Below are 57671 nucleotides of genomic sequence, written 5' to 3'. Positions count from 1 at the left end.
AAGTTCTATTGAAAAATTTTTTCGGTTCAGAAAATGCTGGAAATCACGTGTCAAACCCTTCGGGAATCGATTATTTAAGGAACAAAAGATAGAGGCTTCCAAATAGACAACAGAAAAGGGCTTAAGACCATAAGAATTCCTAAGCCCTTTTCTATCGGGTACTTTTTCAGTGCCCTCTTCGAAAGGCAGGTACTTTTGTGTGGGCAATTTTGAAGGCTAAAGGTTACATATTCATACTAAATGCAGAGGGAATTCACAATTTGCATATTATGAAATAGTCTGCTCTTCCATCAACGATATGCATCAATCTAAAATTTGTAACCTTGGTGAGTTCCCATATTTCTTTTTCCAGATCTTCAGATGCAGTTAAAAAATCTATTTCATGTAAATTGAATTTATAATTCCTCTCCTTAAACTTTCTTTCGAAAAACTCTTCCAGCAGATTAGCCCTCTGTTTCTTTGAACCGTACATTGTATACCCCCATGACTTAGGGCGCAATTTTATAAAATTTTATTTTAGTTGACAAGGCTTAATTATTGCTTAAGGGTTAAGTGTTGCAACAGTTAAATTAATGTATTGATATAGAGGTTGTTTTTTATCTGCCGTGCAGCGCCACGCTCTTTAAAAAACATGTATTGTAACCCCACTCCAACCATATTCCACAGGAACCTTTCGGAAGGGATGGAACCATTCTGCTTACTTTGTTCTCAGACCTGGGGAAGGTGCGAGGTAATGGCTCACCAGGCGCGGAAATCTAGGCTCAAGGCCACTCCCTTTGATTCAAGTGATGTCCTTCCGTAACCAACGCCCTTAACAGGTATCTGAAAGAATGGTCTAATACCGATCTTGAGCTTATCTGATACTTTGTGCTGGATTGAAACCGTTAAATCTATGGTGCTAAATAAATGTTTGTTTTCGTTGCTAACCGTATAAGTCCTATCTTCCATTTCCGAATAGGAAATGATGTACTCCTCCTTGAGCATAAATAGACTCGATGTACCCAGACCGACACTTAATTCGGTATCCTTTAACTTGGCCACCTTCATATTGACAGATATCGGAATGCTGAGTATATCGCAAGCTGCGTCTACATTCGTTGGATTGTAATGCGCCGGAATTGGATTGAGGGGTCTGTACAGGCTGTAGTTGGATGAATAGTTCTTCTTGGCGTAGGCAATACCCGTTGTGAGGCTGAAACGTTTTCCAAAGGGTTGAGAAAATACTAAAGCAAAATTGGTGCTTACGGAATTTGTTTTAGATCCTGCTACCCTTGTCAGGTCAGGTCCCGCCATTATGCTTAGGGTTGCAGGCTGAAGGAGTGACCTAGCATTCTGCTGTTTCTGTGATTTATGCGACGGTCTCTGTTCATGTGAGATAGAAGCGGGCGGTGTTCCTATATCATAGCGGGGGAAAACCGGTCTGGTTTCCAGATTTGCGCTTAAACCTACTAAGTAAAGCCCATGAGGCTGCTGTATGTCGATAGTTGCGGAACGGGCAGAATTCGAGCCGGGAATCAGTCTAGAGCTTCTGCTTTCAATTTTTTTGGCATCGAGCTCGTCCCCGCCTAAAGACATAATCGGGCTATCCGTGGACGGACGGATTCCGACTGTTTTTTGATCGGACTTCCTAAATTCATCATTCTTAAGATCCTCGGGGAAGGGCGATGTCCCTTTTGATTGCATCCTAGCGGCAATTTCCCCTTTATTTGAATAATATCTGTTAAGGCCGATCAATAGAAGTGAAGCGATGCATGCAGCAACGGAAGCTACCTTCCAAAAAGTAACCTGTCGGGTATTTCGGGACTTCCTGGAGATCCTCTCCTCTAGGACCTTCCAATGATCCTCTTCAAAGGGATGCTCCTGTTGGTCCAATACTCTCTTAAAAAGACCGTCTATTTTATTTTTATCCATCCGTGTCAATCGTTATGTATGCCGGCATTCGATCGCTCGGACCGCCGGATTAATTCTGCCAATTTTGCCCTGGCCTTATAGAGGTTTGATTTGGATGTTCCAATGGATATTCCTAATAAAGCTGCAATCTCCTCATGGGAATACCCTTCAATGGCATACAGATTAAATACTGTCCTAAATCCTGGGGTCAATGATTGGACCATCTTCAATAGGTCCTGGTAATGAAGCATCTGCAATGTGGATTCATTTAAGACTTCATGTTCCTCCACTATGTCAAGTTCAACAGTTTGGTTTACGAATCTCAATGTCGATCTATAATAGTCAATCGCGGTATTGGTCATAATTCTCCTTAACCAGGTCACAAAGGGACGGTTAAAATCATATGAATTAATATGATCAAAAACTTTAAAAAAACCTTCATTTATTATGGTTGCTGCCTCCTCCCTGTTTTTTGCATATCTTAGACAAATACCCATGGACAATGAGTAGAAGCTACGATATAGTTCCTTCTGCGATCTTCTGTCATTCACGATGCATCCTTCAATAAGTTTGATTAGTTTTTCATTTGGATCCTCAACCACAGAATTCAGTCTTTATTGAACAGTAAATTTTCATTAGGTACACATCTTACAATCTTTAATAGAATACGAGCTCAAAAGCAAATTGGTTGCCTGCCTGGTATAATTTAACCAATTGACATCCAGTCTTTTGAATTTATTTTTTAGAAAGCAACCATTCCTTTCCAGAGGACGTAGTTAATGATAAGCAAAATGAAATAATTTCAAATGTATGAATACTAAGTTTAAATTTTATAGGAAGGCCCTATTGATGGGGACATTGTTGCTTTCTTTCATTTCATGTTCCAAAGACAATGGCTCAGACATCGATAATCTTGAGGTTGGGATTCTCATAAAGGAGAGCCAAACCCACGGAAAAATTCTGACTGACGATAAGGGTAGAACGCTCTATTTTTTCTCAAATGATAGCAAAGGACAATCGAGCTGTTCGGGTAGCTGCATGAATAATTGGCCGGCTTATTATGATCACGGCGCCAAGGATTCAAAATTTCTAGACCAAAAGGAGATTGGCGAGATTACCCGGACTGACGGCAGTAAGCAGACCACATACAGGGGCTGGCCTCTGTATTATTTTATCGGAGACGGGGATGCTGGGAAGGTTGGTGGCGATGGGATAAACGATAATTGGTATGTCGCCAAACCGGACTATTTGCTGATGGTTTGCAATGCTCAATTAGTTGGACATGATGGTGAAAACTATAGATCCGATTTCGGTTTAGGCGGTGGGAAGACAATATATTTTACGGATGGGAATGGCAGGACCTTATACGCCTTTAGGTCCGATAGGTTCAACGATAATACATTTACCAAGGCGGATTTCAGCAACGATGGCATCTGGCCGATATACCAATCCGTTTCGGGATCATTTCCTTCGATAGTTTCTGCTTCAGATATCGCCTCTATCGATGTTTTTGGGAAGAAGCAGCTGACCTATAGGGGCTGGCCGCTATATTATTTTGGAAATGACCTGAACCGGGGAGATAATAAAGGGATCAGTTTCCCTGCTCCGGGAGTGTGGCCGATCGTTAACCTTGACACCCAAGTTGCCTCCAGTACAGAATAAATTGGTGTGCGATATCCCTAGTGCAATACATTTATTAATAAATCATCATATAGCCATGAAAAGAAATAGATTGACTTTTATTCTCCCTTTGTTGTTGCTCGCGGCCAGTTTAACGGGCTGTGGAAAGGACCAGGCAGAAAATGTTGAACCTAAGCCGGAAGGAGGCGACATTACAGCGGGTAACGTTAGTTATTCGAACTATGTTGGAAAACTGCTGGAAAGTAGGTGCAATTCGTGCCATAATGTAGGCGGGAGCGGCAGCTCAAAGTGGACATTCTCAGGAATAGAGTCGGTAAAATCCAATTCGGATAGGATTAAGAATGCCGTTCTGGTTACGATGACTATGCCGATGGGCTCTTCGCTTTCCGCAAAGGAAAAGGAGTTATTGGATGCCTGGTTTAAAAGGAATATGCCCTGACACTTTTGTGAAACATTATGAAAAAGCTTTATTATAGCATACTGTTGATCCTAATAATAATCCCGGTACGGTCCAGGTCACAGTCCAATATTTTGGTCAGTAGAACAGCACAGGTTTCATTTTTCAGTAGCGCTCCATTAGAAGATATTCAGGCCGTCAGTACGTTGGGCGCATCTGCTATCAATATCTCCACAGGTGATATAATCTTTAAAGTGAGAATCAATACCTTTCAATTTGAAAAAAAATTAATGCAAGAACATTTTAATGAAAATTATATGGAAAGCGAGAAGTACCCAACCTCCGAATTCAAGGGTAAGATATCGGATGTTGCCAAATTGCGGAAGGAGGGTAGATATGTAAATCTTGTCTCTGGAACATTGAATATTCATGGAGTGACTAAAAGATACGAGACATCCGTCGAGTTTTTGGTCAAAGGCAGAGAAATAACGGTAAAGGCAAGTTTCCCCATAAAATTAGCAGACCATCAAATTAAAATCCCTTCGGTCGCCTGGAAAAAAATTGCCGAGACGGTCAAGGTCAATCTTTCTGCTGATTTCTCAGGGGAAGCCCAATAGGATGCATGATGCCGACTAACTCTAATAATGGAAAGAATATGAAAAATATATTTTTCTGGATCATTGTATCTATCGTCCTATCTGTGCCCATCATTTCCTTTGGTCAGGATGATTTGGAAATGCTTGCAGGTTTCGACTCTGTACAACGCGATAAGGTAATTTCAACCTTTAAATCCGGTTCGATAATCAATTTGAAGACGATTGAGACTTTGGGAAAAGGGGAATTAGACTTTCGTGTCGACCACCGATTCGGTGACATCGCCGGCAAGGCCGGTGGTGCGAAGAACTTCTTTGGATTGGACAATTCAACAGATATCAAGATAGGGTTTGACTATGGATTAACCGATGAGCTTAATTTCGGTATTTATAGGGCCAAGGGAGCCTCTGATGCTACACAGCTTTATGAGGGGGCCGTGAAATATCGTTTTCTCGATCAAACTCAGGATGACAGGATTCCGGTTAGTCTTGCTTTCTTCGCAAGTGCAACGCTATCTGCCGCCAAGTCGGATCCGAACCTGAACTCACCGGTCAGTTTCCGCCGGTTTAAAGATAGATTCGTGTATGTGGGACAATTAATCATCGCTAGAAAGTTTAGTTCGCGATTGTCCATTCTTGTTTCCCCTAGCTATGTGCATCGCAATTATACAGCCTATGGAGATCAGAACGCATTTTTTGCCATCGGGTTTGCTGGTCGGATAAAAATTACCCGTCGTATTTCGCTATTGGCTGATTATTTTCTACCCTTTAGGAATGGGCTAAAAAAGACCTTAATGGAATCAACATGGGGGGAGACTTATTACAACCCATTGGGAATAGGACTGGAAATAGAAACTGGAGGCCACGTATTCAGTCTTAATTTTACGAATTCTAAGTCTATCCAGGAAGGACAACTTATCCCAGAAACCTACTCTTCTTGGGGAAAAGGACAATTTAGATGGGGGTTCGGGATTACGAGGAGGTTTTCCCTTACCGGAGGTTAGCAGTGGGGTAAATGGGGAGGCTGTATGATTACCTCTCATTTCATTTTAATGGAATTAAAAGCAATTTTATCTGTAGCTTTTAGATCAGATCTTTCGTTTTTATTTTAATTGTTTACCAACCAATTAGAATAATTATGAAATTCAAAGGAATTCTATCAACAACTTTTTTTGTCGCAGCACAATTTATTATTTCGAATCTATATGCTCAGGTAAATTGGGGGTTAAACGTAGGGCTCAACTACAGCAATATTAATGCAATCAGCGAACTTCGGAATGAAATAGAAAGTCATGCTATTCCTAGGATGAATGTGGGATTAAGTGTCGATATTCCCATCTATGGAGATTTATATGTTCAGCCGACGTTAATGTATTCCGGAAAGGGATACAAGTCAGATGCCGGAGAGATAGGCTTTACAAAGGATTTTAAAGCCAGGGTGACCTATCTTGAATTGCCCGTTCAGATCCTTTTTAAGCCTGAAGTAAGTTCTGGTAGTATGGTCATAGGTTTCGGTCCATATATTGCCTATGGTCTTGGCGGAAAATGGAAATCTCCAGAGGATGTGCTGATCGGAGATATTTTGATCTCTAATCAGGGAGATATAGAATTTAACAAAAATGGCGATGAGGCGGATTATGGAACATATGTTTATGGGAGGCCCTGGGACTATGGGGGTAAAGCCGTCCTAGGTTATGAGTTTCTCAGGAAATATTTGTTGCAATTTAACTATCAATGGGGGATGGCCGATATCATGTCCAGTTGGGGAGACGATGAACGTAATGGGAGTATCAAAACGAAAGGTTTCGGCCTAAGTGTTGGGTATAAATTTTAAAAAAAGCTTTATGCCATATTTATTTAATTTGCCATAAGCAAAAGCCTTGGTTTTTAGGACAAAAAATATCTTGTATATACAAACTCTTGAATAATTTGTATATTTAGATAACCAAAATCCTAAACCTATGAATGAAAAACATCTTACATCCAGAAGGAGCTTTATCCGTACCGTTACTGCAGCAGCAGTTGGAGCGCCGCTAATTTTAGATTCCGTATTTGCTTCAGTTCCGGCAAAAAAACTAAGACATGCCTGTATCGGAGTTGGGGGTATGGGCGCTTATGACTTACAGAACTTTAAATCGCATCCTGATGTAGAAATCGTTGCCCTTTGTGATGTAGATGAGAATCATTTGAGGAAAGCTGCAGAATTAATTCCTGGAGCAAGGTTATATACAGATTGGCGGGAATTACTAAAACAGGAGAAGAATAACATTGATTCAGTCAATGTAACCGTGCCAGATCACAACCATTTTATCGTTGCAATGAAGGCCATTGAACTCGGGAAGAATGTGTATTGTCAAAAACCGATGTGCCATGATGTTGCAGAAGTCAGGGTGCTTACTCAAGCCGCGGTCAAAAAGGGAGTCGTTACTCAGTTAGGAACACAAATAGCTTCTTCAATTGGAGATCGTACCGCTGTGCAGTGGATCAAGGAAGGCCATATCGGAAAAATAAAACATGCCTATTTATGTTCGAATCGTTCAGGTATTGCGGGATACAGGTTAGCAGGTCCACGGCCATCTGCTGCGGAAGCTGTTCCCTCGACATTAGATTGGGATAAATGGCTGGGAACTGCCCCTGAACGGGCTTATGCTTCCAATATTTATCATCCTGGTATTTGGCGCACCTGGCAGGATTTTGGAACCGGCTGGTCCGGCGATATCGGATGCCATATCTTCGATGCAGTCTGGAAAGGATTGGGTCTCAAGGCCCCACTGACGGTTGTAGCGGAAGTGCAGAAGTCCTGGAAAGATGATAAAAGCCGCCGCGCTGATACTTGGGCACAAGGTAATCATATTACCTGGAGCTTCCCGGGAAATGAAAAAATAGCTGGAGAAGTACTGCCATTGGAATGGTTTGATGGGGAATTCTACCCTCCCAATGAAATACAAGCACTTTTTAATAATGGAGTAAACTATCCCGAGGAGGCCGCCATGCTAATTGGTACAGAGGGCGCATTGCTCATTCCGCATGGTGGAACCCCTGTACTATTACCGGAAAGTAAATTTGGAAAAGATAAGTACCCAGATCTTGAAGAAAGAAATCACTATCACCATTTTGTTGAAGGTTGTTTGGGAAGGGCTGAGCCTGAATCTCACTTCGCACAATCTGGTCCAATGACAGAAGCGATTCTTCTAGGAACAGTGGCGATTAGGATTCCGGAAACGTTATTGCAATGGGATTCTTCCAATATGAAGTTTCCAAACAATCCAGAAGCTGAAAAATACTTAAAAAGGACCTATAGAAAGGGTTGGGAGGTGAAGGGATTTAGTTGACAGAAATTTTAAACTATTCAATATGCTGTATTGTTCTTCTTTCAAAAGGCTTGATCAGTCATTTGGATTGATTGGCCGATGTGTTAATTAATTTGAAAGTTATGGCAAAGTATTCAAAAAAGGCATCTGAGAAGGTAGAAAGAGCGATGCACGAAATGAAAGAAGGAAAGTTGAAATCTGGAAGCGGCAAAAAAGTTACCACTAGAAAACAGGCAGTTGCCATTGGATTATCGGAAGCTCGGGAAGCAGGAGCAAAGGTTCCTAAAAAGAAAGAGTCATAGGGATATTCAAATATTTATGGATAAAAGGGTATTTCATTAAATTTATTTCTTTTCCTAGTCCAAATAATTGTAATTTCATCAGGTTATATAAAATCAATCAAAAGATGATCATCATAAACGGTTATGAAGAGTATAAGGCTCATGAAGGAAAAGTATTAGGTGTTTCCAAATGGCATAAAATCGATCAAGGGCAGATTAACAAATTTGCAGATGCGACATTAGACCACCAATGGATACATACCGATGAGGAAAGAGCACAAAATGAAGGTCCCTTTAAATCCACGATTGCCCATGGGTACCTTACCTTGTCTCTCATTCCATACCTATGGAAGCAGATTGCAGATGTAAGAAATGTGAAGATGGAAATCAATTATGGGATTGAAAACTTTAAATTCGGGCAGGCGGTTACTGTTGACAGTGAGGTTCAGTTACAAGCAACTGTAAGAACAGTGACGAACTTAAGAGGAACAATTAAAGTTGCTATTCAGGCACGTTTAGACATTAAAGATCAGCCTAAACCTGCATATGTTGGCGATGTGATCTTTCTGTACCATTTCAATTAACATTTCCTAATTTTTGCATTTTTAGCTGATGAGATCAAAGATTATAGGCACTGGAGCATATATTCCCGAATTAATAATTGATAATGATTATTTTTTGGGACATACCTTCTATGGACCGGATAAAAAGAAGATCGTTCAACCACAAGAGACGATTATTCGAAAGTTTAAGGAGATTACAGGCATTTCACAGAGGCGTTATGCTGCAGCGGGAATTACCTCTTCCGATATGGGTTCAATGGCTGCAGAAGAAGCTATTGAAAAGGCTCAGATTGACCGTGAAGACATTGATTTAATTGTCGTTGCGCACAATTATGGGGATATGAGCCATAATGGGGCTCCACGGGACATGGTTCCGTCCGTTGCTTCAAGAGTTAAACATAAATTAGGCATCAAAAATCCCAACTGCATTGCATACGATGTTATTTTTGGATGTCCAGGATGGTTGCACGCACTGATTCAAGCCGATCTATATATTCAGACAGGCCGTGCAGTAAATTGCTTGGTAATCGGCTCCGAAACTCTATCACGCGTATTGGATCCCAATGACCGGGACAGTTTAATCTTTTCGGATGGGGCAGGGGCTACCCTTGTTCAAAAAACGGCAGGAGATAATGGTCTTTTTAATTCTGCCACTATTACCCATAGCTTTGATGAAATCGACTACATTGTTTCAGCAGAAGGTGTGGCTGGAGAGGTGACAGATCCTCAATTTATCAGAATGAAGGGTAGAAAAGTGTATGAGTATGCACTTAAACATGTTCCTCAGGCTATGAAAGACTGCTTTGATAGCAGCGGGCAAGACATCAAGGATCTCAAGATGATCTTTATTCATCAAGCGAATGAGAAGATGGACGAGGCTATTGTCAAGCGATTTTTTGAGTTGTATGGAATTTCGGAACTTCCAGATCATATCATGCCGATGAATATCGGATCGATGGGGAATAGTTCCGTTGCGACGATTCCGACCTTATTGAATCAGGTGTTGGAAGGAGAATTGCCGGGTTATTCCTTAGGGCAAGGCGATATAATCTTATTTGCTTCAGTTGGAGCGGGCATGAATATTAATGCAGCTACCTATAAATTTTAATCAAAGTCTTGAAGTTCCTGTAAATAAGCAATAAAGCATCTGTATAAAACTATTTCATTTTCAATTAATTGCAGTATCTTTGCGGATATGTGAGGACCTCTATGGCCCTTCTGCCTATAGTCAAGCGTTTCTTCACTTGCTATATGGGGTCTCGCAGCGGCGCTTTTTGCTGCCCTTTCCCCAAAAAAGTAGGGAGAGGTATTAAATGAAATTAAATGGAATTTAAAGAAATCGGGGTCATAGCTCCCATATTAAGTGCTATTCAGGATTTAAAATATACCAATCCTACAGAAATTCAAAAACAAACTATCCCAGCTATTCTCAATGGTAGAGATCTTATAGGATGCGCACAAACTGGAACCGGTAAAACCGGGGCCTTTGCCATTCCTTTGTTACAGCGAATGGCCTCAAAGCCAAATGCAAAGAGAGTTCCCCGTACATTAATTTTGGTTCCCACACGGGAGCTTGCTATTCAGATAGACCAGAATATGGCGGCATTGGGAATGTATCTTAAGCTCAGTCAGCTGGTAATCTATGGAGGTGTTTCTCAGAATAAGCAAGTCGATGCCTTAAGAAAAGGTGTTGATACCATCGTTGCTACGCCGGGTCGTTTGATGGACCTTTTGGGTCAGGGACATGTTAACCTGAATTCAATTGAAGCGCTTGTTTTAGACGAGGCCGATAATATGCTTGATATGGGTTTTATCCATGACATTAAAAGAATATTAAAAGTTGTTCCTAAAAACCGTCAAACCTTACTTTTCTCGGCAACCATGCCCACGGCAATCAGAAAGCTCGCTGGAGAAATCATGAAATCTCCTGTTGAAATTAGTGTTTCACCTGTTTCCTCAACGGCAGAAATCATTTCTCAGTCTGTTTATTTTATCGAGAAGAAGCAAAAGACGGCCTTACTTGCGAAAGTTCTAAATGAGGACTCCAATGTTCAGACCTTGGTTTTTATGCGTACGAAACATGGTGCTGACCGTCTGTCAAAGACCTTAGGGAAACAAGGCGTTCAATCGGTCTGTATTCACGGGAATAAATCTCAAAATGCAAGACAGAATGCCCTCAATTCCTTTAAGGATGGTAAGATCAATGTTTTGATTGCAACGGATATTGCGGCAAGAGGAATTGACATCAAAGAACTTCCTCGAGTGATCAACTTTGACCTTCCCGAAGATTCAGAAACATATGTTCACCGTATTGGTCGGACGGGCCGAGCTGGAAATGCCGGAAAGGCTCTTTCCTTCTGCAGTGAGGAAGAGAAGCCTTTACTTAACAAAATTCAAAAATTGATCGGTTTCCAAGTTCCGGTCGTGATATAACCCCTTTTGGGGAGTTGCTCATCATTCCTATAAACTGGGCGTAAAGAGCCTAATATCAGTTGATTTGTTCCCATTTGTAGGTATGGTGATCCTTTTTCACCCATAACATTTTTCGTTATACAAGCGTCAATTCAAGATGGCATCATGGAAACGGTAAAAATTAACCTAGGTAAAAACCCTTTATCAAGTTCTGTTTTATTTTCTGGATTTTTTTTAAGCCGGCTGAAGCAAGGAGGATGGTCCAAATGTGGCTGGCGCAGGAAACTTAGATGAAGTCATTGCGACAAATAGAGGTATATTTTAGTCCTAACAATGACTATTTTGAAGCTGGGATCGAGGTGACTTTAGCAGGAAAAGATAAGGTATAAGTAGCGACTTAAGCTGGGAAAGAATATTCCAATGTTACTCCTAAAATTTTAGTAGTTGATTTTATTTGGCGGCGAAGCGATCGCCCCCTACAAAGAGCGTTGAGGGACAATTCTTATATCCCTTCAAAAACAAGGAGCTTTCTTTCCTTATCAAGGCAAAGGGTTCAACTAAAATGGTATAGCATTTGGAAGTGGGAAAACAATAAACCAGGGTATATAGTAATGATCGGATATTAATTTCCCATCAAAACAAAGGTGTAAAAATCTGATGCGTTGGGATTTTTGCTTTTAGGTATTTTATTTCACATGGAACGTCCATGAGATTAGGCAGGATAAGTTATATGCTGTATATTGCAGTTCATATCAACACTTAACCAAAGACATGAAACATATCATTTTTGCAGGACTATTTGCAGGTATTTTATTATCTGGATGTGCAAGTAATAAAGCCAATAAGGATGACAAAGAATGGAGGCCATTGTTTAATGGCAAAGACATTAAGGACTGGTTTGTAAAAATCCATCATCATGAAGTTGGAGAGAATTATGGCAATACCTTTCGCGTGGAGGATGGAACCATTAAAATTAGATATGATCAATACGGGGATTTTAACAATCAATTCGGCCATCTCTATTATAAAACCCCATTCTCCTATTATCATTTAAAATTTGAATACCGTTTTGCTGGAGAATTACAACAGGGTGCTCCAGAATATACTTTATTGAACAGTGGCGTTATGTTTCATTCTCAGGATCCCAGAACTATGCTTAAGGAACAGGATTGGCCAATTTCAGTTGAAATGCAGCTGCTTGCAGGATTAGGAGACGGAAAGCCGAGGCCAACCGGTAATATGTGCTCACCTGGGACCAATGTGGTTTATCAAGGAAAGATTGCAGCTTCCCATTGTCTAAATTCTACCTCCAAGACTTATCCTGCAGATCAATGGGTGCAAGGTGAGTTAATTGTATATGGAGATTCCTTAATTCAACATGTTATAGAAGGAGAAGTTGTCCTTGAGTATTCTAAACCTCAGATCGGAGGTGGAACAGCAAATGGATATGATCCGAAAATGAAAGTTGACGGTAAATTCTTAAGCGAGGGATTTATTGCTTTGCAGAGCGAGGGGCAACCTGTGGACTTTAGAAATATTTATATTAAAGATCTATCCAAGGAAAAGAGGTAGATATTCATATCGGCCAATTATTTTATTTATTAACAATTATTTAACATTGTAAAAATTAACATACAGTCAATTCTCTGCGTAAAATTAGAGTTTTTTTTTACACCCAACTTGGGAATTTCATTCTAATTTCTTGTTTTATAAAGGCTTTATTAATGTTTTTTTTACTTTAAATATCTTTTAAATTCTCTCTAGGGTTAATATTGGATTTTGGAATTTGGGCTTATTTAGGCGCCATTATACCTGTTCAAATAACACATTGTTAATATTTAAATCACTTAATCTTAATTTAATACTTGTAGGTTTGGGCTTGATCTAAATCATCCAAAACTATGAAATTGAAAAACAAACAGCTCTTATTGTTTGTCTCTTGCATGTCACTAGTTTCCTTCAGTCCTTCGATAGCTTCAGGACTGTCGGTGAAGCTTGAAATTGCGAAAGGCCAACAGAAAGAAATCAATGGAAAGGTTTATGATGCAGCCGGAGTTCCCCTTTCTGGAGTGACCATCATCAACCTACAGAGCCAAGCCTCTGCTCAATCAAGTGAAGACGGATCCTTCAGCATTACTGCGGAACGCGGTCAACGAATTCGTTTATCATTTTTAGGCTTTATCTCCCAAGAATTAACTGTTCAGGACCAGACCGATGTAACCATCAGGTTGGAACCTGACAATACTGCTCTTGATGAAGTTGTTGTGGTGGGGTACGGTACTCAAAAGAAAGCTAACCTAACCGGAGCGGTGGATCAAGTAGGGTCTGAAGTATTTGAAGGAAGACCGCTGGCCAATGTAAGTCAAATGTTGCAGGGAGCTGTTCCTAACTTGAACATTACACCTGCAGACGGGAAACCGACCCGTGCCCCAGGATTCAACATACGGGGTACAACCTCCATCGGACAGGGGGGTAGTGCGTTAATTCTTATTGACGGGGTGGAAGGTGATCCTTCTATTCTAAACCCAAATGATATCGAATCGGTTTCTGTACTTAAGGATGCCTCATCCGCGGCAATTTATGGGTCTCGCGGTACATTTGGAGTCGTGCTGATTACCACCAAACGTGCAAAGGAAGGACGTAGCACGATAAATTATTCTGGAGGCCTGACTTCTCAAAAGCCAACCACACTTCCGGATTTTGTAACCGATGGCTATACGTACGCCGAACGTTTCTTTGAAGCATATAATGCCTGGAACAACTATTCTTCAATTCCAAGTAAATTAAATAAGACCCAAATTTTCACGCTTGACTGGCTTGAGGAGTTCAAAAAGAGAAAGGAAGCAGGGAATACCGAAGAAGTTACGTTAAATAGTAATGGTGAATACGTCTATTATGGAAATGAAGATTACTACGGAGCATTAATTAAAGACAATACATTCGTTCAGGATCATAACCTTTCGGCAAGTGGAACTTCAGGCAAGATAGATTATTTCTTGTCGGGTCGTTTATTTGACAACAAAGGACTATATAGATACAATACCGATACCTATAAGAGCTATAATACAAGAGCGAAAGCTGGCCTACAGGTAACGGATTGGTTGAGGGTAGAGAATAACATTGATTATGCCTTCATGAAATATCATGATCCTTCAACAGCTGGAGAAGGGGGAAATATCTGGCGTAACATCGCTGACGAAGGGCACCCTTCCTCACCGATTTACAATCCCGACGGGAGTTTCTCATTTTCTGCAGCATACACACTAGGAGATTTTATATATGGAAAGAATGGTACGGATTTCGAAAAGAAAGATTTACGGAATACGACCTCCTTTTCCACTAAATTCTTTAACAATACGTTCCGCATTAAAGGAGATCTAACCTTCCGTAATAGAGATTATGGCTCAACCCGAGTAAGGGTGCCGGTTCCCTACAGTGTGAAAGAAGGCGTTATCGTTCCCTTAAAGACAGGGATGAACGATAATATCTATCAAGTTGCCCAAGAGAACAATTATTTGTTCACCAACTTATATGGTGAATATGAGAACACCTTTGCAGAGAACCATTACTTCAAGGGGTTGATCGGATATAACTATGAGCAACAGCGCTATAATGCAACTTATATCACTAAGAACGGCCTTTTAACAGAGAATACTGAAAACATAAATCTAGCCTTGGGCGATGCTGTTCAGGCAACAGCTGGCTATAACCGATATAGGTTAGCCGGTTTATTCTTCCGTGTGAACTACATCTTTAAGGATCGTTATCTTTTTGAGGCAAACGGACGTTATGATGGATCTTCTAAATTCCCGACCAACGAACAGTGGGCATTCTTCCCTTCGGTGTCCGCCGGATGGAGAGTTTCTCAGGAACCTTTCTGGACTGTGAATCCGAATGCAATTTCAGAATTCAAAATCCGTGCTTCCTATGGATCATTGGGTAACGGTAATATTTCACCTTATTCATTCTTGGATATATATAATATCTCTACATCGGGCAGGGTGTTGAACGGGATGAAAAACATGTACACAAGCGTTCCCGGCGTAATTCCTGATAACTTGACTTGGGAAACGGCAAGAACGGCAAACATCGGTGTTGATTTAACATTCTTGAATAATAAGCTAACCTTTACCGGGGATATGTACCGTAGAGAAACCTTGAACATGTATACGGTAGGGCAACAGCTCCCCGAAATCTTTGGGGCAACCTCTCCAAAGGGAAACTATGCCGATATGACAACCTCTGGTTTTGAACTTACACTGTCCTATCGCGATCGCTTTCAGGTGGGATCCAAGGAGTTAGGGTTTGGCTTAAAAGCGACTCTTGCGGACTACAGGTCGACCATAGACAGATTTAATAATGAAACGGGAAATCTTGGTGACTATTATGCAGGCAAAAGATACGGTGAGATCTGGGGCTATTCGACTCAAGGCCTTTTTGCCTCACAGGAGGAAATTGATGGAGCTCCTAAACAGACCCTAATCAAATCTTCTAACTCAGGAAAGATCTACCCTGGAGATATTAGGTTTGCTGATATCGATGGAAATGGGGTGATTGATTATGGAAGTAATACGCTTAACGATCATGGTGATTTGTCTATCATTGGCAATGAAGAGCCAAGATATATCTATGGGTTCAATTTAAATCTGGATTATTCTAATGTGTATTTCTCTGCATTCATTCAGGGCGTAGGAAAACAGGATTGGTATCCAAGTAATGAATCTATTTTTTGGGGACAATACAACAGGCCATATAACAATCTGCCAACATGGCATCTAGACAATTATTGGACTGAGGACAATAAAGGTGCTTACTTCCCAAGATATGCTGGATATAATACTTCTTTAAAGCAGACAACGCAAACCCGATACCTTCAAAATGCGGCCTATGTTCGTTTGAAGAACATTCAGCTGGGTTATAGCTTTCCTCAGAGTTTTGTTTCCAAGTTAAAGTTACAGGGATTGAGGGCAGGACTTTCTGCGGAGAACTTATGGACATGGTCGCCTTTATATAAGAACACCAGAGATATCGATGTGGCCAACATCGGTAATTCAGATCCCGATATTGGAACAGGTAGTGGGGACGGGTTTAACTATCCGACCATGAGAAGTGTGAGTTTTAACCTATCGATTAATTTTTAAGAAGGAAAACATGAAAAAAGTATTTTTAGCACTGGGGATTACTGCACTTCTATTTACTTCTTGTGAATTGAGTGAGACCCCGAAGGCAACTGCTACCGAGGACGATATCTTTGGAACAGAGAGCGGTTTGAAAACATATAGCTATTCATTTTACAATAACATTACATCCGGTTCCGATGCGTTTAAAGGTGATGCAATGGCCGATTATGGTGCCGTAAACAGTTTGAACAATTTCTTGATGGATGGATCCTATTCGGCAGAAACAAGTTCAGGCTGGTCATGGTCCGCACTGAGAAACATCAACCATTTCATCACGAAATTGGAGGGCTCTGATTTAGGCCAGGACGTAAAGAATAATTATCTGGGGATTGCCCGGTTTTTCCGTGCATGGTTCTATTATGATAAGGTTGTTCGGTTTGGCGATGTGCCATGGGTAGAAACACCACTGAGTGTGGATGATAAAGAGGTATTGTATGGTAAACGTGATTCTCGTGTATTGGTCATGGATAAGATCATGGCAGATCTTGATTTTGCCTATGCAAATATAGCTTCAGGTTCATCTGATGGAACCCTCATCACAAAATGGACAGCGATGGGGTTAAAGTCAAGAATCGCACTTTTTGAAGGGACCTACAGGAAATATCATAATGAACTGAATCTCGGCTCTTCGGCAAATCAATATCTGCAGTTAGCTGCGGCAGCCGCAGAGGAAGTGATGTCCAAAGGTCCGCATTCCCTGAACACGGCGCAAGGGGTAGAACTATCTCAGCGTCAGTTGTTCATCAGTGAGAAACCTGTTACGAACGAAGTTATGTTGGCTGTAGCATTTAGCAGTGAATTGGCTATCTTGAACGATGCGAACTGGTGGTGGACATCTGCAACCTATGGACCTCGATATAGTTTGGTTCGTCCATTTATTAATATCATTCTTAATGAAGATGGAACACCCTATACAGACCGTCCAGGATTTATGGCCGAGGAGTTCTTCGAGGAAACCCAAAATCGCGATACGAGACTTTCGCAGTTGATCCGTACACCCGGTTATACTAGGGCAGGAGTTGCAACACCTCCAAATTTCGCAAGTCATACCTATACGGGATACCAAGCAATTAAATATACAATGGACGATCCTTCCTATGACAATGGCGGAACAAATACCAACTCGGTTCCATTAATGAGGTTTGCAGAGATTCTTCTAAATTTTGCCGAGGCTAAAGCTGAATTGGGAACACTATCTGTAGCTGATTGGACACGGTCAATCGGTGCTCTTCGCGAAAGAAGCGGAATAACCGGAGGAACAAAAGTCCTTCCTACAAAAGTAGACACATACCTTCAGAAAACGTTCTTTCCAAGTGTAACAAATCCAATTTTATTAGAAATTAGGAGAGAAAGACAAGTGGAGTTAGCTTTAGAGGGTTTTCGTTTTAACGACCTTAAAAGATGGAAGCGTGGTGAATTAATGGCTCAATTACCTTGGACTGGTATCTATGTACCGGCTTTGGATAAGTTGATGGATTTGGATCATGATGGTAAACCGGACGTTGTTTTCTATGATGGTAGCAAATCAGGGCCTAGTATTACTGTCCCTGCTGGGGTTGCCAAAGTAGCCATTGGTGGAAAAGCAAGTAATTTCCAGACAATGACTTCAACAAACCACTTGGAGTGGTTCAAAGCACAGCCTAGGACTTGGTATTCGGATGGAAGACAATATTTATATCCAATCCCTGCCAACTCCTTAGTCCTAAACCCTGACCTGGGGCAGAACCCTGGCTGGTAAAAAATAATCTTTTAAAAGAAACCCTAACACCCATATGGAAACATATGGGTGTTTTTTTATTTACCCCAACCAGGACAAAAAACGGTTTGGGAATTATATAATTACTGCATAATATTTTGGCATGCCGATTTTTATGGATCGACGGTCTTTTTTAGGAGGGTCAAACCTTTTTCAATAACTGCATTCCAAAGCCGGGTAATTTAGGAGGCACTAACTTTCCATCCTTAATGGTATATGCAGTTAGATCCATATCATCTGAAGCGCTGGTAACGCCTTCTATCGTGACGGTATTGCCCAGGCCGCCTGCCAAATGCGCTGTATAGTTTGTTTTCAATAACGAACCCCATGCATGCGGAGAAGCTTGTGTTCCCATTTTTACTAATTCCGGCATCATATTTCTCCAGTTCGTGAATCCCAAGCCCTCGATGTCGGTGAGTTGAACGTCCAATAGCTTCTGCTCGAAGAGTTTCTTTAAAAATTGTTGATCCGGATCAGCCTCGCCATCAGCCAAAAGTGTGTCCAACTTTTCTATCCGTACATATTCGCGGAGTTTCTTATAATCAGCAATCGTTTCATGGAACGGCTCCTCAATCCAGAAAAGTTTTATCCCGGCGACTCCCTGTAGATATTTTATAAAATCATCACTTGAAAATCCATTGTTGCCATCAACGAGGATTTCGCAATCAGGAAATGATGCCGCAACCGCTTTGGTCACTTCGATATCCCTTTGGAGACCTTCTGCTGCTGGCATCCACTTATGCCCCCGTCCGATCTTTAATTTGAACTGACGATAGCCAACTCCATAATCAAAGCGGCATTCTTCTAAAATCTTATCGATTCCAGAGGGACTTCCTTTCGGTTCCAGATCGTCGAAATAGATCATTCCGCTATAGTACTTCGTGATAAATGGCTCTTTTCTACCCAACAGTTCATAAACAGGTTTCTGCAGGATCACCCCAGCTAAATCATGCAAGGCCATATCGAAAGCTATGTTCTTATCCAACAAGGTTCCCTGTTTAGGCAAAAATAATTCAGACACCTTTCTTCCGATAAGTTGGGGGACTAATTGTTCCGCATCTTTTTTAGAACCCCGAAGGGACGCCCATCCCATTGCCCCCTGGTCTGTCCTTATCGCGCATATCTCCAAATCAGGGCCATGTCCATGTAAATCTAATTTAGCATTCTTGCCCACTAATCGCGGATAATTAAGCTTTACCCTTGAGAACACCACGGAATCGATGGTATGCTGTGAAAGTTCTTTTTCATCCTGCGTGAGTGCTAGATCTAAGAATTGATCAACAGCAAAAGATTTGGAAGGAATTAATAGGGAAGAAGCCAAACCAATGTTTATGCTGTTTATAAATGTTCTTCTTTTCATATGGAATTAAGGTTGATTTATGACAATGTTCTGATGGATAACAGCATACCAAGGTTTTTGTTTTCAACTGGTTTTAACTTTTCGTGTTTAAACCTTCAGATTCATAAAGTTTTAGATGCATAACTTATTAAAAATGCTTAGATTGGATGCGTAAACCTAAGACTTCAAATAATTACATTAGCAGATCATTGTCATGATTCCCTCAAAGTGACATAAGTTAGTCTACGGTTCGCAACCACAAATTCTAATTCATTAATTTTAAGAATCATGAAACACAGCATTATTATTGTCCTTATTATCTATTGCTTTTTCAATGTAACGGCCCAAGAAAAAATAATTTTTGAACTTGGCAAAAAGGACAATAGTTCTAGTGAATTTGCATTATCTCCAAAAGATTATGAGAGTTTTCTAGCTAATTTTTCGGGAGAAAGTATATTTAATGTTGGATATTCAGACATTTCCAAGGACTGGCCATATGTTTTGCCAGGACCATTGGATGGTTTTGCTGGTGGAGGCTACTGGGCAGGATATCACCCCCGGCATTTTCCAATATTGATGTTTGACCTTAAATCAACACCTAATAAAGGGCAAAGCTCACTTTTATTGCGTTTTACAGGCATAAGTTCTAAAACACCCTCAAAAATTAGAATTGAAATCAATGGGAAAAGATATGAAAGAGAATTAATCGGTAGAAGTTCAGATTCCTTATTAAAAGGTAATGCAATTCATGTTGAACCCCAAGATCTAAGGATTGATTTTGCAAATGACCTTCTTAAGGAAGGAATGAATAAAATCCAGATGGGTATTGTTTCTGGACATTGGGCTCTTTTTGATTATATCGCCTTAAGCAGCCGTTCTAAAATGGAGCTCAATCCTACAACGTCCACATTGATCAAGTCTGTTGAACAAGCTCCATTTGAATATATACGCGGAAATAAAAGGTTTCAATCGATATTGGTAGATCTTAAACAATTTGACCGACCGCAGGAATTATCTTTTTATCTGGATGGAACTTTAGTTTCAAATAAGAATATTGAAGTAGGGGAGAGCATTCAGGAGGTCAATGTCCCTGCTTCCACTGCTAAATCCAAAAAGATTTCAAAATTTATTGTTAAAAACAAGTCTAAGATCTTATTTGACGGAAATATTGAGCTTTCCCCAAAAAGATTGCATGAATATGTAGATTATGTTGATTTATTGGTTGGAACAGGGAATTCTAGATGGATGTTTAAACCATCGCCAGTACTTCCATTAAGCATGGTACAGATTGCGCCTGACAATCAAGATGAAACATGGAAAGCAGGATATGAATACAGCATAGAAAATGTTATGGGATTTAGCCACTTTAGTGACTGGACAATGATTGGTTTGCTCATGCAGCCTACTGTTGGGGAAATTAAAGTAAATCCGGGACGTGAGAATTTCCCTGATGAAGGCTATAGATCACGTATTGATAAATCATCGGAAATTGCCAAGGTAGGCTATTACTCCGTTTTCATGACCGATACAAGAATTAAGGCTGAGTTAACTGCAACAAGAAGGGCAGCCTTACAGAGATATACCTTTCCTAAAAGCGATAGTTCAAGAGTCTTGATCGATATGTTTACCCCCAATGAATACCCTCATAACCTGACCGATGCGAAGATCACCAAAGTCTCTGATACTGAGATTGAAGGGTATGCGTCATATTACAATGCATTCACAGGATATTCCCTTCAACAGGAGTATACCCTATATTTTGTTATACAATTTAATAAGCCTTTTAAATCTCTTTCGGGCTGGAAGAATGAAACCATCGAAGCAGTTAAGGGATATATTCCAGGATGGAATAGGAATCATGAGTATCTAGAAGGAAATGAGATTTTTTCAAAAATAGGCCAAATCAACGGTAAAGGTGATCTGGGAGTTTTAGCGAATTTCTCAACTTCGGATGGGGAAGAAATTATGGTAAGGACCGGAGTTTCATTAGTTGATCTTCAAGGGGCAAGAAATAATCTGGAAAGGGAGATCATTCAACCATTTAATTGGGATTTTAACGCGGTTGTCAACAATTCCCGTAAAATCTGGAATGAGTATTTAGGAAGAATTGAAATTGAAACTTCAGATTATCTCCAAAAAAAGAAATTCTATACTAATTTCTATCGGGCAATTGCTGCCAAGGCCATTTGGAGTGACTACGATGGTCGATATAGGGATGAGAATGAGCATATTCAACAGCTTGATGATCCCGAGGATGTCATTATCTCAGGGGAGTATTGGAATACTTTCTGGGATAATCAAATTTTATTCAACCTGGTTGCCCCAGAGATCTCCTCTGCATGGGCAAAATCTGCAATTTCTCTCTACAAGAATTCAGGATGGTTTAATACAGATCCTGCGGGAATTGAACATACTGGGGTTATGGTTGCTATGCACGTTATTTCGCAGATTCAAGGGGCTTGGCAAAGTGGAATAAGGGACTTTGATCTGAAAACAGCTTATCGGGGGCTTAAGAAAATGATGACTGTAGATCCGCAGAAATATACGGGTGGGGGAACAGTTGGCGTAGAACACTTACCTGCTTATATCAAATATGGTTATATCCCTGCAGGTAAGGGCTATGTGTCTAATACGCTAGAATATGCATATGATGATTGGAGTTTGAGCCAAATGGCCAAATCGTTAGGCAACACGGAGGATTATCTATTTTTCAAGAACAGATCGCAGAATTGGAAGAATATTTTTGATAGAACAATTGGATTTATGAGACCAAAAGATGAACAGGGCAAATGGATAGAGCCATTCGATCCCTATCATACTCCGGGATTTGTTGAAGGTAATTCCTTTAACTATTCATGGTTTGTTCCTCATCAGCCATTGGAATTAGTAGATGGAATAGGGAAAGAAAAATTTGTGAATAGATTGAATGACGCTATGGAAAAATCAGCTAAGGCGAATTTTAATGCTGCAGGAGATAACTTTAGCTTATTTCCTGTAAACCACGGAAATCAAACATCTATGGAAGTTTCATATCTTTTTAATTGGGCAGATGCGCCATGGTTGACTCAGAAATGGAACCGTGCGATCCAAGAACAATATTATGGAACATCACCCTACAATGCGTATCCAGGAGATGAAGACCTTGGACAAATGAGCAGTTGGTTTGTTATGAGTGCCTTGGGATTGTTTCAACTGGATGGTGGAGTAACTGAAATCCCAACATACGAGCTGGGCTCACCGAGGTATGAAAAAATTACAATAGACCTGGGTAATAAATATGGGAGAGGAGCTAAGTTTACTATTTATGCCCGCAATGCATCCAAGGTAAACAAGTATATACAACATGTAACATTGAATGGGAAAACGGTTGACAGTTATTTAATTCCCCAGTCAGAAATTCTCAAGGGTGGGGAAATGATAATCGAGATGGGTGACCAACCAAATAAATTATGGGGAATAAAATAGATTATTACTCATTATTTTTGTTTTTTAGGTTTCCTAATAAATCATCCAATTGGTTAAATCGTGTTTCCCAAATCTTCCGAAACTGTTCTATCCATTGGTCAATTTCCTTCATTTTATCTAATTCTAGTTGGTAGTAAATCTCCCGACCTTTTTGCTCTGATTTGATTATTTCACATTCAGTTAAGATCCTTAAATGTTTGGAAATAGCCTGTCTCGAACTCTCAAAATGTTCAGCAATAGCGTTGGGAGTCATCGCCTGTATTGCAATCAACGCGATGATCGATCTTCGTGTGGGGTCAGCGATTGCCTGGAATATATCCCTTCTTGTTTCCATTGTGCAATTATTTGGTTTCAAATATAGTTGCAATCATTTGGTTTCGCAAATTATTTTGCAAAAACCCATTCAAATAACCAGTGTACTCTTATGCTAATCCTTTCTAAATTAATTATCGAGCTTACTGAGTGAGAATGGCCTTGCCGAAAGCTCTGTTCCCCGGCTTTTATTAGGAACATTGCTCATTTCAAATTCAAGAACGCCACCTTTCAAAATATCTTCATAAGTAATATAGTTCTTATTAAATGGCTGACCATTGAGGCTAGCGGTTTTTATATATACGTTCTCAGAGCTATTATTCGGGGCATTGATGATAAATTTTTTGCCGTTTTCCAATGTTATGGTTGCTTTTTGAAAAACAGGAGAACCAATTACATATTCATCGGTGCCAGGACATACACTATAGATACCTAAAGCGCTCAAAACATACCAGGAAGACATTTGGCCCTGATCTTCATCTCCTGGATAGCCTTTCTCTGTTGCATTATATAGTTCGGAACAAACCAGCCTAACTTGTCTTTGGGATTTCCAGGGTTCTCCACTGAAGTTATAAAGATATGGTACATGTTGAGTGGGCTGGTTTCCATGTGCATATTGACCCATCTTTGCCAGAAGCATTTCTCTCATTTCATGTATTTCCTGTTTGTAGGTTCCGTATTTAATCCGCTGATCCATTGTAAAGAAGGCATCGAGCTTTGAATTGAACTTATCGACACCACCTATTAGGTTAATTAAACCATTGACATCATGTAATACTGACCAGGTATATTGCCAAGAATTAGCTTCAGTAAAAGGCCCTCCCCATTCAACAGGATCAAAATCTTTTAGCCATTCCCCGTTTTCTAGACGGCCTCGAACAAAATTAACTTCAGGATCAAAAACATTTCTATAATTGTACATTTGCCTGGCAAAGATATTTTCGTAGAATTTGTTCCCGGTTAGCCTCGCCAATTGATAGGCACAAAAATCATCGTATGCATATTCTAGGGTCTTTGCCGTGCTTTCATGAATTTCACCGTAAGGAATATAGCCTTTCGTATAGTATTCTTTCCACCCTTCGCGACCATTTGAACCTCCCCAAAAGCCCTTATTTGTAGTTTCATGGTAATATGCACGAAGGGCACTGTCCGGATTGAACGTTCGAATCCCCTTTATCCATGCGTCAGTCAGTAGGGAAATGGCATGATTTCCAATCATGACTCCGGACATCCCCGGATTAGACCAAGTGGGAAAGAAGCCCGCCTGCTGCTGTGCATCCAACAGGGACTGCATATACTTACCCTGCATATCGGTATGTAGAATATTACTCAATGGAAATTGGGCCCTAAAAGTATCCCAAAAACCATTGTCCGTAAACATATAGCCTTGATGTATTTTTCCGTCGTAGGGACTAAAATAATAGGGTTGTCCATTTGAATCCATTTCATAGAATTTTCTGGAAAACAAATTCGCACGAAATAAACATGAATAGAATGTCGCCTTTTCATCCTCTGATCCTCCTTCAACTAAGACCCGATTTAATAATTTGTTCCAAACATGAAAGGCATTGTTTTTTGTCTGCTCAAATTTCTTGTTCCCTCTTAATTCTTGATTATAATTTAATATCGCTTGTTCTTGGCTTATGTAGGAAGATGCGAGTTTCACCTCTACTTTGCTTCCAGGCCTAAATTCTAGATAGGCCCCAACACCCTTGCCGGAATCCATTGAATTCCCTGTATTTATAGAACCCTTTTCATTTTCCCATGTACCATAAGATTTAAAGTCTTGGTCGAAGATCAGTACAAAATAACTCCTAAAATTTTCTGGGACGAACCGTCCATTGTTGACCCATCCAATTATTTTTCGTTCTTCGGGAATGATTTTTATTTCACAATCTTTGATGTAACCATCCAAAATAAGATGAGCTTTATCCCGTTTGGGAAAAGTGAAACGCATATGTGCACCTCTTTCAACCGGACTGATCTCTGTTTGAATCCCATTGTCAAATTTAACGGAATAGTAATGTGGTTTAGCAATTTCATTTTTATGGGAAAAAGACAAAGCCCTTTCATGTTCATCAACCACCAAATCACCTGTTCCGGGCATCAAGGAAAATACAGCATAGTCATTCATCCATGGACTGCACTGATGAACCTGCTGAAATCCTCGAATTTTGTCCGCTTGATATTGATATTTCCAGCCGTCACCATTTTTTCCTGTTTGTGCTGAAAAGAAATGAACGGCAAAGGGAAGCCCGATTGTGGGATATGTATTTCCATAAGAAAGCGAATATTCAGAATGTGTGCCTTGAAGCGTATTTACATATTTTACGAGATCCTGTTCTTGGCCGTTGAGCTTGCTAATGGTCGATATGAATAACAGAATTAATAGGTACGGGTTTAGTCTCATTTTCAATTATAGGTTTATGTTGGTACAAAATAATTAAATTAGTTCAAGAAACTATATTTGTAATTGCACCAAAACAAAGATTACATTGTCCAGTTTATAATATATAACCTTATAGAGATTGATATGTCAAATAAATATTTACTACATGGGAAATTAACGGCTAAAGCAGGTCAAGTTGAGGAACTTGCGAAGATATTGTTGGAAGCCTCTAAATTAGTTTCCAAGGCAAAAGGTTGTAGCCTTTATGCGATTGGACTTGATTCAAATGATAGCAATTCTGTTGTTGTTACAGAAATATGGGATAGCAAAGAAGACCATGCTAACTCATTGAAGGTAGAAGGTGTAAAGGAATTAATTTCCCAAGCGATGCCAATTTTGGATGGTCAACCCCCTAAAGGACAGGAAATTGAACTTCTGGGAGGGCATGGAATTTAAAAAGATAGGCCCACCCTTAGATACGGTAAGACGGCTTCCTTACTTGCACCAACGGTAGCTTGAATAACCATTAAATCTCCAGGCATAAAATAGAATCCTCCACCCGAACCCATATGCCATTTATTAGAAGGGTCATCAGTCATCCAAACTCTACCTATATCATAAAATCCAATAACACCTACAGTTCCCGGAACTAAATATGAACTAAAACTGAATAGTTTTAACCGTACGTCAAGGTTATTGTACAAGGCGGTTTTTCCAGTAAATCTTTGTGAATTATATCCCCGTAGACTCATCTCTCCACCAATCATGGCATGCTGATAAAAATAAGGATTTCCCCAAACCGCTTTTAAGCCAGTTCGGTTTGCAATGGTTAAATTCTCATTGAAAATAGTTTTATATAAACTGATTGAATTGTCCAAAGCCGTGAAGTTTCGACCCTGGCCATTCACTTCCCCTTTCCAATCTAAGCGAGTAAATATTCTGAAACCAGCTTTTGGATTCGATTTATTATCTCTAGTATCATAATCTACACCAATTGTCGCACCGGTAAAAAACTTATTATCAAAAATATTTTCTAGAGGCTGGTCCAAATTAAACTCGTGGAAAAACCTTTCTTCATTATTCTTTGATTGACTATGATAATATTCTGAACTAGAGCCATAGAATATTTTAGCCCTTGAAAAAGGGGAATATTCTAGGAAAATATCAGCATTGACTAAGTCATATCTGTTACGGTAATAGTCTATTTCATAATCGTCTTCCTTCTTATAAATGCTGTTGTTCCCATATCCAAAAAAATTGCTTTGGTTGAACGGTCCTAATGCTCGAAAATCTATAGCAAGGTCCTGTTCTCCAAAAACCTTTTTGACATTACCTTTATATTCAAATATGAATGACTGTCTTCCGGTCAAATAGCTGGCAAGGAATTCATGTTTGTAGGCAAAGGGGTTCTTTCGAAACCCTTGGTTTTCGATAAGGTATCCAGCTCCAATAATTAAGCCTCTGTCTATGCCATAATTCATATTTACTAAGAACCCTTTCCGGTCATATACAAAATTATCATATTGGAATTTATGTACTGAACTATCTTTTTTTAGTCGATAACGGATGTTTTGTAAGTTATTAAAGGTGTTCGCTGTATCTGATCGATCATCATATAGAAAAGTTCTTTTGGCATTTTTGAATGCATCCGTTGCTAAGAATCTATCATGTCCTTTTCCGCCAATTAATCTCAGCTTTATAGGAGAATGACCTGCTCCATGCAATTTATACTCATCCTGGCCATCAATTCCATAGATACAGATCTCTTTGGTCTCCAAGGGATTGAATTTTCTTTTTAAAATCCTAGCCCCTTCGGTACCATCTTTCTTTTTGTTGTGAACATCAATGCCGATACTTCCGTCATGTTCTATATCTATATCGATAAATTCTCGTTTTCCGGATAGCGGAAGGTCCACAACTTTAGCAAGTGACCTGTAATAGGTAATTCCCGTCGTCATTAGTTCATCACGACGTGATTGTATGTTGGTTTCAAGTTCTGCTGCGCTTAATTTGACAATGCTGTCCGGCATTTGAAGCATCGCCTGCTGTATTAATGAATCGGTCAAGGTCTCTTGAACATATAAAATCTCCGTCTTCCAATCATTTTCACTTAAGTGGTTTAAGAAAAATCTATCGAAATGTCGGGCATTAAAATTCCAATGGGAAACATTTCTGATGTGTGGGCTAAATGGTTGTAAATGTGCTTTCAACCATTGGTATGATAACAATACTGGGAAAATTCCGGATGTCTTATAATATACTTTGTCCCGATCACGCGGAACCGGGGAGTACGTTTTCTTTCCTTTTTCCTTTTCGGGATCCCAACGCCAGTTATCTTCATGGCGATCCCAATCCCCTAGAACAAAATCCAAAAGTCTGGCACGAAGTGTTAGCTTTTGATCTACTTTCGTGTCATTATCATCAATTAATTTATCAATGACCTTAAGGGTATTGTCTGTTTTTTCATTTTCAAAAGGCATCCTGGCCTCGAACATATACGCACGGTTCTTGAATATGGGTCTATATTCTCCGAATAGAGGATCATCACCTACATACACAAGCTCCGGCGCAACATGTGGAATTTCTAAAGCTCTATTAAACGTTGGAACTGTCAGGGCTCCAAATGGATGAGCAATAGAAATTTGATCCTGTACAATGTCCTTGGCGATGGTTTTGCGAAGACTTTCCGGTAAGCTACGTTCCGGATATTTCTGAATCGAACGTAGTACCCATTCAACTCCATTTGAATCGGCAAGCCTTAGGGATTGTGTCTGCATCCCGCCACCTAATTTGATAATCTTTAAGCCTCCTTTTTCCTTAGAAAGATCCATAACACGCATCTTAACCGGGGTGTTATAGAGTTTTCTATAGCTGTCTCCCAACCAAAACCTATGAACCCCGCCGACATTATCATATTCTGGAGCAATGACGGTGACAATACTATCACCAGTTTGGGCAAAAGAATTTCCCCAAAATAGCGTTAGAAAAAAGGTTATGTATTTTTTTATTAAAGAAGGCATATCATTTCATTAGATTAAAGATGATCGTCTAATTTTATTTTAACACGTATTGCTTTTAAATCACTTACACCCTGAAGGTTTTCAAGTTCAAATTCTTCATAGTCGGGAAACAGGTATCCTAAAGCCGAAACTTCTGCCAAGCATGATTTTAAATCCTTCGATACTTGATTCCTGCTATAAACAATTGAAATTGTTCCTGGTTTAACCAACCGCTCAGCACTGTTTTTGATAAATGCCTTGTCGATCCGTTTTTTTATGATTTGATATCTGATATTATAGGAACCCTCAACATCAAACCTTCGTTCGTCTTCCCTGAAACTAATATCGATCGGGTTTGGATGTATGAATATAAGTTGCGTCGTTTCTAGCGGAATTTCAAGTTTTGCTTTCAAAGCATGGGTATTTCGGCCAATCTTTGCAATATTGATGATTTGTTGTTTTCTGACCTCCTTTAATAATTTTGTGTCAAATCGTTTCAATGGAGCTATCGATTGCCCCATGTACAGGTCATATTCAATTCCATCGGTGCGAAAAGATTCAAAATACGACGGGAAAATTTGCTGTATCGCTGCGTTGAATTCAGCTAATTCCAGTTTGATGGTTTTGTTTATCCGCTGGAGAGAACGCTCAAATAACTCACTGCTAGATTGTAGATCCTCATAACTGTATTTTAATTTACTCCTACAATCGTTTAAATAAGGAATGGCTTCTGGGGATTTGTCGCCTATTTTATTAAGAAATGAAGGAACATAATCTTGAAAGAATGATAAAATGTCCAATAGGTAATGATCTAGGTTTGGACCATGTATCCAGCCCTTTGTTACATTGAAGCGGTGCAAAAAATCAGCATCTATTTTTATGCTTTCATGGTTTTTGAGCCCATGAATAAGTTTTTCTACAAATTCGATTCTGATGACGAGGTCATCTCTATAAGACTTATTCCTTAGAAAACTTGAATCCTTAACATCTATTGCTGCATAGAAGGGGTAAACCTCTTTGAAGATGATTTTCTCTTGCTCGGGTTCAGGTAGTTGACTAAGCACATCGCCTAAATACTGTGCAGCTACTTGATTGAACTTCCACTCCACTGCAGGCTGTAATGCCGTGTAACGATGTAATATGACGTTGTTCAGCTCATTCTTAAAACTTAATATAATCTCATTTGCGAGTTGGGTCATCAGATTATAGAAGGACTGAACCTGAATAAGCATATTTCGGGTAAGGCTTACCTCATTCTTACTGTATACCTCAAATATGCCAACCAAGTTTTCATTATGAATTAATGGAAGACAAACATAGGAGCTGATTCCAGTCTTTTGCAATGCTTGTTTTAATGCTGAGTCATCAGATTCGAACCCTTCTTGTACTCCAAAGGACAATATGGATGGATCTTCTAAATATTGATAGAGTTCACCTTGATTGAAATAATGTTCATAGAAAACCTGATCGCTCAGTAGAACGCTGTTCTTTCCTAATTCTGTCGATAAGATTGGGGCTTCATTAAGTTTTAAAATAGGATAAAATGATGTCTTTACCCCTTCAATTGCAAGCATGCCATTTAAAATCTCATTTAATTTTAATAACCCATCAGCCCCTTTATAGATGCTCAGGTTATTGATAAGGTCCTGAAGGCTTTCTGTAATAAATTCGTTCTGACAATCTCTTAAGCTACAGATTGTGAAGCCAGAGAAAATAAAATTACTCAAGTCAAATTTTTCGAGAATAGGAGCAACATCTTCGTAACCAATAGAATCTTTCTCTTTTATCGATGATAGATCAATCTGTGGAAGGTCTTTTTTCGCCTGTATATTTACAAAAGTGAAGTCTATGTCGAGCTCATAATAATGGTCGAATCGTTCTTCTTTTTTTATAAACCGTAGATTTTTCTTAATTGATCTTATATTATAAAAGCGTTCTAAAACTAAAAGGAATAATTGCTTATTTGTAAAGTCCAAGTCCCAAATACCATGAACTTGACGTGGTTTAATTTTATGAAAATCTTTTTCAAATAGATTGTAAAAGGGATTGGTGCCATAAAATACACGATCGGCAATAGGAAAACCTAAACCCCATTTGACATGCTGGTCCGATGGAATTCCTTTGGCAAGATGATACATCGCCTCAAAAACTTCTCTGAAGTTCTCTAAGTTGTTTTCTGTGATATCTCCGAACTCATCAATTTTTTCCCGAACAAGCTTATCTGCCATTTTTGGCAGATACATCTCCGATTCTTTAATTCGATTCTCTAAATGTTGAATGAATGGCCACAAAGACAACTTTTCTTCAATATTTCCATCTTGAAGAATGTCATTATCTATATGTAATTTTCTAAGCAGCATAAAATTTGGTTTGGATATTTTTATTGCTCAGCAGCAAAATCAACAATAGTCTCAAAGTCCTTTGTTAATTTGTTTTTTGGTTTGTCAATGTAAAATGTTACTCGGATGTCATCATTTTCCAATATGTCAACAACACAAAATCCTTGTTTGTTATAGCCATATTTTAAGGGCTTTCTTTGATGTATATCGGATTGCTTGGAACCAGATCCGCTTACGATCTGGCGGATATTATCATTTGAAATATATTGTAGACCATGGTCATGTCCTGAAATGAACAATACTCGAGGATGATCTTTTGTTATAGAGGTAACACTTTGAATCAAATCCGCATATAGTGGATGTTTTAAATCCTCTGGAGATCTAAAGACTTTGGATCGCAACAATGGATAAAGGGATCCCAATCCAGGCAAGGGAATGTATAATGAGGGACTGACATCAGTTAGCGGGAAAATATGATCCTTCCAATTATAAATTAAACTATGGTCACCATAGGAACTCATCGGATGATGGGAAACCAATAGAATGGTTTTATCCTTATTTTGGTCTATAAGGTTCTTTAAATCTGCAATAAACTGATTTTTTTCCTGATCTATATTCTGTTCATGATGGGGGAATAACCAATATTCACTATCATATACAATAGCCACCACATTCTTATTAATGCTTATTGTCTTTGGCCCCATGCTGCCTGCTGTCGGCAAGAACTGTAGGAAGGGATCCCGAAAATCATTAATATAGCGTTCTTGGGCTCTCAGTTTAGCAAGTCCGTTCTTTCCGGAATGATCCCAATCATGGTTCCCTGCCAAAAAATATACAGGTACACCTAAATTCCTAAATCCTTCAAATTGAGATTTTAGTATATCCTCTGTTCTACTCCGCTCTGGCTCCTCAAGCCCCATCCCTGAAGGATAAATATTATCACCAATAAAAAAGGCCTTCGTTTTTTGGGGTATTTGAAGATCATATGAACTTTCAATCAAAAAGCTCTGCTTGTTGTTCATTTCGCCGGCATCTCCAAAAATTATTAACCGTCGGTCAATTTCTTGAGAAAATGATAGCTGATAGACGAAGAAAGTAAGTATGAAAAAGATTCTCCTCATTATTTTTCAATGTTAACCTGATAGATAAATGCATTTTCAGTATTCCCTTTTTCACTGCTGATATACATTTGGCCTTTGGAGTCAAAAGCTATCCCTTCGGGCTGAGCAAACTGTTTCTTCTTGAATAGTGTTACTTCTTTGGGTGTAAATTGTTCATCCAATGAGATTAACATATTATCAACGGATGATAATAGATTCCATGTATTATCAGCATTTCCTTTGCTAATTGCTGACGGTTTTAAGGATTTTAAGTTTTTTGGAAGGAGTTGGTTAATCTCTTCCAATCTAATGCTGAATTGATTCTTTAAACTTAATTCACCTTGCTCAAGAATCTTAATCACATATCCCGTTAGCGTAGCGTTCCCTTTATCTGTTTGGCAGGATTTACACAGCACCACCAAGCTTTTATTTTCAGGGTCATATCCCATAGATTCATATTCCCCTTTCCCCAACTTGCCCTTAAATTCCGAAACCTTGGCTTGGTCTACATCCATGCTTACCGGAATGCTGAAAATATCTCCATTGCTTTTTAATACATAAAAATATTCACCATCATTGGTTATCTCTTCATAATCTCCATCTTCCCCAAATTCAAATTGTGAAGTTATAGTTCCTGATGAAAGATCATAGGTATAGATTAAGCCCGCCTCATCTTGAACCGCATATACTACTTGGTTACTATTGTTAAGAAAGGTGATTCCCGAAATTTCATTCAATGTTTTGGGCAAAACATAGGATTTACTCTTTATCAATGAGTTTGAAGATGCCTCAACATCCTGTAATTTTCCATTTTCCTGTTTGGAGGATTGGGATTGACAGGATGAGATGCTGGAAATGAATAAAAGATAGAGTATGAATTTTATTTTCATCGTTATTTGGATATTAGAACAGCAATGCAGAATGCAAGGACTGAGATGATTAAACCACACATAAAGATTCCGTAAGCTATGCGTAGGAGCTGGTATTTTCTTCCCAGGACCACTCCCTGTGAATAAACATCTTTTGTTAGCATGCCATATAGAAATTCTTTGTCATCCATGGCCTTATTCATTGCATTTTGATATTCATTGTATTTGGTTTTATAAAAATTCCCAAAAAACAATAGATTGACTGATTTATTCCTTACCTCCTCATCACTAAAATGACCTTTCGGTATTTTAGGAATAGTAGCAAGGATCGCAAGGACCATGGTGGATACAGAGGTCCCCATTAATAGCACGGTAGGAATGATTAAGTGTGGATTACTATCAAGTGCCTTCAATAAAACAGCAACAATGATCGAAAGTATAATTGAATTGACAGTTAGAAGTATATTGGCTTTGTTATCCGCCATATCGCTAAGCCGCTGACTATTTGAGGATGTAATCCGGAACATAGTTTCTATTCCACGTTCAGGTTTCTTCAGCTTATCGGCTTCATCCTCAAGTTTGTTTAAACTCTTTCTCTGTTTCTTTAGCAAGGATTCAAGATTATTAGCTTTCCCTTGATTTAATTTTTCTTGTGCATAATCCGTATGAAATGCATGCTGTTGCATAAGTTCAATAGTTCTCCTTCGCCAAGTGGACTTGTCTATTTTCACACCCTTAACATGCTCCGCCTCTTGTTGCATCAACTTATTTCTTTCCTCAAAATCTGATGTGCCGAGGTGAAAAAGATCTGCGTCACACAGTATACTTTCTAATAAGTTTCGTGGAGATTGAGGCATCTTGGTGGCTAATATGCAGGATTTAACTTTTTCAATGACCAACGCATGTACCTTTTCCTCTTTTAAGAATTGCTCAGCAATCTCCGCACTGCGAATCTCGTGATCTTTAGCACCACCTGATAAATAGCCCGTATCATGAAAATATGCCGCTGCAACCACAATGAATTTTTCTTCAGAATTCAGGGAATAATGGTCAGACATTTCTTGAGCCGCATCAACAACATCTTGGGTATGATGGCTGTTGTGGAAACAATAATCAGCTCGCTCTTCAGATACTAATTTTGTTAGGTAATCGAGAATTTTCGGAATCAGTAGGTCATAATCCATGGAATTCATTTTATAGCCAAACTATTTTTTTTCTCAAAATTACAGAGTTATTCCTTTATACATGCATAAGAACCAAAATATGACGCTATCTAGGCAAATTAATCGCTATAAAGGAAAAAAAAATTCCTTTTTGTTGCGCTGGAGTTGATTGATAGACCATTACTACCTAAAAAAGGCGAACCTATTGGATCGCCTTTCTTTATTATTTTTTGCTGGATTTATTTTTCCCACCAAACTTTCGTGTGGAAAGTATCTCCACCCATCTGCTTAACAGCTTTTTCGTAATTCTCCGGATTGAATCTCCTCACTTCATTTTTGTACATGAATCGAGTAGGCATTACCCCATCATGAAGCATGAATTCTGTCTTGGGTAATTTTGGAAATCCTGTCCTGCGATATTCAAACCATTGTTGATAATCAACCATAAACAATGCTAGGTATTTCTGTAGCATTATCTTCTCAAGTGTTCCATCAAAGGCAGCCGCTGGACTATCAAAATAATCCGCCTGAACAATACCTCCATACTGTTCTATCGATGCTTTAACGCCTTTTTCATAGGCAGACTTTGATTCTGATGTTAATCCTAATGCCAAATAGGTTTCAGCTTTAATAAATTCTACTTCCGAATAAGGCATGATTAACTCCTGAATGGGAGTTCCAACATTGCTGGGATACATTAAATCTCCATTTGGAGTACTTGGACTATATTTAATAGCTGATAGGTCCCCAGAATGACCTGCCGGTATTCCCTTAAATCCAATGGGTACAATCTTACCATCCACTAATTCGGTGGCTTGGGTCATGATAAATGGTCTCCTGGGATCCTCAAGAGAATTTAATTGATCTACAAAAAATGAGGCCATTGCCGTAAAGTTCACATAATCTTGACGTCTACCCCACGCATAATCATAGGGTGACAATCCATTTACCTTTAAAATAGCAGCCTCATCATTTGAGCTAAAGATTGGATATTTTGCAGGATCATCTAAAATTGCTTTAATCTTAGCATAAGCATTCGTCTTTTTTGATGTCCTTAAGATAAATCGCAATAGAATTGAATTATTGAATTTTTGCCATTTCTTTTTATCATTGTTGTAAAGAAGGTCATTCCCGTCCATTTCTGATGGATCTGAATACAGGGTATTGGCCTTTTCCAGGGCAGCAATCATATCTGTATAGATTTTCTCTTGCGTATCAAAGACAGGTTGGTCTACCCCTTGCTCGGCCTTCATGGCCTCAGATACTGGGACATCCCCAAAGCTATCCGTTAAAATTCCAACGATATAAGCTTTCAATGTAGTGGCGACTGCTTCATAGACAGGTAGTTTTGTATTTCCGTTGATGGCCGCGTCTTCCATCTCCCGGATGTTCCTTAAAAATCTATAACAATTGTTCCAGGTCCCATCGCCCGACTGTTCTGTAAAATAATACCTGTGAACCCCATTGGCAGCACTTGGGTTGGCAAGTCCATCCTGCATTATTTCCCAAGTAAAGTCATTGCTGCGGACGGTAAAGTAGGTCGCCATACCGTAAACAGTGGGAGTAACTAGCGTTCCTGGTGCTACACTTTCCAGTTTGTTCGGATTTGTGTTGATGTCTGTGAAGTCCTTGGTACAGCTGGCCATCCCTACAGTTAGGGCTGCGAATAAAGCAAAGTTTTTATAGTTGATTTTCATTGTTGTTCAGATTAAAAGTTAACTTTCAAGTTCATGCCAAAAGTCCTAGTGCTTGGCATTTGTCCCATTTCAACACCCGGCATGATGGTCGCACCATTTAATGCCGCAGTCTCTGGATCATACATCGGAAAATCTGTAATCATGAAGAGGTCACGGCCAAAAAATGCGATCGAAGCAGAATTCATTTTCCATCTTGAAACCAAAGTCTTTGGTAATGAATACTCGAACCTTACTTCCCGAAGTTTTAAATAGGAAGCATCAAAGCTGTTGGTTTCAACATTAGCTCTTCTGTAATAGTCACCATAATAGGTGTTAATTGCGACCTCTTTGCTGTTCTGACTAAATGATCCATCCTCGTTTTGAATGACACCATCACCTACGATCGTTCCTGTTTCGCGTCCTCTTAATGTATGCTCTAACTTACCTTGTTCGGTCATTTTATGGTGTGTCTGGGAATACACGATACCACCATATTGACCGTCGATAAGTGCACTTAATGAAAAATTCTTATATCTGAACTCATTGTGGAAACCACCGCGCCAATCAGCATAAGCGTTTCCTATTTTTACCTTATCCGTAGGACGGACCGGCAAGCCTGTACTTGCATCATAGATAACCTGTCCTTGATCATTCCTTACCAGCCCATATCCCCAAAGATCTCCCGTCGATCCGCCGACTGTTGCAATTATCTCTGCAGCACCAGAGCCGCTTGAGGCTATCACTTGCTGCGGTGTTTCTACGCCTTCGCTCAATTCTAAAATCCTGTTCTTATTCTTCGCCCAGTTAGCCGTAACATTCCATTGAAAGTTCTCATTGCGGACTGGTGTTCCTGTTAAACTGACTTCCCATCCCTTGTTTTCAATTAAGCCTCCATTGATTACCTCCGAACTGTAGCCTGTAGTTACATCTCGGGGAACAATTAGTATCTGATTCCTTGATCGATTGCTGTAATAGTTTACATCTGCAGTTAACCTATTGTTAAAGAATGCGACATTTACACCGGCTTCTACAGAATTTGAAATTTCAGGCTTTAGGTTAGCATTGTGCAGTAATGAAGGTGCTTCAGCCGATCCTGGAAAAATGGAGGAATTGAAGTATTTGATCGTTTGATAAGGGTCGGCATCATTTCCTACTTGAGCCCACGATAAACGAAGTTTGGCAAAGGATACCTGACTAGGCATTTCCATCATTTCACTTAAGACAAAACTACTGCTTACCGAAGGATAGAAATAAGATCTGCTGCTATTGGGAAGGGTAGATGACCAGTCATTCCTAGCGGTGACGTCCACAAAAACCATATCTCTCCATGCTAAATTGACCATTCCGAAAACACTCTGAATTTCCTTTTGAGTAGCATTGTTTTCAGCCAGGGCATTTGTTAAAGCATTGGATAGTTTATAGACGCCCGGAGAGGTCAAACCTCTGGCAACACCAACATCCTCTTTAATGTCCCGCTTCATAATATTTCCCCCTAACGATGCGCGTATGTTGAAATCTTCGCTGATCTGATCGTTATAGGAAAGCAATGCGTCGGTATTGGACTCCATATAGAACAAATCCTGCTGCTTATAATATCCTTTGGGAAAGTTTGCCGTATCCCAAGGTCGGCGCTGCTCTCTAATATCCGAACGCATGCTCAATCCCGAACGTAGCATAATTTCCCATTTTGGATTGAATGTGTATGTTCCTTGTAGCATTCCGTCAATGCCATGGCTTTTTAAACTATTGGTCATTTCATACGCAATAACAAAAGGATTTTCTATGTATGAACTGAACGGATGGATCTGCTCAATGTCCTCTCTATCTTTCTTCCACATGGGCCTATACCAATCCAAACTGATACTTGGATTTTGGAAGATCATAAAATATCCGATGGATTGATTATTATAGCCCGTACCTGGTAAATTGTCAGAATTCTTATTGGTATAATTCGCCTTCATGTTAATCTTTAACTTGTCGCTCAGTTTTGCCGAGCTGTTCAATGAAGCAACGAGCCTGTCAAATCCGGTATTGGGCATGATCCAACTATTCTTAGTGTGCGTTAAGGAAGCTCTTGTTGTAAAGCTGTCATTTCCTCCATCAAAGGATACACTGTTCATATAGGTGGAACCCGTTCCAAAAAAATCCTTAACCCCTCCTTTATAAGGTACCCAAGGGGTTCTTGAAGTTCCTCCGGTTTCCGTACTTGGATCGTATTGAAAATATTCTTGTCCATTAAATTTAGGCCCGAATGCACTTGAGGTAGATCCGGTATTTCTTCCATCTTCTGTAAGGCCATAGGAATAATATTGTTCACCAGCTGCATTCCTTTCCAGGTTACCTTGTCCATATTCATACTGAAATGCCGGCCACTTAAGGACAGATTGAAAACTTGTGTTCGAATTGACGGTGATTCCGATTCCGTTTTTATTGTTTCTGCCCGATTTTGTAGTAATGATTAAGGCCCCATTCCCGGCCCGACTTCCATAGAGTGCTGTAGCAGCAGCTCCCTTCAATACGGAAATGGATTCTATGTCGTCGGGGTTGATATCACCCAATCCATTTCCGAAATCTACGGGTATGTCCTTATCTGCACCGCTTGAACCTGCACCGTAGGCATCAGTTACCCCGGAGCTAAATTTTCCATTCACCATGGGGATACCGTCTACCACGATGAGGGCCTCATTCTTTCCTGGATCCAAGGAACGGTCTCCCCGTAGGTTGATCCTGGCTGTATTTAAAGGCCCCGAACTCGCCTGAGTGATATTTAATCCAGCAACCTTTCCCTTCATCGCATCCACCCAATTACTTGGGGTGGCTTCTGTCATTTGCTCTCCCGTTACCTTACTTACTGCATATCCCAAAGATTTCTCTTCTCTTTTGATTCCCAATGCTGTGACAACGACTTCCTGGATTGATTCATCTGTTGCACGAAGATAAATTTTAACGGATTTATTATCGCTATTCCACTGTTGGCTGTGTGTTTCATAACCTAAGCTTTGAAAACTAACCGCCTTTCCTGCGTCAACTTCTATAGAAAACTCACCTAGTGCGTTACTGCTTGAAATAGCTTTGCCGTCAACCAAGATGGTTACAGAACCTAATGCCGATTGGTTGCTCTGGTCATAAACAGTACCCGATACGGTTACCTTTTTTTGTTTCAGCCATTCAAGGTTATTATTTGAATGTGATGAATACGAAATGATAGGAGAGAATCCAAGGCCGATCAGGAGCAGCAAGGCACGTGAAGATCTTGCAGAGCTTCGATGAAAATGAGGGAATGTTTTTTTCATATTAAATTGGATGTTAGAATCTGAGGCCTTCAGTAGCGGACCTCATGTCGGTCAAAATTAATCAGGCAATGTTAAGACAGTGTTACCTGATGGTTAACAATTAATAAATAGTTTTTCAACAGAATTGTTTTAAGGTTGAGTATTATTCAAGAATAGCGCTTATTTGGTAAGTCGTTGATGGCTGTTTATTTTAATGTGAAAAATATGTTAATCAATAGTTGCTAAGTCTCATCCATTGCAATGGGTATAGAATATTCATTGCAATGTGCATCAGGAATGAACGAAATAGAGTTCTAAGTGTTAGATTGTGTGAACATCATAAGCTATGATCGATTATGAAAAAAAGTTTTTTTTACAGAAACGGCTTGTCCATTTTTTTCTTGGGCATTTTTATTTTGGCTCTGTGCGGCCAATCGTATTTTGGTTGGAAGGAATTTAACGAACAGATAAGAGAACTTGGGGCCAGGGAACAATCAATTACCGAGTATTTTTCTTCCGGCCATTTTCTTTCTTCGACATTCGAAAATTTTCAAAGTGAATTCCTTCAGATGTCCCTGTATGTAATTCTAACGATTTCTTTACGGCAGGCTGGCTCTGCAGAATCCAAAGATCTGGAAAAAAGGGAAGAAGTTGATAGGGAGCCGGATCCCAATAGAGAGGGAGCGCCTTTGCCGGTTAAAAAGGGAGGGTGGAGATTGTATGTTTACCAGAGGTCCTTATCTTTGGCTTTTGTAATCTTATTCCTATTGAGCTGGATCGCACACCTTTACGGAAGTTATAAAGAACTTAATTTCGAAAATTCATTAAAACAAGAACCAATGTTAGGTCTAATAGAATTTCTAAAAGAACCAAAGTTTTGGTTCGAGTCTTTTCAAAACTGGCAAAGCGAATTTATTTCTGTTGCATCCATAGTCATTTTGAGCATTTTCTTGAGGCAGAAAGGATCACCGGAATCAAAGCCAGTCGATGCTGCTGACTCTGAAACCGGCAAATAAGTTGGAGATGGGCCTGACCTCAAAATATATTTCAAGCCTTTGTATAATTGTGCTCACTTAAATTTTTGATAGAAGAAATTTTTATATTTCTTTCTTTAAAGTAGCTTTGCGACAAATTTGTTGTAGATCCTTTTGAGAATTGGCTTTTTTCGTTTTGATTCGTCAAAAGCCGTCCATGCTGATGAGTCCTCGGAAGAATCCTTTCGCTTGACGAAAATAGAATTGTGTCCCCCCTTAAAGGCAATTGCTTCCGCCTCTGGCCTTCCATATGAATAATAATATAAGGCAAGTGATTTTCTGCTCATATCTTCTGGACAATTTAAGGGGTTGGGAAGTCCATGATAGGAAATTGATGTTGTCGAAAACATCGCGATGGAGTTGAATGTAGGAGCAAACTTATTTACACATCCTGTCATCTCCTCGTCCCAAAGTTCGAAATGGCCGCCATATTCATCCTTCCAATCCTTATTTAGATAGATGATCATGTTTACCCTTCGGTCAAGCGCGTTTATTGGATGCTTGTTGAAATCTGCATGGACTTTCAACAATCCTCCGCGTTTACACTCATGTAGTCCCGCACCCGAGAAATATGGATCTCCAAAGAGCGTTTCATCGATACTGGTAATTTCATTTACGAATTTTAAGAAGGGTTCGGAATTCAGGAAATGCATCAGCTTCCTAGTCTCAGGGCCGAATAATTCCTCTCCATTTCCTGCCAGCTTCTTCTGTAAGGGATCGTTGTAAACAATATTATTCCCTTTTGAAAGGTCTGGAAATTCCTCCAGAACAGCTGTTAAGAAATCTGGATTGAAGAAATTGTCAAATGAGATGCTTGGAAAAGGTTGCGCATCTCTATACTTGGCCTTATGCTGTTTAGCATATTCCATGAGATCTTGATTTTGTGAATTAAGATATGGATTCATTGCAGTAAGTGTGAAAAGGGCAGATAGCCGGTTAAGTTAAAATTGTGTTTGATACATTAAAGTTCGATAAATAAACCTCTTGACAGTATGGGGTTTATCTACTAAACTTTCATTTGTAAATTTTAAGCCACAGTAGATTAGTCCTAATATTTTACCCTCATTTATTTTTTACCGACAAGTAGGAATTTCTTGGCTTTAAGTAGTTTTGTTTATCGTTCTTGCAGCCTGTTAAATCAAAACATTTGTTCCGGCAAACTGTTATTATTCAAATTATAAGTCATAAATTATTAGATATGGAAGGAAATTGTATTTTTAAATTGCGTCCGTCGGTATTATTGACGCTTTTATTTGTTTCTGTGCAAAGTTGGGCCCAGGACAAAGGATTGGATATCAATGTGGATATTGACAAAGGCGATGAAGGAATGTTTGCTAAACCATGGGTTTGGATTGTAGGCGGGGCTGTATTTATCCTGCTATTAGTCGCTTTATTAAGGGGTGGTGGTAAGAAGTAATTTAGGGTAATAGAAGGCCGTTCAAAAATAAAAATTGAACGGCTTTTTTATTTTGCAATATAAATATACTAAAAGGTACTGCTTATTTCCCAACCGTATGTTGATACTCTTGAACTATAATTAAGACCTGTTTGTTCAATTTCTAATTTTTTTAGATCAACCATTCCTTCCTTATAGTTCCCAATTAAGATTATTGAATTATTCATTTTTTTCAGCCACGTGGCTAACTCTCCTTTGGAAAAAGTTAGAAAACTTAAACTCAGGATAATGCTAATACTTAAGCTCTTTATTTTTTTAATCTTAAACATCGTTGAATCTCCTTTTTTTGGATATTCAAATGTTCTCTAAACTATTCAAGATTAAAAATAATGCAGTTGCTGATTTATATATATCAAGGAATTTCCTTAATTAAATTATATAATTTCAATAGTGAAGTTTAGGAAAATAGAGGTTGATTAGTTTAACTTTTTAATAGAAATAATGTGTATCCCGGCAAACGGGCATCCTCAATATTCGTGTAACTCTTGCCTGCTAAGGATATCATCCCCTGATTTTCAACCTTAAGGGCAACTAACATGTTTTTTTGGATTTACAATTGTTTCAGTTCGTACATTTCCAATGTAGGAAAATGTATTCTGTTGAACGATAAATTTATAGCTGTTACTGCTTGACCTCTTAAAGGCTCCCCATGTTTTAAGACTTTTAATAATCGTTTTTAATTGGGGGTCAACATCTTTTGAACAGCTCATTAAGAGCATACTAAACAGGAAGGTTATTGAATAAAAGAATGATTTTTTCATAGTGCTAATTTTAAGTTTAATTAGTGGTTAGCAATGATACGGGTCTAAATACATATTATGCGACAATAAAATGGATTTATGAAAATTTATTATATTCAATCAACTAAACCTAATTCAAAACATATGAAATACAATAATCGTTTATCAATCTCCAGAATCATAATGATTCTCATTATTTCATTTTTATCCAATCAAAGATTGATTGGAGCAGAAACAAGTTTTTCAGATAATAGAAGAATTAAGGTGATCTTTGACACCGACATGGGACCTGATTATGATGACATTGGAGCAATTGCATTATTGCATGCGTTTGCAGATCAGGGTAAAATAGAAATTTTGGCAACTTTAGCCAGTGACGCTCATAAAGATATTCCGGCAACCATAGAAGTCTACAACAGATATTTTGGGCGAGGAGAAATACCTGTCGGAAGAACGACGAATCCTACTGCTCCAGAATTTACTGCTGGAAATAATTGGAATGAAGCTATAATCAAACAATTTGCTCCAGAACTAGCCAATAAAGATTATCCTTTGGCTGTTGATATCTACCGTTGGGAATTGGCAAAGCAGCCCGATAATAGCGTCACTATTATTACCGTTGGATTTATGACTAATATCAGTGATCTATTAAAGTCCAAACCTGATCAATATTCAAAACTTAACGGAGTGCAGTTAGTAAATCAAAAAGTTAAAAATTGGGTTGCTATGGCCGCAGCTTTCCCGCAAGGAAAAGAATTTAATGTGCACCAAGATGCTGGGTCCGCAATCTATGCTTTTGAAAATTTCCCTAGACCAATCTTGTTTTCGGGATTCGAAATCGGTGATAAAATTAAAACGGGAGGGAAGGTTGCCGGGTTGAATAAAAGTGATAGCCCAGTTTCTATCGGTTATAAAATCAATCTAGAAACTTATGAAAAACAAAAAGTCGAATCAAGGAAATCTTGGGATCAAACTGCCGTATTAATTGCGGCCGAAAATTCTGAAAAATACTTCTATATCAGTGGACCTGGAAAAATTAGATTGGAAGATGACGGCTCAAATTATTGGGAGCCCATGGAAAAAGGGAATCATAGATTTATTATACATAAATATCCTTACCAAAAACTCGAAGAAGTTATCGATGAATTAATGCTCCATGAACCTCATAAAAAATAATAGGATGCCCATTTCCTTTAAAATTTACTGTGTTATAGGGATGGATCATGCTTGCGAGAAAGCATAGTTGGCCTGAGTATAGGATTTTCCAACACGTTGAATAGGCAATCGGGCGATAACCTTTCTGGGTCTTAGTAATGCTATACGAAACGTTTAAATTAGAAATAATTGCTTTAACGAGCGTTAGTGTGATAACTCATTAAATTAAGCTCTGTCACGTAAAATATAAGAAGATTTGTTGCATTGATTGCAAGCATATCTCTTTACGGGCAAGAAAAATAAAAATGATCTTACCCACCATGGTCTACGTACTCTTGAATAGAGGTAAGCTTCTCCACAATGAGGACATAAAGGATGGGATTGACACAAAGCCATACTTTTTAAACTGATAATTTTCATACAATAATTGTAAAAAATTTAAAGAATTAATTAATGCCATATACCTGGAAAAGAATGGTATGGTTTAGGGCTTATTATCTAGTTAAACGCCGAAACTGAGTAATTATTTTTTCTTTTTTCAGGCAGATCGATTACATGCAATAACATGTAAGGTTAAACTCGTTTTTGCCAAACGATTTAACGTGTTGAAATTTAGATGTTTGAAATTAAGTTCTTGTTAAGAAATTAGTAAAAATAAATTAATTGTTTTTGGTGCATGCTACCCCAATTTTATCAATTGGAAGTAGTACGTGTGCTGAAAAACAGATGTTTGAACATGCTTTGTTGTTTTCCTGTAATAGTATTGTGTGATTGTGATTTACATTTTAAAAGTAACAAAAATCATGGAACTTTGTTTAATTATTATTGTAAATTTTTAAAAGCAGTCGATGAGAAGATTCTATTCCATTCTAATATTCATTTGTACAATAAATAGCTTTGGTTATTCCCAGCAAAAAGCGGAACAGGCTGATGGTTGGATATTTGGTCCTTCAGTAGGTTATCAATACCAGAGTGGTAGCTTTCTGAAAGCATCTGCATGGACATTATTTGCTCCCAATCAATCTCAATATATCAAGTTCGATGCCGGAGCAAATTTTACATGGATGATGGATCAATCCACCATAATTCCAGAATTCGGAATTACATACTACCTCAATAATGTTGCGGTCTGGCCATTTGTTAAAGGCGAAATTACACCTTATACCGCGACAGCTAAAGCTGGTATCAGCGTATTCTCCATATTGGAGCTTTCTGCAGGATATGGCTTTGATATCAATACCAAAAAGAATTTCAAACCTATTGATGGATTTACCCTTGGGGTAGGGGTTAATGTTCCCCTGAAATTTCATCTGTTCTGATCGAATCAACCTCAACCAAAGAATTTCCGTGGCCCCGTTCCTTTAAATGCTTTTCAGTACATTTGACTCCAGAAAATATTTACCATGACTGCCTTTAGAAACCTGAAACAAACTACGGGAAGAAAGATTAGCTTGGAAGGAACTGACTATCTGTTTTTTGGTGGAACAGCTTACTTAGGCCTTTTGACAGACCCTGAATACATCGATCTCTTTAAAAAAGGGATTGATATCTATGGGTTAAACAATGGAACTTCTAGATCCAATAACATTCAGATAGGCGTTTATGATGAAGCGGAGCATCATCTTGCCAATCGGTTTGGATTTGCTGCTGCAGCTGTTTTGTCAAGCGGATACCTTGCGGCCCAAGCGGCTGTACTGGCATTGACAAGAAATAAATATATAGTTTATGCTCCTGGAAGCCACCCCGCGCTATGGCGTAATACCCAGCCAGAACAACAAGGGAATTTCAAGGATTGGTCCGAAAGGACCGTTCATGATATCAATAGCTCCCAGGACACGGATTTTGCCATAATCTCTAACTGCATTGACAATCTTATTCCAAGTCATCTTGACTTTTCTTTTTTAGATAGGATATTGCCAAATAAGTACATCACCCTAATCTTGGACGACTCGCACGGTCTTGGAATATTGAAAAGGAACCAGGTTTCCACGAATTTGATTGAATTAAATCTTCCAAATATAAATGTTACAGTGGTCGCTTCATTGGCCAAGGGCTTAGGGACTGATGCCGGGGTGGTCCTAGGGGATTTAGAAAACATTGCTCAGGTCAAAAGGCATCCGATATTTAACGGTGCTTCTCCCAGTTCTCCAGCATCTATGTATGCTTTAATTCATGCTGAAGATATTTATTTGAGGGCATTTGAAAAGATGCAAGAAAATACGAATCTCTTGAGAGAGTCCACAAAAAGATTGAAGTTAAATCATATTGAAGATTTTCCAGTCTTTAGCTCAAAGGATCCTTTCCTTTACAAGCATTTGCTGCAAAAAAAAATATTAATATCGAGCTTTCCCTATCCATTAACTTCAAGTCCGATGTTAAATCGAATCGTGGTGTCTGCCCAGCACGAAGAAAATGACATACGTCATTTGGCTGAAATTTTAAGCTTAGAAAGTTCATTAATACTTTGATTGTCAATAAAATAATTGTAGCTTTGCAAGCCTTTTGAAATGTAATATTGGGGAGTAAACTACTAATTCATTGAATGATAGTGGGTTGGATTTGAAAAAAACACAAAAATATTTCCATTACTCATTTTAAAAAGATACTTTTGCATCCCCAAACGGGCTGATTAGCTTAGGGTATAGATTAATATAGAGTAAAATAGATATGACTAAAGCAGAAATTATTGCAGAAATCTCTAACAAGACTGGTTTAGAGAAGGTTGATGTACAAGAAACCGTTGAAGCATTCTTCAAAGTAGTTAAAAGCGCTATGATTGGCGGCGAGAATGTTTATGTAAGAGGTTTTGGTAGTTTTGTGGTTAAAAAGAGAGCCGAAAAAACAGCACGTAACATCTCTAAGAACACAGCTATTATCATTCCTGAGCACTACGTGCCTAGCTTCAAACCTGCAAAAGTATTTGTAGAGAAAGTTAAGAACGGAAATAAAAAATAATCATCTACATGAATAAAACCAGGCAAATCCAGATCATCGTTATTGCAGCAGTTGTCCTTGTTGTAGGATTCCTATTGTTTAAACCTGTGAAGGGCTTGGTCAATGAAGATGAAAAAACTGCAGAAGCATCCACTTCCTCTGAAGCGAGTGCTTCTGCAGCTCAGTTCAACCTGAGCTCCGTTTCTGAGGCAGCTAAAAGAGGATTGAATCCTGCGATTGTCAATGAAATCTCCGCCCTGGAAGCTAAGGCTAATAAAGCGGATGGTTCCGAAAAATTGTCCATCTACCAGCAACTTGCCGATAAATGGAACGATGTGGAAAAACCCGCGCCTCAAGCTTATATTTATGAGCAGATGGCCAGCATAGAACCTAAGTTTGAGTATTTCTTGAAATCTGGGGATAATTTCCGTAAAGGATATACGAATCTTCAAGATAGCACCCTTGCATCTGCACTAAATCAAAAAGCTATTGAAGTTTATCAAAAAGCCGTAGATTTGAATGGTTCTAGCTTAGAGGCTAAAACCGGGCTGGGTGCTGCAATGGTGACCGGGACTAATAATCCAATGGCCGGTATCGCCTTCTTGAGAGAAGTTGTCCAAGCTGACCCAAAAAACCTAGAGGCTAATAAAACCTTAGGTTTGTTCTCATTACAGTCGCGTCAATTCGATCGGGCGATCGATCGTTTTAAAATTGTAATTGAACAGAAACCTGACGCCGAATCATATTTTTATTTGGCGACAGGATATGAAAATATAGGGATGAAGAACGAAGCTATTGCCGCTTTTCAAAAAAGCAAGGAAATGGCTGCAGATCCGAGTCTCTCCCAGTTCATCGATCGTAGGATCGAAGAACTAAGTAAGTAATTAACACATTTTTTAAAATCATTTAAAAACATTAAAGCTATGCCAAGCGGAAAAAAAAGAAAAAGACACAAAATGGCTACTCACAAACGTAAAAAACGTTTAAGAAAAAATAGACACAAGAAAAAATAAATATAAAGCGTAAGCTTTATGATTCAAGTGATACAATCTATGATCGATTATTCATCATAGATTGTTTTTTTCATTAAACGGTTTTATGTTTAACCGGACATTATGAGTTGTGGAGCGAGTCCACAGCTGTCCTTAATTTAGTAGCTGTTGGTAAAGGAATTAATTATCGATTCAGTCCCCGATAAGGGGGTGACTATTGCTTTACTACAGGACAAACAACTTGTTGAGTTAAACAGGGAACAAGCTGGTAATAATTATGCCGTGGGCGATATTTACTTAGGGAGAGTAAAGAAAATCATGCCCGGCTTAAATGCAGCTTTCGTAGATGTAGGCTACGAAAAAGATGCTTTCCTGCATTACCTCGACTTGGGGCCTCAAGTACAATCCTTGATCAAATTAACAAGGGTAGTAAAGAATGGCAGTTATCAAGAAAAACTGCTCAATAGTTTGAAGCTTGAAAAGGACATTGACAAGGCTGGAAAAATATCTGATGTTTTAAGCCGAAATATGCTTCTACCCGTGCAGATAGCGAAAGAACCTATCTCAACGAAAGGTCCGCGATTAAGTTCCGACTTATCCATCGCTGGACGCTTTGTGGTATTAGTACCTTTTTCAAGTTCGGTTTCCATTTCCAAAAAGATTAAAGGTAGTGCCGAAAGGAATAGATTAAAGAAAATTGTAGAAAGTATTAAACCTGCAAATTTTGGCGTAATCATCCGGACAGTATCTGAAGGTAAAGGTGTAGAAGAACTACAAAAAGACCTCCTGGACCTAATCTCTAAATGGGAATTGTTTACCAAACGTCTTAAATCTGCTGAACCCCCTCAGAAAGTACTAGGTGAAATGGATCGTGCATCCACTATCCTGCGTGATATCCTCACCGATGAATTTACCCACATTTATGTGAATGATAATGAAATCTTTGAGGAAGTAAAGTCATATATTCAAGAGATTTCACCCGATCTTGAAAAAATTGTAAAATTCTATAAAGGAAAAGAACCAATTTTTGACCACTTCGGCGTTGAAAAGCAAATTAAGGCGTCTTTCGGCAAAACTGTAAATCTACAAGGCGGTGCTTATCTAGTGGTGGAACACACCGAAGCGCTCCACGTCATCGACGTCAATAGTGGAAATAGAATTGCCAATAAAGAAAATCAAGAAGATAACGCTCTCCTGGTTAATAAGGAAGCGGCAAAAGAAATTGCCCGCCAGCTTAGGCTGAGGGATATGGGTGGAATTGTCGTCATCGATTTTATCGATATGCATAAAGCATCCAACCGGAAAGAATTATATGGATTCTTGAAGGAAGCAATGGCCAGCGACAGAGCTCGCCATACAATTCTCCCTCCTAGTAAGTTTGGACTCGTCCAGATAACAAGGCAAAGAGTTCGGCCGGAAATGAGCATCGTGACCAATGAAAAATGTCCCGCTTGTGATGGTACCGGCGAAATTAGGTCCAGTATCGTTTTATTGGATGATATAGAAAGCAATTTGAGTTTTATTCTTCAGGAACAGAACGAAGTCGGAGTTACACTCTGTGTACACCCCTACATCGCAGCCTACATCAAATCTGGTCTTATATCCAGAAGAATGAAATGGTTTCTAAAATATTGGAAATGGATTAAGGTAAAGGAAGTGAGCTCTTATTATTTGACTGAATTCCACTTCTTTAACTCCAAGGACGAAGAGATTAAATTGTAAAGAAAGCAGGTTGTTTCGGCAACCTGCTTTTTTTTATACCCACTTTATCCAGTTTATCTTAATCCCATCCTTCTCCATCTTCCTAAAATATGTCATCTGACGCTTGGCATACCTATGAATTTCTGTCCTTAATTTCTTCAAAAACTCTTCCTCATCAATTTTTCCGAGCAGATAATATGAAGCATATTTATATTCAAGGCCAAACCATTGTAAAGCTTCATGGCTCACGCCTTCGTTTATTAAAGATTTTACTTCATCTATAAAACCTTCCTCCATTCGATTCGCTAACCTTAAATCTATCTTCGCCCTTCTATCGACTGCCGTTGGATTTAATCCAAAGATTAAATAATTCTTAATTAGTGGGCCTGTCGGTACCGGTATGCGATTCTTATCAAGGTAGTTTAAAATTTCAAGGGCTCTAACCAATCTTTTATGGTTTTTCCAATCGATCTGGAAATCTTGCGGAATTAGCTTCTTTCGGATTTCATCCTTCAGGTCCTCTGTGCTTAATTTGGAGAATTTTTCCTGCAATTCCCGGTCTCTTGGGATCTTACTATACCTATTTTCTTGTAAAATGCTCTGTATGTAGGATCCAGTACCACCACATAAGATGGCCATCTTTCCCAAGGTGTTTATTTTTTTGTAGGCAGCGTCAAAATCTTCCTTAAATTGTTGTACATCATACTGTCCTGTCGGTTCGACGATGTCAATAAGGTGATAGGGGATAGAATGGTACTCGGAGAGATCTTTTCCGGTGCCAATATCAAGTTTTTTATATACCTGCCTTGAGTCGGCTGATATGATTTCAGCATCCATCATCTTTGCAAGATTTACAGCAAGCCTCGTTTTTCCTGATGCTGTTGGACCTAATATGATAATAAGAAAATCAGGCGAAAGATGTCCTTTCGCCTGATCTATAATTTCAACAAGTTCTTGCAGATTTTTTATATCACGAACTTCGTCCATTTTTCATTCGTAGCGTTGCTAGCAACAACGGTATCAATAAATGCCATACCACGAACGCCATCATTTACATTTGGAAAATCCAACTGTTCAGCGGTTGGTGTTTTACCATCCTTTTTAGCGGCAACTGTTGCCGCAAAATTACGGTAAATGTTAGCAAAAGATTCTAATAACCCTTCAGGGTGACCTGCAGGTATTCTAGTGTTATGTGTTGCAAATGTACTTAAGGTAAAAGGTGCCGCATATGCGTTTCCTGTGCGGAAATACTGTCTTGGTTGATCCAGCATCTTAACGATTAAATTATTTGGGTCTTCATTCGCCCATTCAATTCCGCCTTTTTCACCGTAAACCCGAATACGAACGGCATTCTCTTCTCCGGCACAGATTTGAGATGCAGTTAAGGTTCCTTTTGCGCCTTCAGTAAATCGCAATAATACCGACCCGTCATCGTCTAATTGTCTGCCTTCTACAAATGAGGTTAGGTCCGCACATACTTCTGTAATTCTCAAACCTGTAACATATTCAGCTAAATGTGCTACGTGCGTACCGATATCGCCCATGGCTAATGACTTTCCGGAGCGTTTAGGATCTGTGCGCCATGCTGCACCGGCATTGCCTTCACGTTCTGTTAGTCGGCTTAACCATCCCTGTGGATATTCAACCATAATCTTACGGATCTTACCTAAAAATCCATCTTTGATCATCGCTTTTGCTTGTTTTACCATCGGATACCCTGAATAGGTGTGCGTCAAACAAAGCGTACGACCTGTGCGCTCCACGATCTGCTGTAATTCCAAAGCTTCCTCCAAATTTAAAGTCATCGGTTTCTCTACGACAACATCGAATCCGTTTTCTAAGGCTAATTTCGCCGGTCCAAAGTGCAGGAAGTTCGGTGTAACGATCGTGACGAAGTCCATGCGTTCCCCTTCAGGAAGCTTTGCCTCTTGTTCGATCATCTCTTGGTATGATGGGTAAACTCTCTCTTCCGGAACAAATAAATCCTCGCCAGATTGTAAGGAAATCTCTCTGTTTACACTGAAAGCACCACAAACTAATTCTATTTTACCGTCCATAAAGGCTGCAATGCGGTGTACCGCTCCTATAAAGGCATCGTTTCCACCACCGACCATGCCCATGCGAAGTTTTCGTTTCATAAGGAATAAATTTCGATTGATTAAGCTATAAATATAATAAAATTAAGCTTCTTTTATAAAGACATTACTAATTTAATACTTCCTAGGTTACGGTATAAATAACCATTCGGATGGTTATCAGCTATTTCCAGCAGTTCCTCTTCTTTCCCGATAATATATTGTATCCCTTCGCTCACCCAAAATGTTTCCCCTTTCCTCATCCCCCTTTCTTCAAAGCCGATGGCTTTTAGCGATGAATCCTGTGCCCAGTCCATATCCACATAGGTCATAATATCATCGGGATTAAAATCCTTTTTGAACGCCTTGATCAGTTTGGAGAGCCCCCCGATTACAATATGGTCAGACTTGTGACAGAATCGTAGGAGTTCGAACGACCTATATTCCTCTGCATAATCACGCATTTTCCTACCCCCGCTGAATACGGCTACTGAAACCAGTTCCCCTTGGTAAAAGAGCCCATAACGATACTTGCCGGGCAGGACAATCTGTAAATGATGTTCCTCTTGAAAAGCCAGGGCCTGTTTTTTATCGATCCGGGCCAATACGGTTTCACGGGCATAGATCTTAACCGCCTTCCCTGAAAGTGCCTTGATGCGGTTCTTTATTTTTGGTAACTGAAGGCCTAATTGCTGTTCGGAAATGATAATCCTTCTTTTAGAATCAATTTCATGAACATCAACCCCCAGCCGCTGAATAATATAGAGGTCAAAGGGTAATCCGGGACAAAAGAACCGAATAAATCCATCGGATTGTTCCATAGAAAGTGAAGGGTCTAGCTGATCCTTCATAAAATGAAATAAAGAGGTAATGCTTGGACTATCCATGTGGCAAAAATAAGTCAATTCAATCAATATGGATCCTCTTCTAAATTATTAATATCTTTGCACTGTAAATAAAAACAAATGAAATTACCAATAGTAGCATATGGAGATCCTGTTTTACGTCAGAGAACAGAAGAGATTGATGAGGAATATCCAGAATTAAAGCAGCTTTTAGATAATATGTTTGAAACAATGTATGCTGCCAATGGCGTGGGATTAGCTGCTCCACAGGTTGGATTGCCGATCAGGTTGTTTGTAATTGACGCTTCTCCATTCGGCGAAGATGACGAGGATGGTCCGGGTGACCCAACCGCAAAGGATTTTAAGCGGGTTTTTATTAACCCAATCCTGGTAGAAGAATCAGGTGAAAAATGGGCATTCTCTGAAGGCTGTTTGAGTATTCCAAATATCAATGAAGAGGTGTTGAGAAAGAAAAATGTCATTATCAACTACTTGGATGAGAATTTTGAAGAACAGGAGGAAGAACTAACAGGACTCGCTGCGAGGGTAGTCCAGCATGAATATGACCATATCGAGGGAAAGTTGTTCATCGATAAGCTTGGGCCTCTGAAAAAAGCTATGCTTAAAAGTAAGCTCGATAATATTTCAAAAGGCCAAATAAGGGTCTCGTATAAAATGACTTTTCCACAGCTGAAAAAGAAAAGGTAAAACAGAAGCCAGGTCGAAGATCTGGCTTTTTTATCACCTGTATATTTAATACATATTCCGATATTTAAGGCGGCTATTCCTTTTGCTGTACAGGGGTAACGGCAGGTAAGGATAGGTTGTATCTAACGGATAAAAACCGAATCCCAAACACAACACCTGCACTCACAAAATAATTAACATCATCACTGACCGGTGTCATCTGTAAGATTACAAACGTTAGGGAGCCAGCTAAGCAGGCGGAAGCGTAGATTTCTTTTCGAAGTATTAATGGAGTGACATTCATTAATACGTCCCGTATGACCCCGCCCATACAGGCTGAAAACATCCCCAGCATTACGGCCGAAATCGCACTGCTCTCATATGCCAATGATTTTTCAACTCCTACTACCGTGAAAAAACCAATTCCCAATGCATCAAATAGAAAAAGTGTCCGTGCAAACCGATCTAAATTCTTGTTAAAAAATATGGATATCAGGACACCTATTAGGATGGCCAATAGGTAATTCCCATCCTCCACCCAAACCGGCCTTAAGTTTAAAAAGACATCCCTAAGGGACCCACCTCCGATAGCGGTGACAAACCCCATAAATGTGGCTCCAAAAATATCAATACCTTTTCTGTTTGCTGCCATAGCGCCAGAAATGGCAAAAACCATGGTTCCCAATAAATCAATCCAATAAATTAGCTCCATTCATTTAGTTTTTCTTACAATGCAATATTACTAATTTATAGCTTTCCCTAACATCAAAAAAGAAAGGCCCCAATTGAGGCCTCCTAAAACTAAACAACGAAACAATAAATTATAAGCTTTTAAATCTTTGAAATCCCTTTCTTATTTCTTAGCTCTTCTAAATCTTTCTGATACTTCTGGTTGATCTCTTTATACTCCGGAGAGTTTTGAAGCTTTTTCCATTCTTCCTCTTTCTTTTTCCACTCGGGACTCCTAAAATACTCATCTAATTTTTTACCATCTGCTTCTATTTTTTCAATCTGTTTCCTCCACTCAGGCGAGTTGAAGTGATCCTGAACCTTGGAGGCTTCCTTTTCAATGTTTGCCATTTGTTGCTTCCATTCCGGGCTTTCGAAATATGCAGTTACTTTTTTGCTGTCTTCTTCAATCTTTTTTATCTGATTGTTCCATTCGGCAGAATTGAAATACTCCTGAACTTTTGAGGCTTCCTTCTCAATGTTTGCCATTTGCTTCTTCCATTCCGGGCTTTCGAAATAAGCCGTTACTTTCTTGCTGTTTTCCTCAACTTGCTTCATCTGTGCCTTCCATTCAGGCGAATTAAATTTTTCCTGGACTTTCATAGCATTTGCATTGATTTCAGCAATCTTATCCTTCCACTCCTTAGAATCGTAGTATTCCTGCATTTTCTTAGAATTAGCTTCAATCGAACGGATTTTATTCCTGACCTCTAAGGGTAGCTCCACGGTGTCAATTATCATATTGTTTTGCTGTATGACCATTGCCTTAGGCTCCTTTGCGTTCAATGGAACCTGAGCAGGTTCAGGAATTTCCGGCCTGATGGTGTCATAAACTATCTTATTCGTGGCTTGTACCTTTGCTTCCGAAGCTTGTTGTTCCTGAGCATTGCTTTTATTTATAGGTAATAGGAATGCCAAGGTTAATATCCCAATCCCACTCATTAATACCGCAATCAATTGTGGCCTTACATTTTTATAATTCGTTTCCATTTTTGTGATTCTTTTGATTCTATTTAATAGGTGGTTTTTATTTCCAGTTGCTGCTAATGTCAATGCTGGATTTAATCGCATGCGCAAATCTTCCAATTTCACTAAGGCCTGTGCATAGGATAATGGCGTGGAAATATGTTCCACCACCATATCATCGCAGGCATGTTCTCTTTCCCTTTCCATAACTTTTGATAATGCCCATATAAATGGATTAAAGAACATAACCGTTTCTATGCCTACCTTCAATAGATTGAAAAGGTAATCCTGCCTTTTTACATGGGCTAGCTCATGTAGTATGATGGCTTCCACGTGGGCCAGGTCCATTTTGTTCGCATAAGCTATAGGAAAGAGAATGAAGGGCCTGATATGTCCGAGTGTAATCGGAACCGAAATATTGTTGGACAGATATAGGCCAACGGATTTCCTAACGTCTAATTTTTGCTTTGCCCCTTCATATAGCTTGTTCCAATTTTCGGGGATCGAATCCAGGCCTTTGTACTTCAATGTCCTTAATCTTATTAAGCTGTTGGTTAATAACAAGATCTGCACGATAAACCCTATCAAATAGCCCGATACAACATATGGCAATAAATTTTCAAACCTAAATTGCTCATCGCCGATTTGACCAACAATGTTTTTAAAATCTTCTGGACGGATATTCCTTAAATCAATTGATTGATTTCCTAACTGGTAGAAATAGATAAATGTGAAGATAAAGCTGACGAAAATTGAGATTTGAGTCGCAAATGCAGCATTGTGCTTTGCTTTTGCCGTAAGCTGTGGATAAAACATCGTATATAAACTATAGATAATAAACCAAATGGATGCCTGCCACAAGGAATGTGTAATGCTCCAGCCTAGGGCGTGACTAAAATTGATGATGAAATTTTCCATGTCTAATTCAATTCAAGGGTTTTTAAAAATGCCTTAATCTCATCCAACTCCTCTTGGCTTGTTCTCTCGTTTCCTAAGGCCTGCATAACCAATCGAGATGTTGATCCGTTATATACAGAGTCAATCATTTTATCCAACATTTTTTCTTGGATCTCTTCCTTAACTAATTTCGCTTGGTAAAGGTGGGTCTTCGAGCTTGTGTCTCTAATTACCATTCCTTTGTCATGCATGATCTGCATAAGTTTTAATATAGTGGTATATCCAACGTCCTTTTTGTCCAAGGTCTCAAAAACTTCTCTAACACTGCTTTGTCCCTTATCCCAAAGGACCTGCAAGATTTCCATTTCGCTTTCTGTCGGTTTCATACGTTATCTATTAGTATCTACGAATGTTTTCGTATTCAAATGTACGAAGGGTTTCGTATAATCAAAATATTTTTTTGAATTTTTATCAGAAAACTCATTAAGTATCTGATAATGAGGTTAAAAAAAATAAAAAAAAGTTCCTTTTCTTAATAATAAATGTTAAATTCAAAACTATATCCTTTTCTGGTGATTTATTAAATACAATAGTTCTACTATGAAAGCAATCCTCTATAGTGAATTTGGAGATATTGAGAATGGGAGATATGAAAGTATCCATGATCCTGAATTAAAGGCTGGGACTGCCTTAATCCATGTACTCTATGCAGGTATAGTTCCTTTCGATGTTAAGGTCCTGGAAAAGACAATTCCGATGCCGCACATTAAATTTCCATTTATTCCGGGTGCAGAATTCTCCGGTGTAATTGTTCAAATCTCTAATACAGAGGATGGATTTCAGGTCGGTGATTATGTCTGTGCCAATCCCAGAAGCTATGGTGGTGCATTTGCGGAACAGATTGTGGTCAATACGGGGGAATTAAGTAAGATCCCCATCGGCCTGGCCTTTGAGTCGGCTGCCGCTTGTCCCGTTTCTTCCTTAGCTGCCTGGCATGCATTGTTTGATAAAGGAAAATTGAGGGAGGGGCAGAGTGCATTAGTTGTAGGAGCTTCTGGTAATGTGGGCTCCTATGCCGTTCAATTTGCGAATAAGGCCGGTGCTACTACCTATGCCGTCGGTTCTCAGCAATATCAGTTTGCCGTGCTCGATATGGGCGCTAACTTCTATCTCGATTATAAAGTGGAAAATTATCTAGAAGGTTTGCCAGAAATGGATCTGGTAGTCGATCTTATCGGAACAGCAGATCAAAATAAACTTATTCCTTTAATTAAGGAAGGTGGAACGATTGTGAGTCTTGTTCAACAGCCGGATCCGGAATTACTGAATCTTTATAACGTAAATGGATTCCTTTTAAACTCTGGGCCAAATCCAAAGCAGCTAAATGAAATATTGGATCAGATTCATAAAGGTGAAATTAAAATCAATATCTCCAAGGTTCTTTTGATGCAGGATGCCGTTGTTGGTTTGAAAGAGGTTAGGAGCGGTAAACAGAACGGTAAAGTATTGTTGAAAAACTAATTTTATTTTCATGGTTCAGTTGATTTCAGTTTAAACTTTATTATATCAGCTTTTGTATGGCATATGATCTAAATCTTGCAAATAAGGTGAGGGAATATCTAACTGAGGCCACGGCATTAGAAGTGCAAGAGAAAACCATGTTCGGAGGAATTGCATTTTTAGTTGACGGTAAAATGTGTGTCAATGTTTCTGGGGAACATTTGATGTGCCGGATCGACCCTAAGCAAGCTGACCAATTAAATAAAAGGAGTGGGGTAGAGCCTATGGTTATGCGAGGGAGAAAATTGGATGGTTATTGTTTGGTGAACTTTGATGGTTATAAGGATAAGAAAGATTTAGAGTTTTGGATTGATGCCTGTTTGAAATTTAATCATCTTGCTGAAAGATCAAAGAAAAAATAGCTCAGCTGTTTTTGGTTGGCTGTCCCTGCTATCTTTATCGCAGGAGCAATTTTGCCCTGTAAAAATTCTCTTCGGGTACATATTTCAGTCTAAGCATAAAAATTATCGGCCAATGGGATAGCGAGTTACGGTTCCTGGGTAAAAATACTTTGCCGCGGGGCTTGGAAGTGAATGTAATTTGTCCCTATCTTTGCACCACTCCGCAAGGGAGGGACGGCCCACGGGCCACTGAAATAAGGGAAGCGCACGGGTAGCCGGCAGGATCCGAGAGGTCCTCTGGAAACCGGGAGAAAACCACCGCGAAAATTATTTTAAAATAAATTTTGCGGATTCAAAAAAAGCTTCTACCTTTGCAGTCCCAACCAGGGAATACGGCACAGGGCGCGACGCCCGGGCCGATAAAAAGTGAAAGTTTGGAAGTGCCGAAAGGTACTTTACGACATACAGCCGAAGCGCGAAGCGGAGGCGAGGAAAGTTCTTTAAATGATCATGTAGCGCAGCGAAGTTCCCAGTGATGGGAGCATAGCTGAAAAGATAAACAAGATAATCGATTCAGATATCCCGGAGCGGGAGGAAAACATAAAACAAGAC

47 protein-coding genes are annotated in these 57671 nt (G+C 39.2%); 26 read left to right on the top strand and 21 right to left on the bottom strand.

The features are described 5' to 3' along the window. Positions 1-738 precede the first annotated feature (738 nt). Together E0Y80_RS09410 and E0Y80_RS09405 are read right to left on the bottom strand one after the other, a co-directional pair. Positions 739-1911 (bottom strand): hypothetical protein, encoded by a 1173-nt coding sequence (locus E0Y80_RS09410; protein WP_156307422.1) that lies wholly within the window; start codon positions 1909-1911, stop codon positions 739-741. 5 nt (positions 1912-1916) lie between these two features. Further along, positions 1917-2492: an RNA polymerase sigma factor gene (locus E0Y80_RS09405; RefSeq protein WP_197091538.1), complete on the bottom strand. Its 576-nt coding sequence runs from the start codon at positions 2490-2492 to the stop codon at positions 1917-1919. A 208-nt stretch (positions 2493-2700) separates the two neighbouring features. Here E0Y80_RS09405 and E0Y80_RS09400 point away from each other — a divergent pair, with 208 nt between their 5' ends. From E0Y80_RS09400 to E0Y80_RS09340, 13 genes are all read left to right on the top strand, one after another. Then, on the top strand, positions 2701-3552 hold the full coding sequence (locus E0Y80_RS09400; protein ID WP_156307421.1) for a hypothetical protein: 852 nt from the start codon (positions 2701-2703) through the stop codon (positions 3550-3552). A gap of 55 nt (positions 3553-3607) precedes the next feature. Continuing rightward, positions 3608-3970, top strand: a complete 363-nt coding sequence (locus tag E0Y80_RS09395; RefSeq protein WP_156307420.1) for a hypothetical protein — start codon at positions 3608-3610, stop codon at positions 3968-3970. Positions 3971-3987: 17 nt separating this feature from the next. After that, on the top strand, positions 3988-4545 hold the full coding sequence (locus E0Y80_RS09390) for a YceI family protein (RefSeq protein WP_156307419.1): 558 nt from the start codon (positions 3988-3990) through the stop codon (positions 4543-4545). A gap of 38 nt (positions 4546-4583) precedes the next feature. Continuing rightward, entirely contained in the window at positions 4584-5525 is a 942-nt protein-coding gene (locus E0Y80_RS09385; RefSeq protein WP_156307418.1) for a DUF5777 family beta-barrel protein, read from the top strand. A gap of 134 nt (positions 5526-5659) precedes the next feature. Then, a complete protein-coding gene (locus tag E0Y80_RS09380; protein WP_156307417.1) occupies positions 5660-6355 on the top strand; it encodes a porin family protein in 696 nt (231 codons plus the stop codon). 127 nt (positions 6356-6482) lie between these two features. Then, the gene (locus E0Y80_RS09375; protein ID WP_156307416.1) at positions 6483-7853 is read left to right on the top strand and encodes a Gfo/Idh/MocA family protein; all 1371 of its coding nucleotides are present in this window, start codon (positions 6483-6485) and stop codon (positions 7851-7853) included. Positions 7854-7954: 101 nt separating this feature from the next. Then, complete coding sequence (locus E0Y80_RS09370) at positions 7955-8134, top strand: DUF6496 domain-containing protein (protein WP_156307415.1); 180 nt, start codon at positions 7955-7957, stop codon at positions 8132-8134. A 104-nt stretch (positions 8135-8238) separates the two neighbouring features. Continuing rightward, positions 8239-8697, top strand: coding sequence for a MaoC family dehydratase (locus E0Y80_RS09365; RefSeq protein ID WP_156307414.1), 459 nt, complete (start codon positions 8239-8241; stop codon positions 8695-8697). Between the two features lie 28 nt (positions 8698-8725). Next, positions 8726-9784, top strand: coding sequence for a 3-oxoacyl-ACP synthase III family protein (locus E0Y80_RS09360; protein WP_156307413.1), 1059 nt, complete (start codon positions 8726-8728; stop codon positions 9782-9784). A gap of 215 nt (positions 9785-9999) precedes the next feature. After that, entirely contained in the window at positions 10000-11109 is a 1110-nt protein-coding gene (locus tag E0Y80_RS09355) for a DEAD/DEAH box helicase (protein ID WP_156307412.1), read from the top strand. 750 nt (positions 11110-11859) lie between these two features. Then, a complete protein-coding gene (locus E0Y80_RS09350) occupies positions 11860-12660 on the top strand; it encodes a 3-keto-disaccharide hydrolase (protein ID WP_156307411.1) in 801 nt (266 codons plus the stop codon). A gap of 329 nt (positions 12661-12989) precedes the next feature. Next, positions 12990-16229: a SusC/RagA family TonB-linked outer membrane protein gene (locus E0Y80_RS09345; RefSeq protein ID WP_156307410.1), complete on the top strand. Its 3240-nt coding sequence runs from the start codon at positions 12990-12992 to the stop codon at positions 16227-16229. Positions 16230-16239: 10 nt separating this feature from the next. Next, a complete protein-coding gene (locus tag E0Y80_RS09340) occupies positions 16240-18006 on the top strand; it encodes a RagB/SusD family nutrient uptake outer membrane protein (RefSeq protein WP_156307409.1) in 1767 nt (588 codons plus the stop codon). 160 nt (positions 18007-18166) lie between these two features. Here the strand turns inward: E0Y80_RS09340 and E0Y80_RS09335 are convergent, their stop codons facing one another. After that, a complete protein-coding gene (locus tag E0Y80_RS09335; RefSeq protein ID WP_156307408.1) occupies positions 18167-19384 on the bottom strand; it encodes an enolase C-terminal domain-like protein in 1218 nt (405 codons plus the stop codon). A 267-nt stretch (positions 19385-19651) separates the two neighbouring features. On the opposite strand from E0Y80_RS09335, the gene E0Y80_RS09330 reads away from it, so the two are divergent. After that, positions 19652-22828 (top strand): GH92 family glycosyl hydrolase, encoded by a 3177-nt coding sequence (locus tag E0Y80_RS09330; protein ID WP_156307407.1) that lies wholly within the window; start codon positions 19652-19654, stop codon positions 22826-22828. Between the two features lie 4 nt (positions 22829-22832). Here E0Y80_RS09330 and E0Y80_RS09325 read toward each other — a convergent pair whose 3' ends face one another. Both E0Y80_RS09325 and E0Y80_RS09320 read right to left on the bottom strand, forming a co-directional pair. Continuing rightward, positions 22833-23162, bottom strand: coding sequence for an ArsR/SmtB family transcription factor (locus E0Y80_RS09325; protein WP_156307406.1), 330 nt, complete (start codon positions 23160-23162; stop codon positions 22833-22835). Positions 23163-23270: 108 nt separating this feature from the next. Then, positions 23271-25550 (bottom strand): GH92 family glycosyl hydrolase, encoded by a 2280-nt coding sequence (locus E0Y80_RS09320; protein WP_156307405.1) that lies wholly within the window; start codon positions 25548-25550, stop codon positions 23271-23273. A 123-nt stretch (positions 25551-25673) separates the two neighbouring features. Between E0Y80_RS09320 and E0Y80_RS09315 the strand changes: the two genes are divergently transcribed. Further along, positions 25674-25985: a putative quinol monooxygenase gene (locus E0Y80_RS09315; protein ID WP_156307404.1), complete on the top strand. Its 312-nt coding sequence runs from the start codon at positions 25674-25676 to the stop codon at positions 25983-25985. Here E0Y80_RS09315 and E0Y80_RS09310 read toward each other — a convergent pair. The 7 genes from E0Y80_RS09310 to E0Y80_RS09280 form a co-directional block, all read right to left on the bottom strand. Continuing rightward, a complete protein-coding gene (locus E0Y80_RS09310; RefSeq protein WP_156307403.1) occupies positions 25982-28549 on the bottom strand; it encodes a BamA/TamA family outer membrane protein in 2568 nt (855 codons plus the stop codon). The two genes, E0Y80_RS09315 and E0Y80_RS09310, sit on opposite strands and share 4 nt — an antisense overlap. A 14-nt stretch (positions 28550-28563) precedes the next feature. Continuing rightward, positions 28564-30888: a GAF domain-containing protein gene (locus E0Y80_RS09305; protein ID WP_156307402.1), complete on the bottom strand. Its 2325-nt coding sequence runs from the start codon at positions 30886-30888 to the stop codon at positions 28564-28566. A 20-nt stretch (positions 30889-30908) separates the two neighbouring features. Then, positions 30909-31988, bottom strand: coding sequence for a metallophosphoesterase (locus tag E0Y80_RS09300; protein WP_156307401.1), 1080 nt, complete (start codon positions 31986-31988; stop codon positions 30909-30911). After that, on the bottom strand, positions 31988-32857 hold the full coding sequence (locus E0Y80_RS09295; RefSeq protein ID WP_156307400.1) for an SdiA-regulated domain-containing protein: 870 nt from the start codon (positions 32855-32857) through the stop codon (positions 31988-31990). The genes E0Y80_RS09300 and E0Y80_RS09295 overlap by 1 nt, the downstream gene beginning before the upstream one ends. Before the next feature lie 2 nt (positions 32858-32859). Beyond that, positions 32860-34020, bottom strand: a complete 1161-nt coding sequence (locus E0Y80_RS09290) for a Pycsar system effector family protein (protein ID WP_156307399.1) — start codon at positions 34018-34020, stop codon at positions 32860-32862. 218 nt (positions 34021-34238) lie between these two features. Next, positions 34239-35696, bottom strand: coding sequence for a SusD/RagB family nutrient-binding outer membrane lipoprotein (locus E0Y80_RS09285; protein WP_156307398.1), 1458 nt, complete (start codon positions 35694-35696; stop codon positions 34239-34241). Between the two features lie 11 nt (positions 35697-35707). Then, the gene (locus E0Y80_RS09280) at positions 35708-38968 is read right to left on the bottom strand and encodes a SusC/RagA family TonB-linked outer membrane protein (protein ID WP_156307397.1); all 3261 of its coding nucleotides are present in this window, start codon (positions 38966-38968) and stop codon (positions 35708-35710) included. 335 nt (positions 38969-39303) lie between these two features. Here E0Y80_RS09280 and E0Y80_RS09275 point away from each other — a divergent pair, with 335 nt between their 5' ends. Beyond that, positions 39304-39963 (top strand): DUF6766 family protein, encoded by a 660-nt coding sequence (locus E0Y80_RS09275; RefSeq protein ID WP_156307396.1) that lies wholly within the window; start codon positions 39304-39306, stop codon positions 39961-39963. 95 nt (positions 39964-40058) lie between these two features. On the opposite strand, the gene E0Y80_RS09270 is transcribed toward E0Y80_RS09275, so the two are convergent. After that, complete coding sequence (locus tag E0Y80_RS09270) at positions 40059-40850, bottom strand: 2OG-Fe(II) oxygenase (protein ID WP_231596005.1); 792 nt, start codon at positions 40848-40850, stop codon at positions 40059-40061. Positions 40851-41179: 329 nt separating this feature from the next. On the opposite strand from E0Y80_RS09270, the gene E0Y80_RS09265 reads away from it, so the two are divergent. Beyond that, complete coding sequence (locus tag E0Y80_RS09265; RefSeq protein WP_156307394.1) at positions 41180-41398, top strand: hypothetical protein; 219 nt, start codon at positions 41180-41182, stop codon at positions 41396-41398. A 68-nt stretch (positions 41399-41466) separates the two neighbouring features. Here the strand turns inward: E0Y80_RS09265 and E0Y80_RS09260 are convergent, their stop codons facing one another. Then, complete coding sequence (locus E0Y80_RS09260) at positions 41467-41604, bottom strand: hypothetical protein (RefSeq protein ID WP_156307393.1); 138 nt, start codon at positions 41602-41604, stop codon at positions 41467-41469. A gap of 354 nt (positions 41605-41958) precedes the next feature. After that, entirely contained in the window at positions 41959-42198 is a 240-nt protein-coding gene (locus E0Y80_RS09255; protein ID WP_156307392.1) for a hypothetical protein, read from the bottom strand. A 123-nt stretch (positions 42199-42321) separates the two neighbouring features. Here E0Y80_RS09255 and E0Y80_RS09250 point away from each other — a divergent pair, with 123 nt between their 5' ends. The 6 genes from E0Y80_RS09250 to E0Y80_RS09225 all read left to right on the top strand — a co-directional run bounded on the left by E0Y80_RS09250 (position 42322) and on the right by E0Y80_RS09225 (position 48980). Then, positions 42322-43353, top strand: a complete 1032-nt coding sequence (locus tag E0Y80_RS09250; protein WP_197091537.1) for a nucleoside hydrolase — start codon at positions 42322-42324, stop codon at positions 43351-43353. 827 nt (positions 43354-44180) lie between these two features. Then, positions 44181-44651, top strand: coding sequence for a hypothetical protein (locus tag E0Y80_RS09245; RefSeq protein WP_156307390.1), 471 nt, complete (start codon positions 44181-44183; stop codon positions 44649-44651). 84 nt (positions 44652-44735) lie between these two features. Next, the gene (locus E0Y80_RS09240) at positions 44736-45800 is read left to right on the top strand and encodes a PLP-dependent aminotransferase family protein (RefSeq protein ID WP_156307389.1); all 1065 of its coding nucleotides are present in this window, start codon (positions 44736-44738) and stop codon (positions 45798-45800) included. A 199-nt stretch (positions 45801-45999) separates the two neighbouring features. After that, positions 46000-46287: an HU family DNA-binding protein gene (locus E0Y80_RS09235; protein WP_093099732.1), complete on the top strand. Its 288-nt coding sequence runs from the start codon at positions 46000-46002 to the stop codon at positions 46285-46287. 8 nt (positions 46288-46295) lie between these two features. After that, positions 46296-47150 (top strand): tetratricopeptide repeat protein, encoded by an 855-nt coding sequence (locus tag E0Y80_RS09230; protein WP_156307388.1) that lies wholly within the window; start codon positions 46296-46298, stop codon positions 47148-47150. Between the two features lie 276 nt (positions 47151-47426). Continuing rightward, entirely contained in the window at positions 47427-48980 is a 1554-nt protein-coding gene (locus tag E0Y80_RS09225; RefSeq protein WP_156307387.1) for an Rne/Rng family ribonuclease, read from the top strand. A 33-nt stretch (positions 48981-49013) separates the two neighbouring features. On the opposite strand, the gene miaA is transcribed toward E0Y80_RS09225, so the two are convergent. The 3 genes from miaA to E0Y80_RS09210 are packed head-to-tail and all read right to left on the bottom strand — an operon-like array spanning position 49014 to position 51885. Further along, complete coding sequence (miaA, locus tag E0Y80_RS09220; RefSeq protein ID WP_156307386.1) at positions 49014-49946, bottom strand: tRNA (adenosine(37)-N6)-dimethylallyltransferase MiaA; 933 nt, start codon at positions 49944-49946, stop codon at positions 49014-49016. Beyond that, positions 49925-51097: a Gfo/Idh/MocA family protein gene (locus E0Y80_RS09215; protein WP_156307385.1), complete on the bottom strand. Its 1173-nt coding sequence runs from the start codon at positions 51095-51097 to the stop codon at positions 49925-49927. The genes miaA and E0Y80_RS09215 overlap by 22 nt, the downstream gene beginning before the upstream one ends. A 53-nt stretch (positions 51098-51150) precedes the next feature. After that, positions 51151-51885, bottom strand: coding sequence for a hypothetical protein (locus E0Y80_RS09210; RefSeq protein ID WP_156307384.1), 735 nt, complete (start codon positions 51883-51885; stop codon positions 51151-51153). 114 nt (positions 51886-51999) lie between these two features. On the opposite strand from E0Y80_RS09210, the gene def reads away from it, so the two are divergent. After that, entirely contained in the window at positions 52000-52587 is a 588-nt protein-coding gene (gene def, locus E0Y80_RS09205) for a peptide deformylase (protein ID WP_156307383.1), read from the top strand. A 73-nt stretch (positions 52588-52660) separates the two neighbouring features. Here def and E0Y80_RS09200 read toward each other — a convergent pair whose 3' ends face one another. The 3 genes from E0Y80_RS09200 to E0Y80_RS09190 form a co-directional block, all read right to left on the bottom strand. Then, positions 52661-53278 (bottom strand): trimeric intracellular cation channel family protein, encoded by a 618-nt coding sequence (locus E0Y80_RS09200; protein ID WP_156307382.1) that lies wholly within the window; start codon positions 53276-53278, stop codon positions 52661-52663. 119 nt (positions 53279-53397) lie between these two features. Continuing rightward, complete coding sequence (locus tag E0Y80_RS09195; protein ID WP_156307381.1) at positions 53398-55179, bottom strand: M56 family metallopeptidase; 1782 nt, start codon at positions 55177-55179, stop codon at positions 53398-53400. A 2-nt stretch (positions 55180-55181) separates the two neighbouring features. Next, positions 55182-55544, bottom strand: coding sequence for a BlaI/MecI/CopY family transcriptional regulator (locus E0Y80_RS09190; protein ID WP_156307380.1), 363 nt, complete (start codon positions 55542-55544; stop codon positions 55182-55184). A 214-nt stretch (positions 55545-55758) separates the two neighbouring features. Here E0Y80_RS09190 and E0Y80_RS09185 point away from each other — a divergent pair, with 214 nt between their 5' ends. Together E0Y80_RS09185 and E0Y80_RS09180 are read left to right on the top strand one after the other, a co-directional pair. Then, positions 55759-56679, top strand: a complete 921-nt coding sequence (locus tag E0Y80_RS09185; RefSeq protein ID WP_156307379.1) for a quinone oxidoreductase family protein — start codon at positions 55759-55761, stop codon at positions 56677-56679. A gap of 56 nt (positions 56680-56735) precedes the next feature. After that, entirely contained in the window at positions 56736-57080 is a 345-nt protein-coding gene (locus E0Y80_RS09180; protein WP_156307378.1) for a TfoX/Sxy family protein, read from the top strand. The last annotated feature ends 591 nt before the right edge of the window (positions 57081-57671 follow it).

Origin of the sequence: Sphingobacterium endophyticum (assembly GCF_009733535.1) — a bacterium.
GTDB classification, from domain to species: Bacteria; Bacteroidota; Bacteroidia; order Sphingobacteriales; family Sphingobacteriaceae; genus Sphingobacterium; species Sphingobacterium endophyticum.
Note: the sequence above shows the minus strand (reverse complement) of the source record. Positions and strands in the feature narration are given on the sequence as shown.

What these genes read in the sequence shown, in the direction of transcription:
- E0Y80_RS09410 (WP_156307422.1), bottom strand. Translation starts at nt 1,911, where the DNA reads ATGGATAAAAATAAAATAGACGGTCTTTTTAAGAGAGTATTGGACCAA.
- E0Y80_RS09400 (WP_156307421.1), top strand. Translation starts at nt 2,701, where the DNA reads ATGAATACTAAGTTTAAATTTTATAGGAAGGCCCTATTGATGGGGACA.
- E0Y80_RS09395 (WP_156307420.1), top strand. Translation starts at nt 3,608, where the DNA reads ATGAAAAGAAATAGATTGACTTTTATTCTCCCTTTGTTGTTGCTCGCG.
- E0Y80_RS09390 (WP_156307419.1), top strand. Translation starts at nt 3,988, where the DNA reads ATGAAAAAGCTTTATTATAGCATACTGTTGATCCTAATAATAATCCCG.
- E0Y80_RS09385 (WP_156307418.1), top strand. Translation starts at nt 4,584, where the DNA reads ATGAAAAATATATTTTTCTGGATCATTGTATCTATCGTCCTATCTGTG.
- E0Y80_RS09380 (WP_156307417.1), top strand. Translation starts at nt 5,660, where the DNA reads ATGAAATTCAAAGGAATTCTATCAACAACTTTTTTTGTCGCAGCACAA.
- E0Y80_RS09375 (WP_156307416.1), top strand. Translation starts at nt 6,483, where the DNA reads ATGAATGAAAAACATCTTACATCCAGAAGGAGCTTTATCCGTACCGTT.
- E0Y80_RS09370 (WP_156307415.1), top strand. Translation starts at nt 7,955, where the DNA reads ATGGCAAAGTATTCAAAAAAGGCATCTGAGAAGGTAGAAAGAGCGATG.
- E0Y80_RS09365 (WP_156307414.1), top strand. Translation starts at nt 8,239, where the DNA reads ATGATCATCATAAACGGTTATGAAGAGTATAAGGCTCATGAAGGAAAA.
- E0Y80_RS09360 (WP_156307413.1), top strand. Translation starts at nt 8,726, where the DNA reads ATGAGATCAAAGATTATAGGCACTGGAGCATATATTCCCGAATTAATA.
- E0Y80_RS09355 (WP_156307412.1), top strand. Translation starts at nt 10,000, where the DNA reads ATGGAATTTAAAGAAATCGGGGTCATAGCTCCCATATTAAGTGCTATT.
- E0Y80_RS09350 (WP_156307411.1), top strand. Translation starts at nt 11,860, where the DNA reads ATGAAACATATCATTTTTGCAGGACTATTTGCAGGTATTTTATTATCT.
- E0Y80_RS09345 (WP_156307410.1), top strand. Translation starts at nt 12,990, where the DNA reads ATGAAATTGAAAAACAAACAGCTCTTATTGTTTGTCTCTTGCATGTCA.
- E0Y80_RS09340 (WP_156307409.1), top strand. Translation starts at nt 16,240, where the DNA reads ATGAAAAAAGTATTTTTAGCACTGGGGATTACTGCACTTCTATTTACT.
- E0Y80_RS09335 (WP_156307408.1), bottom strand. Translation starts at nt 19,384, where the DNA reads ATGAAAAGAAGAACATTTATAAACAGCATAAACATTGGTTTGGCTTCT.
- E0Y80_RS09330 (WP_156307407.1), top strand. Translation starts at nt 19,652, where the DNA reads ATGAAACACAGCATTATTATTGTCCTTATTATCTATTGCTTTTTCAAT.
- E0Y80_RS09325 (WP_156307406.1), bottom strand. Translation starts at nt 23,162, where the DNA reads ATGGAAACAAGAAGGGATATATTCCAGGCAATCGCTGACCCCACACGA.
- E0Y80_RS09320 (WP_156307405.1), bottom strand. Translation starts at nt 25,550, where the DNA reads ATGAGACTAAACCCGTACCTATTAATTCTGTTATTCATATCGACCATT.
- E0Y80_RS09315 (WP_156307404.1), top strand. Translation starts at nt 25,674, where the DNA reads ATGTCAAATAAATATTTACTACATGGGAAATTAACGGCTAAAGCAGGT.
- E0Y80_RS09310 (WP_156307403.1), bottom strand. Translation starts at nt 28,549, where the DNA reads ATGCCTTCTTTAATAAAAAAATACATAACCTTTTTTCTAACGCTATTT.
- E0Y80_RS09305 (WP_156307402.1), bottom strand. Translation starts at nt 30,888, where the DNA reads ATGCTGCTTAGAAAATTACATATAGATAATGACATTCTTCAAGATGGA.
- E0Y80_RS09300 (WP_156307401.1), bottom strand. Translation starts at nt 31,988, where the DNA reads ATGAGGAGAATCTTTTTCATACTTACTTTCTTCGTCTATCAGCTATCA.
- E0Y80_RS09295 (WP_156307400.1), bottom strand. Translation starts at nt 32,857, where the DNA reads ATGAAAATAAAATTCATACTCTATCTTTTATTCATTTCCAGCATCTCA.
- E0Y80_RS09290 (WP_156307399.1), bottom strand. Translation starts at nt 34,020, where the DNA reads ATGGATTATGACCTACTGATTCCGAAAATTCTCGATTACCTAACAAAA.
- E0Y80_RS09285 (WP_156307398.1), bottom strand. Translation starts at nt 35,696, where the DNA reads ATGAAAATCAACTATAAAAACTTTGCTTTATTCGCAGCCCTAACTGTA.
- E0Y80_RS09280 (WP_156307397.1), bottom strand. Translation starts at nt 38,968, where the DNA reads ATGAAAAAAACATTCCCTCATTTTCATCGAAGCTCTGCAAGATCTTCA.
- E0Y80_RS09275 (WP_156307396.1), top strand. Translation starts at nt 39,304, where the DNA reads ATGAAAAAAAGTTTTTTTTACAGAAACGGCTTGTCCATTTTTTTCTTG.
- E0Y80_RS09270 (WP_231596005.1), bottom strand. Translation starts at nt 40,850, where the DNA reads ATGGAATATGCTAAACAGCATAAGGCCAAGTATAGAGATGCGCAACCT.
- E0Y80_RS09265 (WP_156307394.1), top strand. Translation starts at nt 41,180, where the DNA reads ATGGAAGGAAATTGTATTTTTAAATTGCGTCCGTCGGTATTATTGACG.
- E0Y80_RS09260 (WP_156307393.1), bottom strand. Translation starts at nt 41,604, where the DNA reads ATGAATAATTCAATAATCTTAATTGGGAACTATAAGGAAGGAATGGTT.
- E0Y80_RS09255 (WP_156307392.1), bottom strand. Translation starts at nt 42,198, where the DNA reads ATGAAAAAATCATTCTTTTATTCAATAACCTTCCTGTTTAGTATGCTC.
- E0Y80_RS09250 (WP_197091537.1), top strand. Translation starts at nt 42,322, where the DNA reads ATGAAATACAATAATCGTTTATCAATCTCCAGAATCATAATGATTCTC.
- E0Y80_RS09245 (WP_156307390.1), top strand. Translation starts at nt 44,181, where the DNA reads ATGAGAAGATTCTATTCCATTCTAATATTCATTTGTACAATAAATAGC.
- E0Y80_RS09240 (WP_156307389.1), top strand. Translation starts at nt 44,736, where the DNA reads ATGACTGCCTTTAGAAACCTGAAACAAACTACGGGAAGAAAGATTAGC.
- E0Y80_RS09235 (WP_093099732.1), top strand. Translation starts at nt 46,000, where the DNA reads ATGACTAAAGCAGAAATTATTGCAGAAATCTCTAACAAGACTGGTTTA.
- E0Y80_RS09230 (WP_156307388.1), top strand. Translation starts at nt 46,296, where the DNA reads ATGAATAAAACCAGGCAAATCCAGATCATCGTTATTGCAGCAGTTGTC.
- miaA (WP_156307386.1), bottom strand. Translation starts at nt 49,946, where the DNA reads ATGGACGAAGTTCGTGATATAAAAAATCTGCAAGAACTTGTTGAAATT.
- E0Y80_RS09215 (WP_156307385.1), bottom strand. Translation starts at nt 51,097, where the DNA reads ATGAAACGAAAACTTCGCATGGGCATGGTCGGTGGTGGAAACGATGCC.
- E0Y80_RS09210 (WP_156307384.1), bottom strand. Translation starts at nt 51,885, where the DNA reads ATGAAGGATCAGCTAGACCCTTCACTTTCTATGGAACAATCCGATGGA.
- def (WP_156307383.1), top strand. Translation starts at nt 52,000, where the DNA reads ATGAAATTACCAATAGTAGCATATGGAGATCCTGTTTTACGTCAGAGA.
- E0Y80_RS09200 (WP_156307382.1), bottom strand. Translation starts at nt 53,278, where the DNA reads ATGGAGCTAATTTATTGGATTGATTTATTGGGAACCATGGTTTTTGCC.
- E0Y80_RS09195 (WP_156307381.1), bottom strand. Translation starts at nt 55,179, where the DNA reads ATGGAAAATTTCATCATCAATTTTAGTCACGCCCTAGGCTGGAGCATT.
- E0Y80_RS09190 (WP_156307380.1), bottom strand. Translation starts at nt 55,544, where the DNA reads ATGAAACCGACAGAAAGCGAAATGGAAATCTTGCAGGTCCTTTGGGAT.
- E0Y80_RS09185 (WP_156307379.1), top strand. Translation starts at nt 55,759, where the DNA reads ATGAAAGCAATCCTCTATAGTGAATTTGGAGATATTGAGAATGGGAGA.
- E0Y80_RS09180 (WP_156307378.1), top strand. Translation starts at nt 56,736, where the DNA reads ATGGCATATGATCTAAATCTTGCAAATAAGGTGAGGGAATATCTAACT.